This is a genomic window from Pseudomonas sp. YNh, from assembly GCF_037993085.1.
Taxonomy (GTDB): Bacteria; Pseudomonadota; Gammaproteobacteria; order Pseudomonadales; family Pseudomonadaceae; genus Aquipseudomonas; species Aquipseudomonas putida.
In genome coordinates, this window is the sequence record NZ_JBBMRJ010000012.1 from 1 (window position 1) to 57,671 (window position 57,671).

General features: G+C 62.5%; 48 protein-coding genes and 2 pseudogenes (1 of these 50 running past the window's edge). 41 read left to right on the top strand and 9 right to left on the bottom strand.

The genetic code is table 11. The annotated features are described in order from the left end of the window. From WF331_RS14280 to tssI, 4 genes are all read right to left on the bottom strand, one after another. A partial coding sequence (locus WF331_RS14280; RefSeq protein WP_340623015.1) for a DUF6531 domain-containing protein occupies positions 1 to 1,299 on the bottom strand: 1,299 nt, incomplete at its 3' end. A gap of 6 nt (positions 1,300 to 1,305) precedes the next feature. Beyond that, complete coding sequence (locus WF331_RS14285; RefSeq protein WP_340623016.1) at positions 1,306 to 1,770, bottom strand: DUF1795 domain-containing protein; 465 nt, start codon at positions 1,768 to 1,770, stop codon at positions 1,306 to 1,308. Between the two features lie 33 nt (positions 1,771 to 1,803). Next, positions 1,804 to 2,388, bottom strand: coding sequence for a DcrB-related protein (locus tag WF331_RS14290; RefSeq protein WP_340623017.1), 585 nt, complete (start codon positions 2,386 to 2,388; stop codon positions 1,804 to 1,806). Positions 2,389 to 2,398: 10 nt separating this feature from the next. After that, complete coding sequence (gene tssI / locus WF331_RS14295; RefSeq protein ID WP_016499540.1) at positions 2,399 to 4,255, bottom strand: type VI secretion system tip protein TssI/VgrG; 1,857 nt, start codon at positions 4,253 to 4,255, stop codon at positions 2,399 to 2,401. 712 nt (positions 4,256 to 4,967) lie between these two features. On the opposite strand from tssI, the gene WF331_RS14300 reads away from it, so the two are divergent. The 6 genes and pseudogenes from WF331_RS14300 (at position 4,968) to WF331_RS14320 (ending at position 8,074) form a co-directional block, all read left to right on the top strand. Continuing rightward, entirely contained in the window at positions 4,968 to 6,428 is a 1,461-nt protein-coding gene (locus tag WF331_RS14300) for a DUF6861 domain-containing protein (RefSeq protein WP_340623050.1), read from the top strand. A gap of 8 nt (positions 6,429 to 6,436) precedes the next feature. Further along, positions 6,437 to 6,748 carry a hypothetical protein gene (locus tag WF331_RS14305; protein ID WP_003248386.1) on the top strand — a complete coding sequence of 104 codons (312 nt, stop codon included), beginning with the start codon at positions 6,437 to 6,439 and terminating at the stop codon, positions 6,746 to 6,748. A 26-nt stretch (positions 6,749 to 6,774) separates the two neighbouring features. Beyond that, positions 6,775 to 6,840 (top strand): annotated as a pseudogene (locus WF331_RS29325) (hypothetical protein); the annotation flags it as partial. A 90-nt stretch (positions 6,841 to 6,930) separates the two neighbouring features. Then, positions 6,931 to 7,374, top strand: a complete 444-nt coding sequence (locus WF331_RS14310) for a polymorphic toxin type 46 domain-containing protein (protein WP_370453611.1) — start codon at positions 6,931 to 6,933, stop codon at positions 7,372 to 7,374. Then, on the top strand, positions 7,371 to 7,667 hold the full coding sequence (locus WF331_RS14315) for an immunity protein Tsi6 family protein (RefSeq protein WP_016499535.1): 297 nt from the start codon (positions 7,371 to 7,373) through the stop codon (positions 7,665 to 7,667). The genes WF331_RS14310 and WF331_RS14315 overlap by 4 nt, the downstream gene beginning before the upstream one ends. 89 nt (positions 7,668 to 7,756) lie before the next feature. Continuing rightward, positions 7,757 to 8,074, top strand: a complete 318-nt coding sequence (locus tag WF331_RS14320; protein WP_016499534.1) for a hypothetical protein — start codon at positions 7,757 to 7,759, stop codon at positions 8,072 to 8,074. A 379-nt stretch (positions 8,075 to 8,453) separates the two neighbouring features. On the opposite strand, the gene WF331_RS14325 is transcribed toward WF331_RS14320, so the two are convergent. From WF331_RS14325 to WF331_RS14335, 3 genes and pseudogenes are all read right to left on the bottom strand, one after another. Beyond that, positions 8,454 to 8,975 (bottom strand): hypothetical protein, encoded by a 522-nt coding sequence (locus WF331_RS14325; RefSeq protein ID WP_340623019.1) that lies wholly within the window; start codon positions 8,973 to 8,975, stop codon positions 8,454 to 8,456. A gap of 58 nt (positions 8,976 to 9,033) precedes the next feature. Beyond that, complete coding sequence (gene tri1, locus WF331_RS14330) at positions 9,034 to 10,149, bottom strand: ADP-ribosylarginine hydrolase Tri1 (protein WP_267827270.1); 1,116 nt, start codon at positions 10,147 to 10,149, stop codon at positions 9,034 to 9,036. A 46-nt stretch (positions 10,150 to 10,195) separates the two neighbouring features. Then, positions 10,196 to 10,625, bottom strand: a pseudogene (locus tag WF331_RS14335) (ADP-ribosylglycohydrolase family protein); the annotation flags it as partial. Here WF331_RS14335 and WF331_RS14340 point away from each other — a divergent pair. The 22 genes from WF331_RS14340 (at position 10,614) to WF331_RS14445 (ending at position 42,082) form a co-directional block, all read left to right on the top strand. Further along, complete coding sequence (locus WF331_RS14340) at positions 10,614 to 11,165, top strand: hypothetical protein (protein ID WP_016499531.1); 552 nt, start codon at positions 10,614 to 10,616, stop codon at positions 11,163 to 11,165. The pseudogene WF331_RS14335 and the gene WF331_RS14340 overlap by 12 nt on opposite strands. Positions 11,166 to 11,688: 523 nt before the next feature. After that, complete coding sequence (locus WF331_RS14345) at positions 11,689 to 12,438, top strand: hypothetical protein (RefSeq protein WP_340623020.1); 750 nt, start codon at positions 11,689 to 11,691, stop codon at positions 12,436 to 12,438. 64 nt (positions 12,439 to 12,502) lie between these two features. Next, entirely contained in the window at positions 12,503 to 13,042 is a 540-nt protein-coding gene (tssB, locus tag WF331_RS14350) for a type VI secretion system contractile sheath small subunit (protein ID WP_012272397.1), read from the top strand. A 14-nt stretch (positions 13,043 to 13,056) separates the two neighbouring features. After that, positions 13,057 to 14,559, top strand: a complete 1,503-nt coding sequence (gene tssC / locus WF331_RS14355) for a type VI secretion system contractile sheath large subunit (protein ID WP_016499529.1) — start codon at positions 13,057 to 13,059, stop codon at positions 14,557 to 14,559. A 26-nt stretch (positions 14,560 to 14,585) separates the two neighbouring features. After that, positions 14,586 to 15,068: a type VI secretion system baseplate subunit TssE gene (tssE, locus tag WF331_RS14360; protein WP_028613918.1), complete on the top strand. Its 483-nt coding sequence runs from the start codon at positions 14,586 to 14,588 to the stop codon at positions 15,066 to 15,068. Beyond that, positions 15,068 to 16,888 (top strand): type VI secretion system baseplate subunit TssF, encoded by a 1,821-nt coding sequence (gene tssF / locus WF331_RS14365; RefSeq protein WP_197862843.1) that lies wholly within the window; start codon positions 15,068 to 15,070, stop codon positions 16,886 to 16,888. Before tssE ends, tssF begins: the two co-directional genes overlap by 1 nt. After that, on the top strand, positions 16,852 to 17,922 hold the full coding sequence (gene tssG, locus WF331_RS14370) for a type VI secretion system baseplate subunit TssG (protein ID WP_041167706.1): 1,071 nt from the start codon (positions 16,852 to 16,854) through the stop codon (positions 17,920 to 17,922). The genes tssF and tssG overlap by 37 nt, the downstream gene beginning before the upstream one ends. Further along, entirely contained in the window at positions 17,919 to 20,516 is a 2,598-nt protein-coding gene (gene tssH / locus WF331_RS14375; RefSeq protein WP_016499525.1) for a type VI secretion system ATPase TssH, read from the top strand. Before tssG ends, tssH begins: the two co-directional genes overlap by 4 nt. Before the next feature lie 24 nt (positions 20,517 to 20,540). Then, positions 20,541 to 21,263, top strand: coding sequence for a type VI secretion system lipoprotein TssJ (gene tssJ, locus WF331_RS14380; RefSeq protein WP_340623021.1), 723 nt, complete (start codon positions 20,541 to 20,543; stop codon positions 21,261 to 21,263). After that, positions 21,260 to 22,603, top strand: coding sequence for a type VI secretion system baseplate subunit TssK (gene tssK, locus WF331_RS14385; protein ID WP_016499523.1), 1,344 nt, complete (start codon positions 21,260 to 21,262; stop codon positions 22,601 to 22,603). The genes tssJ and tssK overlap by 4 nt, the downstream gene beginning before the upstream one ends. Further along, a complete protein-coding gene (icmH, locus tag WF331_RS14390; protein WP_016499522.1) occupies positions 22,600 to 23,316 on the top strand; it encodes a type IVB secretion system protein IcmH/DotU in 717 nt (238 codons plus the stop codon). The genes tssK and icmH overlap by 4 nt, the downstream gene beginning before the upstream one ends. A 30-nt stretch (positions 23,317 to 23,346) precedes the next feature. Then, positions 23,347 to 27,144, top strand: a complete 3,798-nt coding sequence (locus tag WF331_RS14395) for a type VI secretion protein IcmF/TssM N-terminal domain-containing protein (protein WP_340623022.1) — start codon at positions 23,347 to 23,349, stop codon at positions 27,142 to 27,144. Further along, on the top strand, positions 27,141 to 28,049 hold the full coding sequence (gene tagF / locus WF331_RS14400) for a type VI secretion system-associated protein TagF (RefSeq protein WP_016499520.1): 909 nt from the start codon (positions 27,141 to 27,143) through the stop codon (positions 28,047 to 28,049). The genes WF331_RS14395 and tagF overlap by 4 nt, the downstream gene beginning before the upstream one ends. Next, entirely contained in the window at positions 28,046 to 30,541 is a 2,496-nt protein-coding gene (tssM, locus tag WF331_RS14405) for a type VI secretion system membrane subunit TssM (protein ID WP_016499519.1), read from the top strand. The genes tagF and tssM overlap by 4 nt, the downstream gene beginning before the upstream one ends. A gap of 143 nt (positions 30,542 to 30,684) precedes the next feature. Next, complete coding sequence (locus WF331_RS14410) at positions 30,685 to 31,203, top strand: Hcp family type VI secretion system effector (RefSeq protein ID WP_016499518.1); 519 nt, start codon at positions 30,685 to 30,687, stop codon at positions 31,201 to 31,203. Between the two features lie 96 nt (positions 31,204 to 31,299). Continuing rightward, entirely contained in the window at positions 31,300 to 32,385 is a 1,086-nt protein-coding gene (gene tssA, locus WF331_RS14415) for a type VI secretion system protein TssA (RefSeq protein WP_016499517.1), read from the top strand. Between the two features lie 48 nt (positions 32,386 to 32,433). Next, a complete protein-coding gene (locus WF331_RS14420; RefSeq protein WP_174370453.1) occupies positions 32,434 to 34,950 on the top strand; it encodes an excinuclease ABC subunit UvrA in 2,517 nt (838 codons plus the stop codon). A gap of 87 nt (positions 34,951 to 35,037) precedes the next feature. Beyond that, positions 35,038 to 35,547 (top strand): sigma-70 family RNA polymerase sigma factor, encoded by a 510-nt coding sequence (locus WF331_RS14425; protein WP_049276534.1) that lies wholly within the window; start codon positions 35,038 to 35,040, stop codon positions 35,545 to 35,547. Beyond that, on the top strand, positions 35,544 to 36,509 hold the full coding sequence (locus WF331_RS14430; RefSeq protein WP_284398378.1) for a FecR domain-containing protein: 966 nt from the start codon (positions 35,544 to 35,546) through the stop codon (positions 36,507 to 36,509). Before WF331_RS14425 ends, WF331_RS14430 begins: the two co-directional genes overlap by 4 nt. A 212-nt stretch (positions 36,510 to 36,721) precedes the next feature. After that, positions 36,722 to 39,139, top strand: a complete 2,418-nt coding sequence (locus WF331_RS14435) for a TonB-dependent receptor (RefSeq protein WP_340623023.1) — start codon at positions 36,722 to 36,724, stop codon at positions 39,137 to 39,139. A gap of 163 nt (positions 39,140 to 39,302) precedes the next feature. Next, positions 39,303 to 40,952 (top strand): MFS transporter, encoded by a 1,650-nt coding sequence (locus WF331_RS14440; protein WP_340623024.1) that lies wholly within the window; start codon positions 39,303 to 39,305, stop codon positions 40,950 to 40,952. Then, a complete protein-coding gene (locus WF331_RS14445) occupies positions 40,949 to 42,082 on the top strand; it encodes an HlyD family secretion protein (protein WP_284398386.1) in 1,134 nt (377 codons plus the stop codon). The genes WF331_RS14440 and WF331_RS14445 overlap by 4 nt, the downstream gene beginning before the upstream one ends. A gap of 16 nt (positions 42,083 to 42,098) precedes the next feature. On the opposite strand, the gene WF331_RS14450 is transcribed toward WF331_RS14445, so the two are convergent. Beyond that, positions 42,099 to 42,974: an AEC family transporter gene (locus WF331_RS14450; RefSeq protein ID WP_016499510.1), complete on the bottom strand. Its 876-nt coding sequence runs from the start codon at positions 42,972 to 42,974 to the stop codon at positions 42,099 to 42,101. 515 nt (positions 42,975 to 43,489) lie between these two features. On the opposite strand from WF331_RS14450, the gene WF331_RS14455 reads away from it, so the two are divergent. The 12 genes from WF331_RS14455 (at position 43,490) to WF331_RS14510 (ending at position 56,183) form a co-directional block, all read left to right on the top strand. Further along, positions 43,490 to 44,788, top strand: coding sequence for an MFS transporter (locus tag WF331_RS14455; RefSeq protein ID WP_340623025.1), 1,299 nt, complete (start codon positions 43,490 to 43,492; stop codon positions 44,786 to 44,788). Positions 44,789 to 44,953: 165 nt separating this feature from the next. Continuing rightward, complete coding sequence (locus tag WF331_RS14460; RefSeq protein WP_016499508.1) at positions 44,954 to 45,262, top strand: hypothetical protein; 309 nt, start codon at positions 44,954 to 44,956, stop codon at positions 45,260 to 45,262. Between the two features lie 48 nt (positions 45,263 to 45,310). After that, positions 45,311 to 45,862: a YbhB/YbcL family Raf kinase inhibitor-like protein gene (locus tag WF331_RS14465; protein WP_340623026.1), complete on the top strand. Its 552-nt coding sequence runs from the start codon at positions 45,311 to 45,313 to the stop codon at positions 45,860 to 45,862. Between the two features lie 554 nt (positions 45,863 to 46,416). Then, on the top strand, positions 46,417 to 47,478 hold the full coding sequence (locus WF331_RS14470) for a 3-deoxy-7-phosphoheptulonate synthase (RefSeq protein WP_340623027.1): 1,062 nt from the start codon (positions 46,417 to 46,419) through the stop codon (positions 47,476 to 47,478). Between the two features lie 79 nt (positions 47,479 to 47,557). Next, positions 47,558 to 47,839: a peptidylprolyl isomerase gene (locus tag WF331_RS14475; RefSeq protein ID WP_016499505.1), complete on the top strand. Its 282-nt coding sequence runs from the start codon at positions 47,558 to 47,560 to the stop codon at positions 47,837 to 47,839. Positions 47,840 to 47,852: 13 nt separating this feature from the next. Then, complete coding sequence (locus WF331_RS14480; RefSeq protein WP_340623028.1) at positions 47,853 to 49,778, top strand: extracellular solute-binding protein; 1,926 nt, start codon at positions 47,853 to 47,855, stop codon at positions 49,776 to 49,778. Beyond that, entirely contained in the window at positions 49,775 to 50,833 is a 1,059-nt protein-coding gene (locus WF331_RS14485; RefSeq protein WP_340623029.1) for a microcin C ABC transporter permease YejB, read from the top strand. The genes WF331_RS14480 and WF331_RS14485 overlap by 4 nt, the downstream gene beginning before the upstream one ends. Then, positions 50,833 to 51,849: an ABC transporter permease gene (locus WF331_RS14490; protein WP_016499502.1), complete on the top strand. Its 1,017-nt coding sequence runs from the start codon at positions 50,833 to 50,835 to the stop codon at positions 51,847 to 51,849. Before WF331_RS14485 ends, WF331_RS14490 begins: the two co-directional genes overlap by 1 nt. A 98-nt stretch (positions 51,850 to 51,947) precedes the next feature. Next, positions 51,948 to 52,718 (top strand): 3-hydroxybutyrate dehydrogenase, encoded by a 771-nt coding sequence (hbdH, locus tag WF331_RS14495; RefSeq protein WP_284398392.1) that lies wholly within the window; start codon positions 51,948 to 51,950, stop codon positions 52,716 to 52,718. A 55-nt stretch (positions 52,719 to 52,773) separates the two neighbouring features. Further along, positions 52,774 to 53,253, top strand: coding sequence for a serine protease inhibitor ecotin (eco, locus tag WF331_RS14500; RefSeq protein WP_016499500.1), 480 nt, complete (start codon positions 52,774 to 52,776; stop codon positions 53,251 to 53,253). 100 nt (positions 53,254 to 53,353) lie between these two features. Next, the gene (locus WF331_RS14505) at positions 53,354 to 53,629 is read left to right on the top strand and encodes a peptidylprolyl isomerase (RefSeq protein WP_340623030.1); all 276 of its coding nucleotides are present in this window, start codon (positions 53,354 to 53,356) and stop codon (positions 53,627 to 53,629) included. A 133-nt stretch (positions 53,630 to 53,762) separates the two neighbouring features. After that, positions 53,763 to 56,183, top strand: coding sequence for an autotransporter family protein (locus WF331_RS14510; RefSeq protein WP_340623031.1), 2,421 nt, complete (start codon positions 53,763 to 53,765; stop codon positions 56,181 to 56,183). Here WF331_RS14510 and WF331_RS14515 read toward each other — a convergent pair. Continuing rightward, positions 56,180 to 56,803 (bottom strand): LysE family translocator, encoded by a 624-nt coding sequence (locus WF331_RS14515; protein WP_197863107.1) that lies wholly within the window; start codon positions 56,801 to 56,803, stop codon positions 56,180 to 56,182. The genes WF331_RS14510 and WF331_RS14515 overlap by 4 nt on opposite strands. Before the next feature lie 131 nt (positions 56,804 to 56,934). On the opposite strand from WF331_RS14515, the gene WF331_RS14520 reads away from it, so the two are divergent. Next, positions 56,935 to 57,671, top strand: partial view of a helix-turn-helix transcriptional regulator gene (locus WF331_RS14520; RefSeq protein WP_016499496.1) — the 5' portion only. 82 nt of this gene lie beyond the right edge of the window; the window shows 737 of its 819 coding nt (coding positions 1-737); it begins with the start codon at positions 56,935 to 56,937; its stop codon lies off the right edge, out of view.

The window sequence follows — 57,671 nt, forward strand, 5'->3', positions numbered from 1 at the left end:
GTCGCCGTTGCGGTTGATCACCGCGCTCAGCTGGCCGTGTTCGTCGTAGCGGTACTGGGTGAGCGTTTCGACCGCCTCATTGTTGACCACGCGCTTGATGTCGGTCAGGCGCCCCAGCGGGTTGTCGTAGTGCAGGTGCACGCGGGTGCCGCCGGTGGCGCTGATGTCAGTCAGCATGCCGTCGGGTGTGCGGGTGAAGTGCAGGAAGTGGCCGAGGGCGTTCTCGATGCGTTGCAGCGGCACTTCGGTGTTGGTGTCGGGCACTTCGCCGAAGTAGAAGAACAGGTTGTCGAGGGTCTGCAGGATGTAATGGCCACCCTCGGTGCACACCAGGTACACCTGCTCATGCGGGTTGTAGATTCGTTCGCCCGGTTGCAGGGTCACGAACGGGACTTCGCGGCCTTGGTTGTCGGTGAGGTAGATGAATGCACCCTGGCGGCGCAGGCTCTGCTCCCAGGGCAGCACCCAGCCGCGACCGAGCACGCTGTCGACCGTCAGGTCGCTGGCGTAGAAGCGCGACCACTCGATCGGCATCAGGCCCGGCAGGCTGAAGTCGATTTCATCGGGGATCAGCTTGCGGCCCGTGGTGAGATCGACCGGGTTGCCGACCAGGCCGCCGATCGCCTTGCGGGCCACGGGTTCGACCACGTAGCGGCTGGCCACTTCACCGGCGACGAAGCCGGCAGTGAACTTTAGCGCGCAAGGCATGATGGCTTTCATGCCGGCTTGGCTACCGGCCTTGATCAGCTGGGCAATACCGCCTGCGGCACCGGCGATGGCCATCAGCACATCCACGGTGGTGCGCAGCCACTCCGGGACTTCATCGTCCACGGGCAGGTAGCGGTGGGTGCCGCCGCCGATGATGACGTTGTCAGAACCACCGGAAATGGTCGCGCCGCAGGTCAGCTTGTCGCCCTTGCGCGCAGCGGCCACGCTGTTGATGAATACATTGGTCGAGCCTTCGGCAATTTGCACCGGCCCCGGGTGTTTGTCGCAGGCGCCAATGCTTTTTTCAACACGCGCAGCCTTGCGGCTGTTGATGAATACATTGGGTGAGGCAGTGGTTATCGTCCCTGAAGGGGACGAGAACATACTGCCTATCGCCTCTCCGGCAGCGGTCAGCAAGCTGCCTCCAATACCAGCTGCAAGACCGGCCAGCAACGCCACGCCAAACCCGCAGGTGAACGTGGCGATCGCCACCGTGGCAACCAGCGCTATACCCAGGGCGGCGCCAATCAGGAAGCCCCCCAACGCGCTGGTGTGCGATATCTCGTCGCCGAACCTGGCCGCTTCGAACATGAGGGGTTACTCCTGTTCGCCGGGCTCGGAACGGCTTACGGGCGTGCGCGGAGTGAAGCTCGCCAGCAGGTTGTCCCAGTCCTGGTTCTGTTGGGCACTGAAATCGGCCTGTGCCGTGGTGGAGAAGATCAGCGCACGGCCAGGGCTGATGATGAAGGCGGCCTGGCGCTGGTAAAGCGGGCGGCCTTGGTTCATGTAATAGGCGTCGATCTGAATACCAGCAATGGGTGCGGTAGCAGAAAGCGCGACGGCCTTGTTGCCCAAACGGGTGTAGCCACGCAGCTTGGAGGTCAGCATCTTGACCTGGCGATCGACATAGGCCTGCAGGACTTCGTCTGGCAGCAAGGTGTCACGCGAGATGGTGATGCTCAACGGCGCGGGAACACTGGCACCCAAGACGAACATGTTGACCGTGCGGTCCTCGAACCCTGCTGGCAGCGCTATGCCGCCTTCCTGCAACTCGTAATCCATGCGATGAAAATTCCTGATAACAAAAAATGGGGGTCAGCTCAGCGCGAAGCCATCGAGCATGCGGTCAAACTCGGCCAGCCACTGGCTCAGGCCCGGCTTGCTGGGGTCGATTACGCATGAGACATCCAGCCATTGCAGTGACTCGCTGCCGGCGATGGGCACCAGCGCGCCGACCAGGCGACCGTGGCGGGGCTCGTGGCCGGCATTGAAGTGAAAATCCACCACTTTGGCGGGGTTGCCGGCCAGGTGGCAGTCACGTTTGCGAATCACGCGCAGTTGCGGGCTCATTTCGCGCAAGGCCTCGATTGCACGCTCGAACAATTGCTCCAGCGGCTGCCTGGCGCGTACATCACGGCGGCGGATGCTGAGGCTGACTGGCTCGCCTTCATGCTCGAGGGTGGTCTGGATATCGCGGAAACGAAAGCCGACTGGAAATTGCAGGTTGAAACCCGCAAAGGTGAAACTGCTGGCCACATCCTGCAGCACTGCCGGCAAGGGTTCCGGTGTGGGCACAGGTTCGGGCACATGAGCAGCTTCTGCCAGCTTGGCCAAGCGCGCTGCCTCCTCTTGCGCTTCGCGCCTGGCGGAGATGCGGTCGTAGATCGAGGGCTTGTACATGTACCTTGCCTCAGTCGTTGATCCGCACTGCGGCGCCAGTGATTTGGGTAGTATCGGTACTGGTGGTCACGATGACCTTGCCTTTGATCTCGATGCCTTCCGGGGTCAGCGTGATGCTGCTGTCGCCCACCTGCAGGATGATGTGCTGCTTGGCGGCCACCTGGATGAACTGGTTGTCGACCTGCAGGGTGTAAGAACCTTCGGTCACTTGCACCACGGTGTCTTTCTTGACCGTTTCGGTGTGCGTACCGCCAACCGTGATCGAGCGGTTGTTCCCTACATCATGGGTCTCATCCAGCTCGATTTCGGTATCCATGTTGCGCTCGGCATGCATGATGATCTGCTCGGCGCCGGCCTTGTCTTCGAAGCGGAAGAAGTTGGCGGTACCGCCGTCGCCCTTCATCGAACGTGTCAGGAACCCACTCTGGGTCTTGTTCGCCGGCAGCGACCATGGCGGGGTGTTGGTGCTGTTGTACAGGCTGCCCATGATCAGCGGCCGGTCCGGGTTGCCGTCGAGGAACACCACAACCACTTCGTCGCCTATGCGTGGGATCTGAATGCTGCCGAAGCCGCCGCTGGCACCGGATTGGGCGACACGTACCCAGCACGAGCTGTGGTCGTTGTATTTGCCATTGCGGTCCCAGTGGAACTGGATCTTCACCCGGCCTAGTTCGTCGGTGAAGATCTCCTCACCCGGTGGGCCGACGATGATCGCGGTCTGCGGGCCGGCAATGGTCGGTTTGGGCGTACTCAGCTGCGGGCGGAACGGGATCTTCTTGCGCACGCAACTGAAGGTGTTGAAGTAGCTGGCCTGCTGGCCGGTAAGGTAGTTGTTGTGGCCTTCGCTTTCCACGCTCATCAGCAGGAACTGGCGGTCTTCTAACGGGCCTTGGTCGTGGATGTAGTGCTGCAGCAGCTCGAAGGTATAGCCTGGCTTCATGGCCCGGCAGTTACTGGCACCTTCGAACTTCTTGCCGCGCAGCTCCAGCGCCTCAATGCGCAGGCGCAGCAGGGTTTCGCCTTCGTCATAGGTACCGTGGGTGTACTGGCCGGGGAAGTCGTAGATCTCGAAGTTCTCGACATCGCCCTGCTTGTTCACGCTGTTCAGCGCCACCGGCAGGCGGTTGTTCGGTTGGCGGTAGTCAAAGGTTTGCGTGGCCATCTTGCCGGATTGCAGTTGACGGTTGCCGCTCCACTGGGTGATGGAGTCGGCGGTCTCGGTGACCGAGGCGCTGTGGAAGCGGATTTGCGGTTGCTCGGGGATGGCCACCAGCGTGCTGGAGTCATCGCAGATGATCATGGTGTGGCCTTCGGCGGTGTGCTCGAAGTAGTAGAACATCCCCTCTTCCTCCAGCAGGCGCTGGACGAAGTTGAAGTCGGTTTCGCGGTACTGGGTGATGTAGGTGTAGCGCTTCTGTGGCCGGGTCAGGCGAAACTCGTGGCGGGAAAACGCCGGACACAGAGCGAACACTTCGGTGACCACTTCCTCGACCGTGTTGCCCTGGAAGATCCGCGTGTCGAAGCGGTTCTTCAGCATCGAGAACCACGGGTTGAGGGTAGCGGTATAGCGCGCCATGCCGCCGTCGCTGCCGATGCTGGCAAAGCGTGTGAGGTAGCCGGTTATGTACCGCGGGCCGCCTTCGGCCAGTTCGATCTCGATGCTGACGTGCTGGCCCATCATGGATTTGAGCGGCACGCCGGAGTCTTCGCAGACCAGCAGCAGTTCGTAGTTGAACGCCCGCGACAGGGCTTCGGTGCCCTTGAAGGTTTCCAGCAGCAGCTCCTGCTCGGGGTTGGCCAGGTTGTGAAACTTGAACAGGCGGCGGTTCTGTGGCGACAGCAGCGCGGAGGCCAAGTCCATGATCATGCGAAATCTCCTTGAAAACACGGCCAGCACGCGCTTGCGATGCTCAGCTGCAACCCTGATCTTGCGGGCGTATTCTGCATGCGCGCATAACGCGCGTGCTTGCGGAATCATGCGACTGCCTGCAGAAAGGAAAGTGCCATCGTGCATTGAAATAAATGCGACAGGGTTCACATTCCCGAATGCCAGGCAGGCAGAAAGGCCCAAAGGAAACACCGGCAAAAGCTGCCCTGTCAACTCACTACAGGCCTAGGAAAACCGGGCAATACCGCCCTGCAAGGCAATGTCATATCGCCATCCTTCATCCTCCTCTCTGGCGCCCGGAAGCGCCCCCGGCAATCGCCGAACGGCCCGTCGCAGAAGGTTCTTGAGGTATCGATCAGCGCCCATGCCTGACAGCTCCCACTCGAGCTGTCTCGCTACCTGACGCATCAACTCCACTGGCGGAGAAAAATGTTTCATAACGTGGATTGGTTCAAATTTTTTGCCACTAGCCAATTCCGCCAAATGGCCATCGCGAACGCGGCCGTAATGGCACTTGCGGGATGCGGTCAGCCACAAAGCCGTGCAGCGATGCTCAATTGCCATCATTGCCGCGTACGCCTGTCATGAGAACAATGGGCTCTCCGCCGGACTTCGCCCCCATCCTGAGGTCTGAAGCGACATGCTGCGCTCGCCGCCGAGCGCCGCCACTTCCATGGACAGTGAAGCGAAAATGGATCTTTTAGCCAACATCCCCAGTTGGGGAGACATCGAACGCAATCTCGAGCAGAAATTCAGCGAGCTCAACCAGAGCGTCGACAGCGGCCTGAACAGCGCCCATGAGGCCTGGGACGGTTTCAGCCGACGAGTGAGCAATGGCGCCAACCAGGCCTATGGCTACCTCGGTGGCCAGCGTATCGACAACGTGCGCCAGGCCATGGCCCTGTCCTACCCGATCATTCAGGACAACCTCAAGCGCAAGTGGTCCTCGATAGGTATCGAGCAAATCCTGCCGGTGCTGCTGCAACTGGTCAAAGAGGTATCGATGATCCTCGGTGGCAGTGTGGCGGTTGGCTCGCTCGCCGGTGGCGTGGCCGGGGCGTTCGCCTTCGGCGTCGGCGCGGCGCCGGGCGCGGTGGCCGGCGCCGGCATTGGCCTGCAGGTCGGCAACCTGATCCTCATGGGCCTGGGGCTGTCCGCCATCGCCGAGTATTTTTATCAGGGCCTGCCGGCCTGCCTGTCGACCCTTCAGCAAGGCATGGCCACGGCCTGGTTCGCCGAGGATGGCCTCAAGCCCGCTGGCCTGGACCCGAGCGGCGGTTCCACGGCGCAGGCCCAGGAGCGTGTCGAGCGTGCTGCACGCCAGCTTGCTCGCGGGCAGGAGCAGTTGGTGCTGCTGTTACTGACAGCGATCGTCACCTACCTTACTCGGGGGCAGATGAAGGCCGGCGTCATGAGCAGCATGGAAAGCATTGCCGCCAGGAGCGCTCGGCTGCAGGCCGAGATCTCCAACAAGCAGCTGGCGGCCTGGTTGGCGAAGAATGAGCAGAAGCTATTGGCGCAGCCGGAGTTGCAAGTTAAAGAACCATCTCCCATCAGCCAGGTCGAGCCAAAGAGCTTGCGAGAATTTTATGCGAAACAGGACCCTGACTTTGTAGCGCACGATCAACAACTACAATATGCAGAGACTTTTGCACCCCGAGGCCTTAGCAACAAACAGATTAATGAGTATCTCGACAGCCCTGATGGTGAGCTATATCTGCAAAAGCTACGTGCCGCAGACCCCAAAGCATCAGACATGGACATTTTCAGCCGAGCCATCTCCCAGATAGGCTCGGGCAGTAACACTCCAAAACTGTCCATCATAGATTCGCCCCTCGTGAAAATCGTGCCAGTGGGACAAGAGGCAAGCCGTTACTCTCCATTTTTCACCACTATGGAGGAGCTGCAGTCTGCTGCGCAGGGAAGCCGAACCCTGGCTGATAGCCTAGGGTTACCGCTGGGCAGCGAGGCTACAAAATATTCAATTTTTGAAATGACGCCACTTAAACCAACAGAGGTTTTTGTCAGCAAGATTGCGCCTACCACCGAATTTGGAGGTAACATTGACAGGGTGGGTGGCGCACTTCAATATCTTACCCCTAACCGTAATGAGTGGTCGGCCACCAAGCTCATAGGCACTATTGATAACTAGGATAGACAATGAACACGCACACACTGAAGGCTACCGCTACAGCGCTTCGTGAAAAACTTGAGGCTCTCGAAGATCAAAATTCCGATGCGAAGCTGATGCTCAACACCCTACGCGGCCTCTTATTAAAAGCTGAAAATGGAAAAATTCATGCCCCCATGGAGGCTAGAGACATACCTGGTTACCGCTACTTACCGGAAACCAACTTACAGGACGATCGTAATCTCAGTCAGTTATTTGCAGAATTTTACATGGCATTGATTGATGGAGAGGAGTGGAGTTCCTTTAAGAAATTCCAAGCCAAAAATAAAAATCACGATTAGAAAAAGATGGAGCACATACAAGAAGCTTGCTCGAACGGGCAACTTGGCAGGACACCAATATACGAGGTAACCAGGATACTGCTGCCAACTTCTTCAAGCCACAGGACTATAAGTCTGCCGATTACATCCCCCTGCTCATTGAGACTCTGCATGATCACCGGAAAGAAATTGCGCGACTGACTATAGTCAAAGGTACGAACGGCGATCTTTCCGGAAACTTCTTCAAGTCACAGGGCTATAAGCCTGCCGACTACGAAGGCTACATGAACGGCTTGGACTTCACTCAACCAGTCTTCACGGAAACAATCAACCGGGGCAAGACACTTTGGCAATTCCAGGTGCCCGGCGGCCGGCAAGGGATGCGGTACTCTCCTACCCCTGACGTGGTGCCAGGGCAACTGGGGATCAACCCGCTTGGCCAGATCTACAAAACGGAAACCATCGTGCCCAAGATCGTGAACGTCTATCAGAGCACTGAGAAGGTCACGCTGCTGAGGAGCACCTCGGCACCGGTACTGGATACCTGGTCCGTTTCTTCCCAACCCTATAACGCCATTGGTGGTGCTCGGCGGATGACCTCTGGCCAACGCGAGCTCTTCAAACTGATAACACCAGGTGCATTATGAAACCCACAACCCCCCTCGGCTATGTACAGAAGGCTATCGACATCACCGCGCAGCGGAACAAGGCCTGTCCCGCTTACCCCATTTATGGGATGCTACTAAACCAACTTGACTATGTGAAAGCCGTGTTCGAAGGGCGTGAGCAAGATAAATCGAAACTCCACCAACTCAGTATCGGTGCCATTGCCACGAAAGAATTCGAAGAAAATGACCCCGAGTTGGCCAGAGCACTGAAAGACGCCTATTACGTAGCCATCCAGTCGGCTCGTGGCCTCAAAATTCAACTGCCCGATTGATTGCCGACGTTCGATCAGGCCAGCCACTGAACATCGAGCGCAGTCACTGACGAAAGCTATAAACCCTACACCCCGCAGGCTGAGCCACGATGGACATTTACGCACTCCGGCAAAAATCGATAGCGCTGCGTGTCATCATTGAACGGCTGAAGTCACACGACCCGGCCGCCATGAAGTTGAGTGTAGAGCTGACGCTCTTGTTGAACGCGGCAAAGCAGCAGCGGATCCGCACCCCGATGGAATGGCGTGACATCCCCGGAAGCTATCTGTTCACCGAAGAAGGGCTGCAGCAGTATGCCGATCTCGAGCACGCCTTCGCCGAGTTTCGTATCGAGCTGTCCGGGGGCGAGTCCCCTACCCTGCACAAGCTCAAGGCGCGCATGGGGGAGAAACCCTCCCAGGGATGATGGGCGGGCAGCCTTGCCATCTTTTCATGAGTCCATTACGCCTTTCGATTTGTTCAGGCTGAAGTCGTACTTTGCCAAGCTGCCGAAGCCTGCAAACACCTCGCCAACTAGGTCCTGCACCATCTTACCCTGGAAGATTCGCGAGTCGAGACGGCAAGTCAACATCACGCTTTCTTGATAACTGGCGTTTAACATCGCTTATTTTCGGCTCTTGAGTGAAAAAAACCGAGCCAACCATGAAGCATCACGTAACGCACGCACATATTCGATCTCAAGAAATGTGTATTGACGCGCCTCACGACGCTCGCGTTCTTTTAACGCCCTTAACGAAGCGATATTGGTGCGATTGTAGAGACCATATACAGCGAAATGAAAACCATCACACACAGCACCACGGCCATTCCATTGAACTATTATAGTTCTTAATCGTCGGATACAGCAGACTACTCAATCCTGCACCAAGCCCGCCCACAACCCACGAATTGGCCTGCTCGGGTTCGAATACTTCTACCCGCTCACCGCGTAACAGGAATGAACTCGCTTTGCTTCTATGCCCATAGGCCAATGCGAAAGCCAGCGCAGTAAGAATGAGCGGCACGGCGCTGATCGCAGGCGCCGCTACGCCTCCCATTTTTGCTTGTTTGTACGTTATCGCCATTGACAGGACAAATGCAAAAAGCGGCACGGAAGTCAAGCTGAAACAGAGACGCAAGGACGCAAAATCAGCAAATCTTTCAGAACGATAGGCGCATTTCACGCACCAGCAAAATGTAACAAAAGACGCTACAGCCATGAGCACAAAAACAATCTTCGGCGCCACCCCAAGTGTCAACACTGAAATCATAAGCGTCAAAAACCAGAAGGCCCAAACTCGCACAAAAAACCGTTCGGTCGTAAACATTTAATTCAATCTTTCCCAGTCAGGTAATCTCCCAAGTCAGTCCCCAAACCGGTTGCCGTCAAGGCTGGCCATAAAGCAATGCGTCCAGTTCATCATGCTGCGGCGAGAGATCGAAGAGCTTGGCTGCCAGTTCCTGGATATGTTGCGACCACGCAACCTTCTCCACCCACTCCGGCGGCATGCCGGACACGCCGTACAGCGCACCCGCCAACTGGCCGGCGGTGGCCGCGACACTGTCGGCATCATCGGCAAGGTTGGCGGCCAGGAGGATCGCGTCCTTGAAGTTGTCGGTGTTCCATACGGCCCACAGTGCCGCTTCCAGGGTATCGATGACGTAGCCGGAGGAGCGGATCTGTTCGCGGCTCTTTTGCTTGTACTCGCCCGCATTGATGATCATCGGGCGAGGCCGCAACGAACGCACCGCTGGGGCCAGGGCCTCTTCCTTGTCTGCACCGTTGAGCGCCAGATGCAGCTGTGCCGCAAACAGCTGACAGCAGTTCACTGCCTCGTCGGCGTTGTGGGTCACGCTGCTTTGCGTGACGCTTTCCCACCAGCTTGCCGACAGCGAGTGCCGGCGGAAGATTGCCGTAGGCGCAAGGCGGATGATGGAGCCATTGCCAGCCGTCGAGGGGTCATAGTTGCCTTGCCAGGTAATACCCTCGCGCAGCCAGCCTTCAAGGGCATTGCGCGTGGCATTGCCGATATCGAAACAACGACCGTTGGCACTGTTTTCCCCGCGCCGGTACCAGCGGACCAAGGCATCTGCGTAGGTGGCGTAATCGAACTTGCCCTTGCTCACATACGTGTCTGCCAGGCACAGCGCCATGCTGGTGTCATCAGTCCACTCACCCGCAACGAGGTTGAACGGGCCACCCCCGACCATGTCGCTCACCTGCCCCCTGTCGCGGGCCTGGAACTCGAGCGTGGTGCCGACCGCATCGCCGATGGCCAGGCCAAGCAGCGCGCCCTTGGCGCGGTCCAGTGCCTGCTCCGCGGTCAATGTGCAGGCCCTGGAGTGCAGCCAGCTTGGCTTGACCGCCGGCGCCGCCAGTGCATCAGGCTGCAAGGTGGAGTCCATCCGCTGCTGCAACTGCCGGGAGGGCTCCGGCGACAGATGCGCATAACGTTGCACGTAGTCGGCCAGCAATGCGTTTGAGCTTCTTAGATCGATCATGGGATTTCTTTGAGAATGAATTGGGTAACGGAGCCATTGGCGTATCAACGGTACCATTGCCTGCGGTCGAGGCCTTGATATTGCCGATGTCGAAGCAACGGCCGTTGACGCTGTTTTCAGTCTGCCGGTACCAGCGCGCCATGGCATCGGCAAAGGAAGCGAAATCGAATTGGTCGTTGGCCCTTGGCCCTTTGTAGCGTAGGTGCCCCCAGGCACAGGGCCATGCTGGTATCGTCGGTCCACTCACCAGACGCCAGGCGCAAGGGACCACCGCCGACCCTATCGTAAACATGCCCTTGACCACGCCGCTGAAACTCCAGCGTCGTGCCTACTGCATCACCAATCGCCAGACCAGGCAATGCACCCTGAGCGCGATCCAGTGCCTGGTCCTGTGATAACGTGCTGAACCTGTTGTTCAGCCATGCCGGTTTGATCCGCGGCAGCCAGGGAATGCTCAGGCACACATGAAAGACCATCCCGAACTCTACGTAAGGTCCCCTGTTCTTTTCCGGCTTACGGCCATCGGTCTGATGCTGTCCATGCTCGCCATGGGAGCACTGGCGGTGTACGCCTTATGGACGGATATCGTACCCCTCTACGGCCGGATCTACCGTAATGCGCCGGTCGTGGAAACCCCGCTCAAAGCTTTCTTCATGATTGCATTCATTCCGCTGGGGCCTTGCCTGATCGTTGGTAGCCTGATCGCCGCATGGACCGGTCGAAAGTTTGACCCACTGAAAACGTCTTGGCTGCATGGGTTCCAGCTACGCTCGCTGCAACTCACGGTTGTGCTGATGGTTATCGTCGCACCGGCAATGATTACGCTGACCACAGCAACGCTTTCGGCAAAGGGCTACTGGTCGTGCCCGAAGCTCAGGATCTCGGGCTCCGGTTGGCAGATGTTCTGGGTTAACGATGAACGCGTGTGCTTCAAGCCGGATCATTACATCAACGACAATTGGCCATGTAAGGCAATCAATGGCAGAGACGTTTGCGTACAGGTCGATGGTCGCTGAGTTGGATGCAACCGGCTGCGCCGGTGTTCGCGGGCAATCCCGCACCTACCCGCACCTACTAGCATCGCGCTAGTTATCGATTTTGAACAATAAAGTTACCCTGCTGGATGCGACAAAACTCGTCGCATTGCCATCATCCTGACGCGCTTCCCTAACCCCGCAACGCGCAGGCGGCCAGCCCACAAAATGAGAACTGATTCACTTTTTGAAAAAAACTTTTGCCAATGATTTTCATGTCTTCCCAGCCCCTTTCGCACCCAGTCTTTAGGGCTTAACCCCCCCATTTCCTGCGACCAGTACCGCTGTCAATATCACAGCGCCATTATTGCGCAGCGTCGTAAAACAGGGAAAAAATCGCCACCCTCGCCGGAACTTCTTCCTCAGCGAGGTGCCCTAGTCGGCATTGCTGGCAACACAATATTCATGTGCCAGCACTCAGATTTGCCGCAGCCGATGGCTCAATTTCAGGTCGACGCCACTGGCGTTCAGGACGATCAAGCAGGCACATGGACGCGATGTACCGATGACACAATCATTCGATGTCGAAGCACTGATCAAGCTGCGTAGCCAGACGCGGGCGATCTCCGATGCGCTGAAGGCGCAGGCGGCGGATTACCTCGCCACCGTGGCACCGCTGATCCGTCCGCAAACCCTGTTTGGCGAATACCTGCAAGGCGCCCAGCGCAGCAGCGGGCGCGAAACCCAGGGCCACTTCCAGGCTCTGGTCGAACTCTACGAGCGTATCGGCTCGGCCGCGCCGTTCCAGCTGGTCACCGAGCTGGAAGTACCGCTGAACCTGATCAGCACCACCCCCGAACTGTTCCCGCTGGAATACGACAAGGTCCTCGAACAGAGCCGCCAGACCATCCGTATCACCAGCCCTACCCGCTGGGTAGTGGGCTTCCACGCCTTCGACCTGGCGCGGTTTCGCAATGTCATCAAAGACCCCAACCGCAGCAGCGCCGAGCTGTACCGCTTCGTAGTGCACTACCTCGTGCTGTTCTACTGCCTGAGCAAGTCGCCTGGCCTGGGCCGGCTGTTCGAAGGCCTGCGCTACGGGCTGAGCTTCGAACGCCTCAAAGGCTTTGGCGACCTGCCGTTCTGCGTCATCAGCTCGCCGGTGCGCTCGGAACTTCCCGACGATTCGGTCATCCGTAGCAGCACGCAAATTGCCGGCAACACCAGCTTCGAAGAACTGGTGGGCCGCGACAACATTCTGGAAATGAACGACGACATCCGTCAGCGCCTGCTGCTGACGATCGAAGGACTGTAACCCGCAGTGCCCCACACCGGGCCGCGCAATGATTCGCAGCGAACTGCTAGCACTGGAGAACACGATGGCGAAGAAGGAAAGCACCCAGCACAAACTCGACCGCGTCCGCGCGCCGCGGGTCCATATCACCTACGACGTGGACATCGGCGATGCCATCGAGAAAAAGGAGCTGCCCTTCGTCGTCGGCGTACTGGGCGACTTTTCCGGCAACCCGCTGGAGCCGCTGCCCAAGCTCAAGGACCGCAAGTTCGTCTTCATCGACCGGGACAACTTCAACGGTGTGCTCAAGGGCATCAAGCCACGCCTGACCTACCGGGTCGACAACACCCTGGCCAAGAACGGCACCCAGCTAGGCGTGGAGCTGAACTTCAACAGCCTTGAAGACTTCGAGCCACAGAACGTGGTCAAGCAGGTCGAGCCGCTGCGCAAGCTGCTTGAAGTGCGCAACAAACTGGCCGACCTGCGCAACAAGATGGGCGGCAACGACAAGCTCGAAGAGCTGCTGATGGACGTGCTGCAGAACACCGAAAAACTCAAGACCCTGGGCAAGGAATTCGGCCGTGAAGCCGAAGTGAAAGACCCATCCAGCAGCGATCGCGCCTGAGCAGGAGCCCGAACATGACCGACAAGCAAACCGCACCGCAACAGGCCGGCGAACTGGTCGAAGTAGAAAACTTCGCGCCACAGCCCTCACTGCTGGACAGCATCATTTCGCAAAGCCGCGTGGCCCGTTCCGACACCGAGCGCAACCGCACCCGCGACCTGATTGGCGAATTGGTGAACCAGGTGCTCGAAGGTGAGATGACGCCGAGCAAAGACCTGATCGCCGTGCTCGACTCGCGTATCGCCGAGATCGATTCGATGCTCTCCGAGCAGATGAACGAGATCATGCACGCCCGCGAGTTCCAGCAGTTGGAAGCCTCCTGGCGCGGCCTGAAATACCAGGTAGACCAGACCGAAACCAGCACCACGCTGAAGATCCACCTGCTCAACGCCTCGAAGAAAGACCTGGTACGCGACCTGAAGGCCGCCAGCGAATTCGACCAGAGCGCGCTGTTCAAGAAAGTCTACGAAGAAGAGTACGGCACTTTCGGTGGCGCGCCGTTCGGTATGCTGATCGGTGACTACGAGTTCAACCGCAACCCCGAAGACATGTACCTGCTGGAAGAGATCTCGCACGTGGCAGCGTCGGCGCATGCACCGTTCATCTCCGCCGCCTCCCCCGAGCTGTTTGGCTGGGACTCGTTCACCGAGATGTCCGGCCCGCGTGACTTGGCAAATCTCTTCGACACCGTCGAATACGCCAAGTGGAAGTCGTTCCGCGCCTCGGAAGACTCACGCTACGTCGGCCTCACCCTGCCCCACGTGCTCGGCCGCCTGCCATATGGCCCTGATACCACGCCGGTGGAAGAATTCAACTTCGTCGAAAGCGTCGACGGCCGCGACCACAACAAGTACCTGTGGATGAACGCCGCCTATGCCCTCGGCACCCGCGTCACCGATGCTTTCGCCCGCTACGGCTGGTGCGTGGCCATCCGCGGCGTAGAAGGTGGCGGCCTGGTCGAAGGCTTGCCAACCCATACCTTCAAGACCGACGACGGCGAAATCGCCCTCAAGTGCCCGACCGAGATCGCCATCACCGACCGCCGCGAAAAAGAGCTGTCGGACCTGGGCTTCATTCCCCTGGTGCACTGCAAGGGCACCGACTATGCCGCGTTCTTCGGCACCCAGTCGGCGCAGAAGCAAAAGCAATACAATACCGACATCGCCAACGCCAACGCACGCCTGTCGGCCCAGCTGCAGTACATCTTCGCCACGTCGCGCATCGCCCATTACATGAAGGCAATCATGCGCGACAAGATCGGCAGCTTCGCCTCGCGCATGGACGTGGAGCGCTTCCTCAACCAGTGGCTGGCCAGCTACGTGCTGCTGGACGACACCGCCAGCCAGGAGGCCAAGGCCAAGTTCCCGCTGCGCGAAGCCCGCGCCGAGGTGTTCGAGGTACCAGGCAAGCCAGGCGTCTACAAGGCTGTAACCTACCTGCGCCCGCACTACCAGCTCGACGAACTGACCGCCTCGCTGCGCCTGGTCGCCGAACTGCCTCAAGGGGCGCGCGGCTGACAAGCCGGTGTGTACAGGGATGACACATGAGTAACCAGGCCCGCCTGCTGCCCTCGCTGCTCGACCGACTGCTGGACGACCGTCCGTTCCAGTCGGCCGAGCCGGCCGCGCAGCGCACCTGCTCGCTGGCCGAGTACAAGGCCAGCATCGTCCGTGACCTTGAGGTGCTGGTGAATACCCGCCAGTCCCTGGTCGCCGAAGAGCTCGACGGCTTCAGCCAGCTCGGTGGTTCCATCCTTGAATACGGCATGCCCGACTTCATCAGCCGCAGCGTGCTCGACCCACATGACCGCCGCCTGATCCAGCAACAGCTGGAGCGGGCGATCAGTACCGGAGACCGGCGTTTCCGCCGGGTCCGTGTGCAGCTGTTGGCCCAGCAGAACGGCCACCGCATGTTGACCTTCCGCGTGGACGCCGTATTGCGTCTGCAGGACATCAGCCGCCAGGTCTCGTTCGACGCCGTGCTGCAGGTCAACACCCAGGAATACAAAGTGCAGAACCTCAACTGATGCTCGACGAACTGCTGCCCTACTATGAAAAGGAACTGTCGCACCTGCGCTTCCTCGGCCAGGAGTTTGCCGCGCAGTACCCGAAAATCGCTTCGCGCTTGCTGATCGAGGGCGACAACTGCGAAGACCCGCACACCGAGCGTCTGATCGAGGCGTTCTCGTTCCTTTCTGCGCGGGTGCACAAGAAGCTCGATGACGAGTTTCCGGAAATCGTCGAATCCTTCCTTGAGGTGCTGTACCCGCATTACCTGCGCCCTACCCCCTCGATGTCGATTGCCGAGCTGAGCCTGGGCAGGCACGAGAAAGTCACCGAAGCGTACCGAGTGGCGCGCCATACCGAGATGCATGCCAACGCCATAGAGGGCGTGGTGTGCAAGTTCCGCACGTGCTACCCGGTAGAGCTGTGGCCGATTGCCGTGCAACAGGCCTCGTTCGTCGAAATGGAACGTTCTGCCTTCAACGGCCACAGTGCCGACCTGGTCGCACACCTGCGTATCCGCCTTGCAGCCACCGGCGATGCTCTGTTCGGGCAGATGCAAATGGACCGCCTGCGGTTTTTCCTCGACGGCGAAGCAACGCTCATGCTGCACCTGTACGAGCTGCTGTTCAATAACCTGGCCAAGGCGACCTTGAGCTTCAACGACGGGGGCCGCAGCCGTGAGGTCGCACTGCCCGTCGATGCCCTCAAGGCCGTAGGCTATGCCCGCGACGAAGGCCTGGTTGACTACTCGGAGCGCTCGTTCCTCGGTTACCGGCTGCTGCACGAATATTTCACGTTCCCCGACAAGTTCATGTTCTTCGACCTCAGTGGCTTTGCCCGCATTCTGCAGGGCAAGGCCATCGAGCAGGTCGACATTAATTTCTATTTTTCCGACTACGACCTTGGCGAGCGACTGGCGCGGTTGACCCAGAATATCGGGCGCAACAACTTCAAGCTCAACTGCACGCCCATCATCAACCTGTTCCGCCAGCAAGCCGAGCCGATCAAACTGACCCACACCCAGCACGAGTATCCGGTCACCCCGGACACCCGGCTGCACAACGCAGCAGAAGTGGTATCCATAGACCGTGTGCGTCGGGTTCGTAAACTGGGGGGCACCGACCAGGTTGCCACTTGCCAGCCGTTTTTCGAGCCGCGAGGCGAGCAAGACCCGCACAGCAGCTTCTGGGTTGCCCGGCGGCGCGCCCAGGGTGACGCCACTGCCATGAGCATTCGCGTGGTCGACCGCGACCTGGAGCTGATCAGCGCCAGCAGCGACACCCTCAGCATCGCCCTCACCTGCAGCAACCGCGATGTCCCGCTCATGCTCCCGTTCGGCGGCGAGCGTGGCGATTTCAACATTCCCGCCAACTCGGTAATCAAGGATATCCGCTGCCTGCGCAAGCCCACCGCCACGGTGCGCGTGCCATTGGGCAAAGGCTTGATATGGCGCCTGATCGCGCACCTGTCGCTGAACCATATGTCACTGGTCAGCCAAGGCCGTGAAGTGCTGCTGGAGCTGCTGTCGCTTTACAACTACCGCAACGTCTCGGCCATCCGCAAACAGATCAACGGCATCAAGGCCATCAACAGCGAGCCGGTAGTTGCGCGTATCGGCCATCCGCGGCCGAACTTCGTGCGGGGCGTGGGCATTACCCTCACCCTCGACGAGCACCAGTTCACCGGCAGCGGCGTGTTCCTGTTCGGCATGGTGCTGGACCACTTCTTCGGCCAGTACTGCTCGATGAACAGCTTCACGCAACTGACCCTGCGCACCCAACAACGAGAAAAGAGAGTCGTCCAATGGCCAGCACGTACTGGCGATCAGCCCCTGGTCTGATCGATCAGGCCCGAGCCGAGCCGCACCGATTCGAATTCTTTCAATTGGTGCGCCTGCTCCGCCTGCACTACAGCCGCACCGGGCGCATGGACCTGGCAACCCGGCCCCACGAAGACCCGCTGCGTTTCCGCACCCAGCTGTCGCTGGCGTTTCCGGCCAGCGAAGTCAGCGACCTGCACTTCGAGCACGCAGGCAAGGTCTCGCCTGCCGGCCTGCCACTGTCGCAAGTGCAGGTTACCTTCATGGGCCTGGTCGGGCCTTCAGGCGTGCTGCCGCGTCCGTACACCGAGTTGCTGCTTGAGCGCCATGTGCAGTTTCGAGACGATGCCGCCCATGCCTTTCTCGACATTTTCTCGCACCGCATGACCACGCTGTTCTACGAGGCCTGGCAAAAATACAAATTCCATATAGAGCACGAGCGCACTGGCAGCTCGGGCTTCGATGGCTACCTGCTCAACCTGGTGGGCCTCGGCCCGCGGGCGCAGAAGCTCAAGTTTGAAGAACAACCGTCAGCATTGCGTCGCGAGCTGTTCAGCTATTTTGCCGGCCTGCTCAGCCAGAAGCCGCGCAATGCGCTGAACCTCGAGCGCATGCTCGGCTTCTATTTCTCGCTGCCGATCCACGTCAAGCAGTTTGCCGGGCGCTGGTTGCACCTGCCGCCTGAGCAGCGCACCCAGCTTGGCCGGCGCAACGCCCAGCTTGGCCACAGCGCCGTTGCTGGCAAGCGGGTGTGGGACTACCAATCGTGCATTCGCATTGAGCTGGGCCCACTGAGCCTGGCCGATTACCAGCGCTTCCAGCCTGGTACCGAGTGCTATCGCAAACTCGTCGAGCTGGTGCGCTTCTATATAGGTGCCGGCCTGGACTTTGAAATCGCCCCGCGCCTCAAGCGCGAGGCGGTACCGTGCGCCCGGCTCGGCCGCAACGGCAATGTCGCGTTGGGCTGGCTCGGCTGGCTCAAACGCCCTGGCCGTGACGCGGAGCCTTCGCGTTGCGCCGTTTTCCATATTCCTTACGATGGGGTCGCCTTGTGAACCTGAAGTCGCTGTTCGCCAAGCTCAACGAAACCAGCCGCACGGCCACCGAAAGCGCAGCGGCCCTCTGCCTGTCAGAGCACCACTACGATGTCGAGGTGGAACACCTGCTGCTGCAGTTGCTCGACACCGGTGACAATGACCTGGCCCCGATCCTGCGCCACTATGAGGTGGTCGCCGAGCGCCTGCAGGCGCAGCTGGTCACCGCCCTGGGCACGTTCAAGAAAGGCAATACCCGCACCCCGGCGCTGTCGCCGCACATTACCCGCATGATCGAGCAGGCCTGGCTGCTGGCGTCCATCGAGTATGGCGTCGGCCAGGTGCGCAGCGGCCACTTGCTGCAAGCCCTGCTCGACGACGCCGAACTGCGCCGGGTGGTCGTTGCCTCGGCGCCGGAGCTGGAAAAAATCAATGCCAACGACCTGCGCCTGAACCTCGCCGCGCTCGTCGAAGGCAGCGCCGAGTCCCGCCAGGCAAGCGCCCTGGCCAGCCCGGCGGCACCGGTGGCCAACAGCAGCAAGGCAGGCGGCAAGACCCCTGCGCTGGACCAGTACACCGTCAACCTCACCCAAAGTGCACGCGAAGGCCGCATCGACCCAGTGCTGGGCCGTGAGTTCGAAGTGCGGCAGATGGTCGACATCCTCACCCGCCGCCGGCAGAACAACCCGATCCTCACCGGTGAAGCCGGCGTTGGCAAAACCGCCGTGGTCGAAGGCCTGGCCCTGCGCATCGCCCAGGGCGACGTGCCAGCTGTGCTCAAGAACGTTGCCGTGCATACCCTCGACCTTGGCCTGCTGCAAGCCGGCGCCGGGGTAAAGGGTGAGTTCGAAAACCGCCTGAAGGCGGTCATCGAAGAGGTCAAACGCAGCCTGCACCCGATCATCCTGTTCATCGACGAAGCCCACACCCTGATCGGCTCTGGCGGCCAGGCCGGGCAGAACGACGCTGCCAACCTGCTCAAGCCGGCGTTGGCGCGTGGCGAACTGCGTACCATCGCCGCCACCACCTGGGCCGAGTACAAGAAGTATTTCGAGAAGGACGCCGCCCTCGCCCGCCGCTTCCAGGTGGTAAAGGTCGAAGAGCCTGACGAGGACAAGGCCATTCACATGTTGCGCGGGCTGCTGGGCAAGATGCGCGAGCACCACAAGGTGGCGGTGATGGACGAAGCGCTGGTGCAGGCGGTGCGCCTGTCCAGCCGCTACATCACCGGGCGCCAGCTGCCTGACAAGGCGGTCAGCGTGCTCGACACCGCCTGTGCGCGCATTGCCCTGGCACAATCGTCGCAGCCTGGCTTGCTGGAAGACTGCCGTCGACAGATCGACAACCTGCAGGCAGAAATTGACGTGCTCGGCCACGAAGCTGGCAAAGGCCACGACCATGCCCGCCGCTTGAGTGAGCTGCAGGCCAGCCTGCAGGCCAAACAGCAGCAGGAACAGCAATTGAACGAGCAGTGGCAGCAAGAGCTGGCGCTGGTCGAACAGCTCAAGGCGCTGGATGCCGCCAACGACGCCGATGCCGGGCAGCTCAATAGCCTGCGCGCCGAACTGGCTCGCGTGCAAGGCGACCAGCCACTGGTGCACGCGCTGGTCGACAGCGGCGCCATCGCCCAGGTCATCAGCGGCTGGACCGGCATCCCGCTGGGCAAGATGCTGCGTGACGAAATCGACACCGTACAGCGCCTGCCCGCCCTGCTCGGCGAGCGCGTGCTGGGCCAGGACCATGCCCTGCACGAAATCGGCAAGCGCATCAAGATTTCCCGGGCGCGCATGGAAGACCCGAACAAGCCGATCGGTGTGTTCCTGCTGCTCGGCCCCAGCGGCGTCGGCAAGACCGAAACCGCCCTGGCCCTGGCCGATACCCTGTACGGCGGCGAGCGCAACCTGATCACCATCAACATGTCCGAATACCAGGAGGCTCACACCGTGTCGAGCCTCAAGGGCTCGCCACCCGGCTACGTCGGCTATGGCGAAGGCGGCGTGCTGACCGAGGCGGTGCGCCGCAAACCGTACAGCGTGGTGCTGCTCGACGAGGTTGAAAAAGCCCACCCGGACGTGCTCGAACTGTTCTTCCAGGTATTCGACAAGGGCGTACTGGACGACGGTGAAGGCCGCGAAATCAATTTCCGCAACACGGTGATCATCCTCACTTCCAACACTGGCACCGAGCGCATCATGCAGACCTGCCTGAATGCCACCGAGCTGCCCACGCCGCAGGCCATCGTCGAAGGCCTGCGCGACGAACTCAATCATGTGTTCAAGCCGGCCTTCCTTGGCCGCCTGAGCATCGTGCCGTTCTACCCGGTGCAGGACCAGATCCTGGAGCGCATCGTCGCCCTCAAGCTCGCGCGCATCGCCAAGCGCTTCGCCCGCAACCACCAGGCCGAACTGAGCTACGACGAGGCGCTGGTCAAAGCTATCGCTGCGCGCTGCACCGAGGTCGACAGCGGTGCGCGCAATATCGACAACATTCTGTCCCAGACCTTGATGCCCGAACTCGCCCAGCGCGTGCTCGAACGCATGGCCCAGGACACGCCCATCGAACGCCTGGTGATCGAATTGGGCAGCGATGGCGACTTTGCCTATCGCCTGGCCTGATCAATGACCGGAGGTTTAGCCGTCATGCAACTCAAGCACACCGCCCTCAAACGCCTGACCACCGCGGCCCTGCTGCTGGCGCTGGCCGGTTGTGGGGTTACCGACCGAATCGGCAAACGCATGGAGGACAGCTGGGCTGCCGACATGCTGGCCGACAACGAGAAGGTCATCCTGACCTCTGACGGCGGCAACCAGCTCAACCCTGATGCCGAGGGCAAGCCACTGTCGGTGGTGATGCGCGTGTACCAGCTGACGGACCTCGAGCGCTTCGCAGCGTCCGATGCAGAGACCCTGTGGGATACCCCGCAAAAGGCACTCGGCAACACCCTGGTGGAAGCACGCGAGATCACCCTGCTGCCGGGCATCGGCCAGATCGACCAATGGCCGCTGGCCAAGAATGCTCGCTACGTTGGTGTGGCGGCGTTCTTCCGCGATGAACAAGGCGCGCGCTGGAAAGTCGCTTTCGACGCCAACTCGCTGCGCAAGGACGGCATCTGGTTCTCCTCCGACGGCCTGCGGGTACTGGTGGACAAGACTGAAATCAGCGCCATGCGTGGCGTGGATGTGCTGGACAAACCACCCACCGCCGACCAGCTCGCGGCTGCGCAAAAGGCCAAAGACGCTGACCCGACCCTGACGGACAAGGTGCAGGGCGCAGTTATCGAAAAAGCCTCCGACGCCGCAGGCCAGTCGGCCAGCAACGCCATGGATTCAACCTTCAACTCTTTAGTGGATAGCGTCAAATGAGCAAGCAGAGCCGGGTGATGTGGTCGGAAGGCATGTTCCTGCTGCCCCAGCACTTCCAGTACCAGGACGAGTTCCACCAGCACCAGTTGGCTGAGTCGACACTGCGCAGTACCCCTTTCCATTGGGGGGTACAAGCGCTGCAGGTCGACGAAGACGCCCTGGCCAACGGTACGCTGCAGCTCAAACGCCTGAAGCTTGTGTTCCCAGATGGCAGCCTGTACGACGCGCCGCAGCACGACCCGCTGCCTGCCGCACGCGACCTCAAAGACCTGCTCAAGGCCAATGACCTCAAGGTCTATGCGGCACTCAAGCTGCCTGAGCCCTTTGGCCTCAATTACGTCGAAGATGGCCACGAACACAAGGCTGCGCGGCGTTTTCGCAAACAGTTCGACACCCTGCCAGACCTTAACGAAGGCGAACTGGAGAACGAAATCACCAGCCTGCGCCTGAACGTGGTAATGCTGGTCGACGGTGACAGCCTCGACGGTTACACCCATTGTCCATTGGCCAAGCTGACCCGCAACAGCATGGGCGGCTTCAATATTGACCCGCATTTCGTCCACCCTACCCTGCACCTGGGTAGCCACGAAACCATCGCCGGGCTCGGCAAGCGCCTGCTCGGGGCCCTGCAGGCCAAGAGCAAGGCACTTTCCGGCCGGCGACGTGAGCGCGCCGACCAGATCGCCGAGTTCGGGTCCAGCGACGTCACGCTGTTCTGGTTGTTGAACACGGTCAACCGTGCCCACCCGCAGTTGGCTCATCTGCTGGCTCATCCGCGCCTGCACCCGGAGCGCTTGTACCTGTTCCTCGCCGACCTGGCTGGCGGGCTGCTGACCTTCACCCTGGACACCCAGTTAAGCGACATCCCTGAGTACGACCATCAAGACCCCGCAGCATCATTGGTGAAACTGGACGAGATGATCCGGGTAATGCTCGACAACGTCGTGCCCAACCAATGCATCGTCATCAACCTTACCCAGACCAAACCGTCGCATTGGCAAGGCCAGTTGCACGATCCACGCCTGGCCGAGGCGGACTTCTATATTGCCGTGCACGCCGACATGCCCGGCGCCAGCCTGCTGGAGCTGGTGCCCCGGGCGTTCAAGGTCGGCTCACCGGAAGACATCGAAGTGGTGGTCAACAGCGCCATGCCTGGTGTCACCCTCAATCATGCCGCCCGGCTGCCGAACGCGATTCCGGTACGCCTGGACAACCAGTACTTCGCCATCGAGCCGCACGGCAATGTGTATGAGCGAATGATCAATGCCCAGGCCATCTGCTTCTATGCGCCCAGCGCCTTTACCAACCTCAAGCTTGAACTGATGGCGGTGCTCAAATGACCGAAGCCGTATTGCAACAGGGCGCCGTCGCGGCCGCCAATGACAAACCGACACTCAAGGACCTGGTCCAGGACTTCATCAGCATGGCGCTGATCGTGCGTCGCGGGCGCCAGGTCACCTCGGTGCAGGCTTTCGAAGGCAGCGTCGAGCGCTTTTTCACCAACCTGGAGCGTGATGCCCGCGCCGCCAACTACAGCGTCGAGCAGGTCAAGGACACCCAATACGCGCTGTGCGCTTTCCTCGACGAAAGCGTACTGCGCTCAGGCGACAACGAACTGCGCCGGCACTTTGAACTGCAGCCGTTGCAGTTCCGCTATTTCGGCGTGCACCTGGCAGGTGAAGGCTTCTTCGAGAAAGTGGATGCGCTACGTGCCGACGTCAAGCAGAACATCGACGTGCTCGAGGTCTACCACCTGTGCCTGGCCCTGGGCTTCGAGGGCAAGTTCAGCCTCGGGCAGAAAGACCAGCTGCGCTACCTGGCCAATACCTTGGGCCAGGATATCGCCCGCTACCGCAAGGCGCCTAAAGCCCTGTCACCGGACTGGGCCCTGCCCGACCAGGTGTCGCAGATGCTGCGCCATGAAGTGCCGCTGTGGGTGTATCTGACGCTGATCGCGCTGGTCTGCATCGCCGTGTACCTCACGCTCGACTGGTTGCTGGACAAGGACGTCGCCGCCCTGTCCGAACAAATCCGCCAGCTGTTCAGTGCCTGAGCACACGTCAGGTAGCCGAGTCAGGAAGACATGAAAACATTACTGCGTCTGTTGAAAAGCTTCTGGGTGCTGCTGCCATTGCTGTGGCTGGCCAGCCTGTTGATTTGCTGGCTGGCCGCGCCGCTGGTGCCGTGGCTGCGTCATCACGTGCCGGAAGCGCTGGCAATAATCAGTGCCTGCTTCCTGCTGGTGATTGTGCTGCGCCAATATCAGCGCATCCGTGCCGAGCACAACCTCGAGAACCTGCTGCAAATCGAGGTCGACCGCTCGTGGAATGCCACCGGCGAGTTCCGTGACCAGCAGGTACTGCGCGAGCGCCTGAAGCACGCCATCGCCATGCTGCGCACCGACCGCTCTGCCGGAGGCGGCGGCAAGGCCGCGCTGTCCGATCTGCCCTGGTACCTGGTGGTTGGCATGTCGGCTGCGGGCAAGACTTCGCTGCTGACCCATTCCGGCTTGTCGGCCAGCATTGCCACGGCCAACGACAGTGAAAGCGGTACCCAGCACTGCGACTGGTACTTCAGCCCCGATGCCGTGATGATCGATACCGCCGGGCGCTACCTGCGCGACGACCAGTCGGCCAGCGAGTTCTCGGCCTTTCTGCGGATGCTGCGCAAGCAGCGCGGCAAGGCGGCGATCAATGGCCTGGTCCTGGTGGTAAGCCTGCCCGAGTTACTGGCGGCCAACAGCGATGAGCGCAATGCCCTGGCCAACCAGTTGGTGGCACGGGTCGAAGAGTACGCCGAATGCCTGGGCGCCAACCCGCCGATCTACCTGATGCTGAGCAAGACCGACCAGTTGCCGGGGTTCAGCCAGGCATTTGAGGGCCTCGACCTGCACGAACGCCAGCAGCCGCTGGGCATGACCTTTGGCCTGTCGGAAATCCGCAACAATGGCCTGCACGCCGTGATGCAAACGCGGCTGAAAAACCTGCAAGGCGGTATTCGCCAGCACGTCGACGCACAGATGATCGCCCTCGGTGCCGAAGCCGATAGCACCCTGTTGAACTTCCCGCAGTATTTCGCCGCCCTCAGTGAAGTGCTCGAACCCTTCCTTGACCACTTCACCCAGGGCCATCGCGGTGGTAATCCGCTATTGCTGCGGGGCCTGTACTTCACCAGTGCGCTGCAGACCGGGCAGCAGCTGGGGCAGGTTTACGAAGACGTCATCGCCGATGAGTTCGCCCTCCAGGCGGCCTACGACGAGCGCGTCGAAAGCACCACCAAGGCCGTCGGTAACCGCAGCTACTTCATCACCGACACCTTCCGCCGGGTGATCTTCCCGGACCGCGACCTGACTTTGTACCAGTCGCGCCAGGGCAGCCAGGCCGCGTTCAGCCCTCTGTTACTAGGCCTGGCCGTCGCCACGGGGGTTGTGTTCATCGGCTGGCAGGCTCTTTCGTTCATCAACAACCGGCAATGGCTCGAAGGCCTGCGCGGGCAACTGGCGCAGATCGAACAAGCGCAGGAGCGCGAGCAACTGCTGGCTGCCGGCAAGGGGTTGGAGGTGCTGCGCGAACAGATGTCGATCGTCGAAGCCCATCGCCTGCAAGGTGTCCCGCTGCAATTGGCTGCCGGCCTTTACCATGGCGAAGCGATCCACCAGGTGAGCAGCACCGCTTACCTGGCGCAATTGCGCAGCCAGGCGCTGGAGCCGATCGCCCGCAGCCTGCAAGTGCAGATGCGCGCGTTCAACACCTTTGCCAACGGCATCAACCAGGCCCTGGAGTTCACCCCGGCGCCGCAGCCTAAAAAACGCAGCGGCAAGGCGATCGCCGCTGCCGTGGCCGCCAAGGCCGCCGCAGTCGACACCCGCCTGGGCGCCTACGCCGCCAAGGTCAACCTGGCCACGGCCAGCGATGCTGCCGAGCTGTCTGCCACTACCGGCGGCCTGTCGTTGTCCGAAGAAATGCTTGGCCGGCTGAACGAACAACAGGTGGCCTCGATCATCGAGGCCTACAACACACTCAAACTGTACCTGCTGCTGACCGAACCCCAGGCTCACCCGGACCCGGCCTTCGTCTCTGCAAGCCTGCCCCAGGCCTGGGCCGGCGCAGCAGTTGAAGGGTCCCCGGCCGACACCCGGGTAATCGAGGAAAACGTGCCGCTGTACGTGCAGCTGCTGGAGCAAGGCCAAGCGCCCGCGCTGCCGCGCAACGAGCAGTTGATCAATGAAACCCGGCAGAACCTCAAGGCATTCATGATCTCCAGCTCCCTGGTCGATCGCGAATACCTGCGCCTGCAACTTGAGTCGAGCCGCCAGTTCCCGGCGCTCAGCCTCAACGACCTGGTCCCGCAACCGGGCCGCGCGCTGCTGTACAGCTCCGCTGGGGTACCGGCAATCTACACGCGCCAGGGCTGGGACACCTTCGTCAAGCCCGAGCTGATCAAGCTGGTGTCGGGCAACCTGCGCAACGAGTCGGACTGGGTGCTGGACGGCGAAGGCGGCGATGCCGTCGTGCAAAAAGCCAACTTCGTGCGTGAGTTCATGGCCCGCTACAAGCGCGACTACACCCAAGCCTGGTACAAGATGGTCAGCAGCGTCGGCATGCGCCACTTCGCCGACCTGGCCTCGGCCACCGATCAACTGGGCCTGCTCAGCGACGTGCAGAACTCGCCGGTGAAGAACCTGCTGGCTGCGGTCAATGACAATACCCGCTGGGACCTGCCGATCAACCATGCTATCCCGAGCCCAGGTGCCGCCCGCGATGACGGCTTCTGGAGCAAGGTCACCGGCCTGTTCGATGCCGATCACGCCCTGCCCGCCAACGTCGCCCCGGCCCTGCCGGCAGTGGATGACGGCAGCCTGGCCAAGCGTTTCGAACCGGTGGCGCGGGTGTTCGCCGAGAACAACGCAGAAGGCGCCGACAGCACCATCATGGACCGCTACCTGGCTGCGCTGCGCAAGCTCAAGGTGCGCATGAACAACATCCAGCGCTCGCAGGATGTGGGAAAGGGCAGCAAGCAGTTGATCAGCGAGACCCTGGAAGGCCAGCCGAGCGAAGTCACCACCGTACGCAATTATGTGGAAGGCAGCGTCGATACCAGCCAGGACGGCCTGTCCCGCTCCTTGCAGGGGCTGTTCAGCCTGCCCATCCAGTACGCCTGGGCCACCCTGCGCGACCCGGCCGGCCAGCAAATCGCCAAAGCCTGGGCACAGCAGATCGCCAAACCGTGGGAACAGGTCATGGCGCACCGTTACCCCATTGCCGGTAGCAGCAACAACGAAGCGTCGGTGAAAGACCTGCAGCGCTTCGTCGACCCGCAAAGCGGCCTGCTCCCGGCGTTCAAGCGTAACGAAATCGGCAACCTGGCCGGCGGTGAAGGCCTGGGCGTGGGTGACAGCAAGGGGCCAGCGCTGGTCAACCCCGGCATGCTCAACAGCATCGACAAGGCCAGCTCGGTGGGCCAGGTGATCGCCAGCCTCTCGGACCGTGACAACGGCTTTGAGATCATGCTGGAGCCTTCGGCCAACTTCACCGACATCGTGTTCACGCTCGATGGCCAGGAACAGCACTACCGTAACGGCCGCAGCAGCTGGAACCGCTTTGCCTGGCCGGCCACCAGCAACGCCCCCGGCGCACGCCTGGACGTGGTTACCCTGAGCGGCGCACGGCTTACCGTGTTCGACTTCCCGGGCCGATGGGGCCTTCTGCGCATGAACGAAAGCGCCCGCGTCGACGACCTGGACGGCATTCAGCAACGCTTTAGCTGGAACACCGCCAGTGGCCGCGTGAGCCTTGTTGTACGCAACTTCGGTGGGGTCAAGCTGACCGATCTGGGTAACGTCAAGGCCCTGAGCGCCCTCAACGACAGGGGCGCGCAATGATCGGTTGCTTCGGCAAGCTACCGACGAGCGCGGACTTCGTCAGCCTGCACGGCGCGACGGAGGAAGCCTGCGAGTTCGACGCCTGGTTGCAATCATCGCTGGTGGCCATGCGCCACCGCGATGACTGGCAAGCGTTGTTCGACACGCTGCCGATGTGTTTTTTCAACTACCGCGCACGCAACGGCAACTGGCTGCTGGGCGGCCTGCTCAGCTCGCGCGATGCCAGCCAACGGCGCTACCCGTTCTTCATCTTCCAGCTGATCAAGGGCGAGGAAGGCATTGCAGGGGTCAATCCGTTCACCCTTGGCGAACTGTTCAGCGCGCAGATCAAGCCTTTGCTGCATCAGGCCGTACAAGGCGCCGATTGCGCCAGTCTGTTCGAACGGATCAAGGCCTTGCGCCCGCTGCAGGGCCAGGACCTGGACCTGTTCCGCCGGGTTCATGCCAAGTTCCTGCACGACTTCAGCTTTGCTGATGTCGCCCGCGCCCTGCACGGTTCGTGGCCGGGCTTCGACAGCGCCACCGCGCTCGCTCACCTGAAAAACAGCAGGGGCTCGCTGCACGGCGACTTTGCGGGCGGCATTGAATTGCCACTGCCGGCAGAACGCGGCCTTAAAAATCCTGTTGCCGATCTGTGGCTGACCTGGCTGACACGCATGAGCGGTAGCCATGGCGTGCCGGCGGTAAGCCTGCTGGCCGATGACTTCATGCACCCGCGCCTCTACTGCTTCCCGTCGCGCCATGCCAACTGCGCCTACCGACTGCTCAGTGGCTGCGCTGACAAGGGTGAGCATCTGAAATTGCTGAGCCCGCTGACAGGTGCGCCACAGCTGCACGATTACGACCGACCTCTTGAACACGTCATCGACCAGTTCGTCGATGCACTGGATGCGACGCCTGTATGAACAAGATCAAGTACTACTGCCTGCGCTACCAACCCTACCTGCTGGGAGTGGCGTTCTTCCTGGCGATTTTCCTGGTCTGGGCCATTGGCCGTGCCTTCGGCTTCGCCTCGCTGCACAGCTTGCTCGCAGGTATCGGCGTGTTTCTGTTGCTGTCAGCGGGCTATGTACTGCTGCTGTACCGCGGTGTCGGCCAACACCACAACCTCGAAGGCTTGCTGCGTGACGACGCTGACCAGGCCGTACTCAGCGCCACCCCGGCCGACCGCGAAGAAGTCAGCCTGTTGCGCGAGCGCCTGCTGCAGAGCATCGAGCGCCTGCACAGCAACAAGCCCCGCGGCGCCTCGGCCAAAGACGCGCTGTATGCCCTGCCCTGGTACCTGGTGATAGGCCAGCCGGCCGCGGGCAAGAGCACCATGATCCTGCAGTCGGGCCTGAACTTCCCCTATGCCGAGCGCGAAGGCGCAAGGGTGGCGGGCCTGGGCGGCACGCGCAACTGCGACTGGTTTTTCAGTTCCGAAGCGGTGCTGCTGGACACCGCCGGGCGCTACATGAACAGCCCGGAAGAAGCCGGCAAATGGCGCGGCTTCCTGCAGCTGCTGCGCCAGCATCGCCAGCGCCGTCCCCTCAACGGGTTGATCGTGAGCGTCAGCATCGACGACATCCTGCATGGCTCGGCCGAGGACCAGGAGCGCGTGGCCAAGCGCCTGCGCGAACGCATCCAGGAAAGCTGCGCCCTGCTCGAAGTGCGCCTGCCCATCTACCTGGTGTTCACCAAGTGCGACCTGATACCCGGGTTTACAGCGTTCTATCGCCAGCTGGACGACGCCTCACGTGGCGAAGTGATGGGCAAAACCTTCTCGCACAAGGGTTACGAACAGGCCGACTGGGGCCAGCGCTTCGGCAAGGCCATGGACGAGCTGACCGGTTACTGGCGGCAGGTGGCAGGCCAGCAGTTGGTGCAACAGGACATTCAGGTAACTCGGCAGAACAACGCTGCTTATCGGTTCCCGCTGGAGCTCGCCGCCCTCAAGCCGCGCTTGCAGCAGTTCGTCGACAGCCTGTTGCGTGCCAACCCGTACCAGAGTGCCGAAATGCTGCGCGGTTTCTATTTCACCGCCGCGCTGCAAGCCGACGAAGCCCAGTGGGGCAGCCACGGCCAGCATGTGGCCGAGCGCTTCGCACTCGAACACGCCGCAGGTGCTGCCGAAGCTGGCAGCCAGCCGGCGCCGCTATTCATCAATAGCCTGTTCCGCAAGGTCATCATCCCCGACCAACACCTGGTGGCGCTGTACACCAGCAACCATCGCGAACGCCGGCGCAAGGCTGGCTGGGTCGGCGCCGCCGGCCTGGTAGCCATTGTGCTGTGCAGCCTGTGGGGCTGGTCGTACCTGAACAACCGCGCCACCCTGGCCAGCATTGCCGGCGAACTGGCCCAGGCCAAGGCCGACGACCAGGCTGCCAGCGGCCAGTACACCGCCTGGCGTAGCCTGGATCGCTTGCGCTTCTGGGCCGCGCACTACTATCAGCAACACCATGAGCAGGGCGTGCCGCTAGGCATGCGCCTGGGCCTGTACCAGGGCCATGAAGTCGAGCCGCTGCTGCGCAGCCGCTACTTCGCCACGTTGCAGAACGTGATGCTCAAACCCACGGCCGACAACCTCACGCGAACCCTTTACCTGTTGACCACGCTCAAGGTCTACCAGCGCAACACCCGCGAGTTGCAGCCGGTGAGCGGTGTTGACAGCGTCGAGGCCGAGGCGCTGCCGCATGACAACCGCGCCCAGTCGATCGCCGATTTCGGCAAGGCCACCCTGGACACTTATGTGATGCTGTCCCCGGCCCAGCGCGAAAAGGCCGACCCGGCGTTCCTCAAGGCGCACCTGCCGGACTACTGGTACCCGGCTATCGCCCGCCACACCGGCCAGCGCATGACCGCAGCCGGTAGCGAAGCAGGCAGCAACCAGGACTACCTGTACGCAAGCAGGCAGATCACTTTCTATAGCGACCAGATCCGTGAGCCGGATGCGCCACGCATCCTCGACAACGCCTTCCTGATGTCCAGTTCGCGTAACTACATCGACAGCCTGCGGGCTCAGTCGCTGCGCTCGATCGAGACCATCACGCTGGAATCCGACACCCTGTTCGCTTTCGGCCGCGCCGACTTCCAGAGCCTTAGAAACGAAGGCCAGGGCCAGCTTAGCGCGATTGCCAGCAAGCTGCTGAACACCCCGAACATCGGCAAGATCGTCATCTCGGGCCACGCCGACCAGTTGGGCGACAGCCAGGGCAACCTGCAGGTTTCGAAACAACGGGCGCAAACCATACGCACCTATCTGGTCGGCAAGGGCGTGCCTGCCGAACTGGTGGTTGCACAAGGCGAAGGGAGCCGCAAGCCATTGGTCAATTGCGATATGCAGCAACCGCGGGCGCAATTGATCAAGTGTCTTGAGCCCAACCGCCGGGTAGAAATCGAAGTGCGTGGTCTCAACTGAGCCATGCCGCAAGAACCGGTCGCCCGGGCCTCACAGGAGGAGGCCCGGGGGGCGGCAAGCTACCTCTGCCGGCGTGCCCGGCGAGGTCAAAACCAAGGGGCGCATGAGCAACCCTTTACATGTTGTTAATGGAGAGTTTCACAATGGCATTTGACGCGTATATCCAAATCGACGGCATCCCGGGCGAAGTACTGGATGACAAACACAAGGACTGGATCGAAGTGCTGGGCTACGAGTACGGCGCCACCCAGGCTACCTCGGCAACTGCCAGCTCCTCGGGTGGTGCGTCGTCCGAGCGTGTTGCCCTGAGCGACTTCAAGATCCGTAAAGCCGTCGACAAGGCTTCGGCCAAGCTGTTCGAGCACTGCTGCACCGGCAAGCACATCGCCAAGCTGAAACTGAACGTGAACCGTGCAGGTGGCGATAAAGTCACCTACCTGACCATCGACATGGAAGAAGTCGTGGTCTCGTCGGTGAAGTTCGTTGCCGGTGGCAACCAAGGGGGTGAAGACAAGGCTGTCAGCGACCTGCCAATTGAAGAAATCAGCTTCAACTTTGCCCGTATCAAGACCACCTACACCCAGCAGAACCGCACCGACGGTCAGGCCGGCGGCAACATCGTCGGTGGCTGGGACCGCACCGCGAACAAAGTGTTTGCCTAAGCAGGTGACAAACCATGGGCCGCTGCGGCGGCCCATACCCGGCAGCGCCGCCAGTTTTTCTGGCGCGCTGTTCATTAGCCATGTCCAGAGTGTTATATGCCTGAAATTCTCAATGACCTTTCGCTGGCCACGCTGGCCGCCCCCATCGAGGGTGGCAGTGGCGAAGACTTGAGCTTCTCTGCCTTGTTCGACCAGATCAAGGAGGCACGCCGGGCCGACCCTGACTACCTGACCCAGGGCGACTGGCAAACCGACCTGAAGACTGCCAACTGGGAGCAGGTGATCGACCTGTCGGCGCAAGGGCTGGCGGAGCAGAGCAAAGACTTGATGCTGGCGGCCTGGCTCAGTGAAGGGCTGGCTCAGCGCGAGCACTTCAAAGGTATCACCTTTGGCCTGGAGCTGACCGAACGGGTGCTGGACGCGTTTTGGGAGACGCTGTACCCAACCCTGGAAGACGGCCTGGATGAGCGCGCAGCGCGGCTGTCCTGGCTCAAGACCACGCTCAGCGACATTGCCGGTGGTTTGCCCATTACCCAAGGGCAGAATTTTGGCGTGTTGCGCTATGACGAATCACGCCACGTAGAAAACCTCGCCTTGCAAAACCCCAAGGCAATGCAGACAGCGCTTAACGAAGGCAAGATCAACGCCGAGATTTTCCAGCGCTCGGTAGCACTTAGCGACACCGATCACCTGCGCGCCAAGGCCTTGGAGATTGCCACCAGTCTCAATGCATGCAAGCGCCTGCAGGCTACGGTAGACCGCCTGTTCGAGCGCGAGGCACCCAGCTTTGCCAGCCTTGCCGACATGCTCTCGCGTGCAAGCCAGCTGGCGGAGAAACTGCTCAAGGACCGCGGTGTCGAGCTGCACCCCACCCTCCTCGAGGAGCAGGAGCCAGAGGCCGTCACGGCCAACCCCCAATCAGCAGGTGAACAAATGGATACACGCCCACCGGCGACTGTGCCAGCCGCCATGCGCACCACGCCGCTGACCCGCGATGAGGCGTTCACCATGCTTGCGGGCATTGCCCAGTACTTCAAGCAGAGCGAACCGCAAAGCCCGGTACCCTACCTGATAGAACGTGCAATAAAGTGGGGCAACATGCCGCTGGAAGGCTGGCTCAGTGATGTGATCAAAGACAACAATGTCGTGGACAACATCCGTGATGTGCTGGGCACCCGCTAGAATGCTGTTACTTTGACGGCCACTCCCCCAACGTTCAAGGATCGCCGCATGCGTCAGCGCCCTACCTCGCCAACGGGTTTTGTCCGAGTCCGTGGCGCCCGCGAGCACAACCTGAAGAACATCGATGTGGATGTGCCCCGCGATGCCTTGGTGGTATTCACCGGCGTGTCCGGCTCGGGCAAGTCTTCACTGGCTTTTTCCACGCTGTATGCCGAAGCCCAGCGTCGCTATTTCGAATCGGTGGCCCCCTACGCCCGGCGCCTGATCGACCAGGTTGGCGTGCCAGACGTGGATGCCATCGACGGCTTGCCGCCGGCGGTGGCGCTGCAGCAGCAACGCGGCACGCCCAGCGCACGTTCCTCGGTGGGTAGCGTGACCACCCTGTCCAGCTCGATCCGCATGCTCTACTCGCGCGCGGGCCACTACCCGGCCGGGCAGGCGATGCTGTATGCCGAAGACTTTTCACCGAACACGCCCCAGGGCGCCTGCCCGGAGTGCCACGGCCTGGGCCGGGTCTACGAGGTGACCGAAGCGACCATGGTCCCCGACCCGTCGCTGACCATCCGCGAGCGCGCGGTGGCGGCGTGGCCAATGGCCTGGCAGGGGCAGAACCAGCGCGACATCCTGGTAACGCTGGGCTATGACGTCGACATTCCCTGGCGCGACCTGCCCCAGGCGCAGCGCGACTGGATCCTGTTCACCGAGGACACGCCCACCGCACCTGTGTATGCCGGCCTGACCCCGGCACAGACCCGCGAAGCGCTAAAGCGCAAACAGGAGCCCAGCTACCAGGGTACGTTCATGGGCGCCCGGCGATACGTGCTGCATACCTTCATGCACTCGCAAAGCGCGCAGATGCGCAAGCGCGTGGCCCAGTACATGCGCCCCAGCCCCTGCCCGCTGTGCCAGGGCAAGCGCCTGAAGCGCGAGGCACTGGGCGTGACGTTCGCCGGCCTGGACATCGCCGAGCTGTCGCACCTGTCGTTGCAGGCGCTGGCCGAGGTATTGCGCAAGGTGGCGGCAGCGGACTACCTGACCCAAAAACAGGACCCGCTGACGGTAGAAAAGCGCCTGGCTGCCCAACGCATCGCCAACGAGTTGCTCGAACGCATCGATACCCTGCTTGCCCTTGGCCTCGGTTACCTGGCACTTGAGCGCAGCACCCCGACCTTGTCCTTCGGTGAGCTGCAACGCCTGCGCCTGGCCACCCAGCTGAATTCGCAGCTGTTCGGCGTGATCTACGTGCTCGACGAGCCGTCGGCCGGCCTGCACCCTGCCGACAGCGAAGCGCTGTTCGAAGCCCTGCAACGCCTGAAGCAGGCTGGCAACTCGGTGTATGTGGTGGAGCACGACCTGGACACCATGCGCCGCGCCGACTGGCTGGTGGATGTAGGGCCAGATGCCGGCGAGCATGGCGGCACCATCCTCTACAGCGGCCCGCCCGCAGGCCTGGCCGAGGTCGAGCCGTCGCGCACTCGCGCCTACCTGTTCAGTGCCCCGGCCCGGTCCACGCGTGAGCCCCGGCAGGCCCGCGACTGGCTGAAGCTTGAAGGCATCACCCGCAACAACCTGCACAACGTCAGCGCCGCCTTCCCGCTTGGCTGCTTTACCGCCGTTACCGGCATTTCCGGCTCGGGCAAGTCCAGCCTGGTCAGCCAGGCCCTGCTTGACCTGGTGGGCGCGCACCTGGGCCATGCCGAGCAACGTAGCGAGCCGGAAGAACAAAACCTGGAAGACGAACCTGAACAGGCCAGCAGCGGCCACGTGAGTGCGGGCCTTGGCAGCATCAAGCGCCTGGTGCAGGTCGACCAGAAGCCGATCGGCCGCACACCTCGCTCCAACCTGGCCACCTACACTGGCCTGTTCGACCATGTGCGCAAGCTGTTCGCCGCCACCGATCAGGCCAAGGCCCAGGGCTTTGACGCCGGGCGCTTTTCCTTCAACGTCGCCAAGGGCCGTTGCGCCAACTGTGAAGGTGAAGGGTTTGTCAGCGTCGAGTTGCTGTTCATGCCCAGCGTCTACGCGCCCTGCCCGACCTGCCATGGCGCCCGCTACAACCCCGAAACCCTGGCTGTCAGCTGGCAAGGCATGAACATCGCCCAAGTGCTGCAACTGACGGTCGACCAGGCCCTGCAGGTATTTGCCGAACAGCCACCGGCGCGCCGTTGCCTGCAAGTGCTGCAGGATATCGGCCTGGGCTACCTGCGCCTGGGCCAACCGGCCACCGAACTGTCCGGTGGCGAAGCGCAGCGCATCAAGCTGGCTACCGAACTGCAACGCCAGGCCCGCGGTGCAACCCTGTATGTGCTGGATGAGCCCACCAACGGCTTGCACCCGCAAGACATCGACCGGCTGCTGGTGCAGTTGAACCGCCTGGTCGACAGCGGGCACAGCGTGGTGGTGGTCGAGCATGACATGCGCGTGGTGGCGCAAAGCGACTGGGTGATCGATATCGGGCCTGGGGCCGGAGATGCCGGGGGCAAGGTAGTGGCCAGTGGCACGCCGCAGGAGGTGGCCGGGTGCGCCGACAGCCGCACAGCGGCGTTTTTGGCCAAGGCCTTGTAGCGCCTGCGCATTGCCAGGTTCCACAAACGGCGCTTAGAATGCGATCAATTCTTAATTGCACCCCTTTGCCGGAACCTTGCGCACGCCATGCCGCCCGCCGACCCTACCCTCAACCTGCAGGTCCAGACGCTGTACACCGAGCACCATGGCTGGCTGCAGGGCTGGCTGGGGCGCAAGCTGGGCAATGCCTGCGATGCAGCCGACCTGGCTCACGACACGTTCGTGCGCCTGCTCAGCCGCCAGGGCAATAGCTATTTCGGCAGTGAACCCCGGGCCTTGCTTACCCATATCGCCAAGGGCCTGGTGGTCGACCGCTGGCGCCGCCAGGATGTCGAGCGCGCCTATCTGGAAGCCATCGCCCACCTGCCGCAACCCGAGGTGCCCTCGCCGGAAACACGCTGGCTGATCCTGGAAACCCTGTGCCGCGTCGATGCCATGCTGCGCGACATGCCGGCTCGGGTCCGCCAAGTGTTCCTGCTGTCGCAGCTGGACGGGCTGACCTATGCGCAAATCGCCGAGCAGTTGCAGCTGTCTCTGATTACCATCAAGCGTGACATGCGCACGGCGTTCCTTGCCTGCCTGAGCATTGACGGATGACCGCGCGTATCGACCCGCTGATCCTTGGCGAAGCCGCTGACTGGCTGGTGCACCTGCAATCGGGCACCGCCACCGATGACGATCATCACGCCGTGCAGGCCTGGTGCCAACGCAGCGCCCAGCACGCCCAGGCCTGGCAACGTGCAGAGGCGATTCTCGGTGATTTGCGTCGCCTGCACACCCCCGTTACCGGTGAAACCCTGCGCCGCCTGAGCCGCAACGGCGCAGTGAGCCGCCGCCAGGCCCTGCATCGCCTGGGGCTGTGGCTGCTGGCAGCACCGGCGGCGTGGTTGGCCTGGCGTGAAGCACCCTGGCAGCAATGGGCCGCCGATGCCCGCACTGCAGTCGGCGAGCAACGCGCGTTGACGCTTGCCGATGGCAGCCAGGTGCTGCTGAACACCGACACAGCCATCGATATCACCTTCGATGCCCGACAGCGCCGCATCGACCTGCTGGCGGGCGAAATCCTGCTTACCAGCGCCAAGGACCCTGCCACTCCGGCGCGGCCACTGATGGTGCGTACCCTGCATGGCCGGGCCATTGCACTGGGCACCCGTTTCAGCGTGCACCTCGATGGCCCGTTGACCCGGGTAGCCGTGCTCGAAGGCGCGGTCGAGGCCCGCCCGGAGCACGCCACCAGCGGCCTGCTGCTCCGGGCTGGCGAGCGCAGCGCTTTCGATGCCGACCGGGTACTGCCCGCCGCTGCGCTGGAAACCGGTGACCTGGCCTGGGAGCACGGCATGCTGCTTGCCCGTGACATGCGCCTGGCCGATCTGCTGCAAGCGTTGGCCCGCTATCGCCCCGGCGTGCTGCGCTGCCACCCTGCAGTACGCGAGTTGAAGGTGTCCGGCGCCTTCCCGCTGGCCGATACCGATGCCAGCCTGCGGCTGCTGAGCGACACCCTGCCAGTGACAATCCAGGGCCTGACCCGTTACTGGGTAACCGTAGAACCTCTCGCCTGACGCGGGCCCTGTAGGAGCGGCCTTGCGCCGCGATGGAGCGCGTAGCGGTCCCAAGTTCTGTGCCTTCTTGCAAGATTGCCGGGGCCGCCTTGCGGCCCATCGCGACGCAAGGCCGCTCCTACAGGGGCCGTGAATATTTCGTTGATACCTTTTCCTGCGTCGTCCGGTGATGAGTGCAGAACCTTCATTTTCTGCACCTACAGGACCCTCGCATGACGCCCCGCCAGACGTACCGCTTGCCTTTGAAGGCCCTGAGCCTCGCCATCGCCATGGCCGCCCTGGCCCCCACAGCGATGGCCGCCGATGCCACCTCGCGCAGTTACCACCTGGCTGCCGGGCCACTGGCCGACGTGCTGGCGCGCTTTGCCGCCAGCGCCGGGGTACCGCTGTCGTTCGACCCGGCGCTGCTCAAGGGCGCACAAAGCCAGGGGCTGGAGGGCAACTACAGCGTGCCGGAAGGCTTCGCCCGCCTGCTGGCCGGCAGCGGCTACAGCCTGATAACCACCGACAGTGGCGGCTACACCCTGGCGCCGACGGTGGACCTGGGCAATGCTTTGGAGCTGGGCGCAACCACCATCAACAGCGACCTGGCCGCCAGCAGCGACACCTGGCAAGGTGGCCAGGTAGCCCGTAGCGCCCGCCTGGGCGTGCTCGGCGACCAGGCAATCAGCGACGTGCCGTTCAGCGTTACCAGCTATACCGCCAAGACCATCGCCGACCAGCAGGCCCGCACTTTGGGTGACGTGTTGCTCAATGACGCGTCGGTGCGCCAATCGGCGGGCTTCGGCAACTTTTCGCAGGTGTTCACCATCCGCGGCCTGCCGCTGAATACCGACGACATCAGCTACAACGGCCTGTACGGGGTGCTGCCGCGCCAGATAGTGACCACCGAGGCGCTGGAACGGGTGGAGGTATTCAAGGGGTCGAGCGCCTTCCTCAATGGGGTCGCGCCACAGGGCAGTGGCATTGGTGGTGCCATCAACCTGGTGCCCAAGCGCGCCGAAGATACCCCCACTCGGCATATCACCCTCGACTACGCCACTGGCGACAACGTTGGCGGCCACCTGGACCTGGGCAAGCGTTTTGGTGAAGACAACCGTTTCGGCGCTCGCATCAACCTGGCCCAGCATGACGGCGGCAACGGCGTCGACGACGAAGCCCAGCATTCCACCCTGGTTGCCGTGGCCCTTGACTACCGTGGCGAACGGCTACGCCTGTCAACCGACCTGGGTTACCAGAAAGAGCGCATCAACCAGGGCCGGGCGGTGATCTACCCCAACGGCAGCAAAGTGCCCCACGCCCCGTCTGCACGTGACAATTACTCGCAGGACTGGACCTGGTCACAGCTCGAAGACACCTACGGCATGGTCAACGCCGAGTATGACCTGAACGACAACTGGATGCTGTACGCCGGCGCCGGCGCCAAGCACACCCGCGAAAATGGCGAGTATTCCTCGCTGTACGTCAGCGACGCCAACGGCACCGCGCGTGGTGGTTTCCTGTACTCGCCCCACGACGAAGACAACAAGAGCGCCGTTGCCGGGCTGAATGGCCGCTTCGCCACCGGCCCGGTCAGCCACCGCTTCAATTTCGGCCTGTCAGGCATGTGGGGTGAGCAGCGCTCAGCCTATGAAGCACTGGCTGCGGCCAAGCGCTACGACAGCAACCTGTACAACCCGGTGAAGGTGCCGCGCCCGACCGATACCTATTTCGGCAGCGACCTGCACGACCCGCGCATCGTCGGCAAGAACCGCAACAAAAGCGTGGCGCTGTCCGACACCCTGGGCTTTTTCGATGACCGCGTGCTGCTGACCGTGGGCGTGCGCCGCCAGTCGATCAGCGTGGACAACTGGGCGACCGCCACCGGTGCGCGCAACACGCCGTACGACGAGTCCATCACCACCCCGGTGTATGGCCTGGTGATCAAGCCCTGGGAGCATGTGTCGTTCTATGCCAACCGCATCGAGGGCCTGGCCCAGGGCCCGACGGCACCGTCGAGTGTCAGCAATGCCAACGAAGTATTCCCGCCCAAGCGCAGCAAGCAGGTAGAGGCCGGGGTGAAGCTGGACTGGAACAGTTTCGGCGCCACCCTGGGTGTGTACCGCATCGAACAACCAAACAGCGTCACCTACCGCGCACCCGGCGCAACGCTGGACACCTTCAGCATGGACGGCGAGCAGGTCAACAAAGGTGTGGAGCTGAACCTGTTCGGTGAACCGGTGGACGGCCTGCGCCTGTTGACCGGTGCCGTGTTCATGCACACCGAGCAGAAGAACACCGCCTATGGCAGCAACGACGGCAACCGTGCTGCCGGTGTACCGCGCTTCCAGTACAACCTGGGGGCCGACTGGGACGTGCCAGGCATTCAGGGCGCCGCACTCAGCGCCCGGGTATTGCGTACCGGCGGCCAGTATGTGAATGCGGCCAACAGCCTGAGCATCCCGGCCTGGACCCGGGTGGACCTGGGCGGGCGCTACCGTTTCAAGGTCGATGACAAGCAGGTGACGTTGCGGGCCAATGTGGAGAACGTGGCGAACAAGGCGTACTGGGCATCGGCGTCGACCTCGAACAACTATCTGACCCAAGGTACACCGCGGGTTTTGCGCTTATCGGCCAGCGTGGATTTCTGAGCCTGGAGGCTGGGGCCTGTTTTAGCCTGCTCCGGCTTCTTCGCGGGTGAACCCGCTCCCACAGGTACAGCGCCAGCCTCAAGGCCAGTGTCATACCCGCGAAGAGGCCGGAGCAGGCGGTAACTGTTTTCCTTGCAGTTGCCGCTCAAGTACAGTCTGCCCCATGGACAAATACGCCCCCCGCCAGTGGCTCCCCCACGAAAAACCCAGCCTGCCGGGCTCGCCCTCCACGCCCCTGCATTCGCCAGCCAAACGCCTGGCCTACGGGGTGGTCGGCCTGCTGGTAGCCATCACCGGTGGCCTGGGCAACGCGCTGGTCACCGCCAACCTGGTGTTCCTGCAGGGTGCCTTGGGCGCGACGTCCGCAGAAATGGCCTGGCTACCGGCCGCCTACGTCATGACCAACGTGTCCATCAACCTGCTGCTGGTGAAGTTTCGCCAGCAGTTCGGCCTGCGCGCGTTCACCGAAGTGTTCCTGGTGCTGTATGCCTTGGTCACCTTCGCCCACCTGCTGGTCAACGACCTCAATTCGGCCATCGCCGTGCGTGCGGCCCACGGCATGGTCGGGGCAGCGCTCAGCTCGCTGGGGCTGTACTACATGATCCAGGCGTTTCCCGCGCAATGGCGGCTGAAGGCGATGGTGCTGGGCCTGGGCGCCTCGCAACTGGCGCTGCCGCTGGCGCGGATCTTTTCCGAAGACCTGCTGCAGATCGCCGAATGGCGTGGCCTGTACCTGTTCGAACTGGGGCTGGCACTGGCAGCGCTGGGGTGCGTACTGATGCTCAAGCTTCCGCCAGGTGACCGCTTCAAGACGTTCGAGCCCTTGGATTTCCTGACCTTCACCTTGATGGCCAGCGGCACCGCCCTGCTCTGCGCCGCGCTGTCGCTGGGGCGCATCGAATGGTGGCTGGAGGCGCCGTGGATCGGCGTGGCACTGGCGGCATCGATCGCCCTGATCTTCGCTGGCCTGGCCATCGAGCACAACCGGCGCAACCCGTTGCTGATGACCCACTGGCTGGGCAGCGGTGCGATCATTCGCCTGGCACTGTGCGTGGTGCTGATCCGCATGGTCACCTCCGAACAGTCCACCGGTGCGGTCGGTTTCCTGCAAGTGCTGAACATGGGCAGCGAGCAGATGCGCACGCTGTACTGGATCATGCTGCTGGGTGCCGTGGCGGGCCTGGCCAGCAGTGCCCTGACCATCAACCCCAACCACCTGGTGATCCCGCTGCTGGTCTCGCTACTGGCCATGGCCACAGGTGCGTTCATGGACAGCAGCTCAAGCAACCTCACACGCCCGGCACAGATGTACTTCAGCCAGTTCCTGCTGGCGTTCGGGAGTACCTTTTTTCTCGGCCCGTCGATGGCCCTGGGCATCAGCCATGTACGCGCCAACCCGCGCAACCTGGTGAGTTTTTCGGTGTTGTTCGGTATCTGCAACAACCTTGGCGGCCTGATTGGCGCGGCGCTGCTGGGCACCTTCCAGACCTGGCGCGAGAAATTCCACTCCAGCCACCTGATGGACCGCCTCAGCTTCCTGGAACCGTTGGTTACCTCCCGCGTACAAAGCGGCGGCGCCGGCTACGGTGGCATCTTTGCCGACCCGGCCCTGCGCAACGAGGCCGGCATGCGTGTGCTGGCCAATGCCGCCAGCCGTGAAGCGAATGTCATGGCCTACAACGATGTATTCGTGCTGATTGGCAGCATCGCTATCCTGACCATGATCTGGATATGCATCCGTAGCACCTGGCTCTGGTACGCAAGACGCCAGACCACCTCCACCGACTCCACCCCCGGCGCGCCCACCCGATGACCGACGACACCCGCACCACGACCACCACCGCCATCGCCGAAACCCCGGAGGGCACCACACCCCCCAGCGAGCCGACCAGCCCGGGGCGCTCTCGGCGGGTGCGCATCCTGTCAACGATCAGCATCGCCTGCGTGGCCCTGGCCGGCATCCTGCTGGTGCTCTATGCCTGGCGCCTGCCTCCATTCGGCAGCGCTATCGAAAGTACCGAAAATGCCTTGATACGCGGCCAGGTGACCATCATCGGCCCGCAACTCAGTGGCTACATCGTCGACGTGCCGGTGCACGACTTCCAGTTCGTCAGGGCAGGCGACCTGCTGGTGCAACTGGACGATCGCATCTACAAGCAGCGCCTGGCCCAGTCCATCGCCCAGTTGCAGCAACAGCAGGCGGCCCTGGCCAACAACCTGCAGCAGCGTAAAAGCGCCGAAGCCACCATTGCCCAGCGTCAGGCAGCCATTGGCGATGCCATGGCCCAGGCAGCCAAGGCCAAAGCCGACCTTGGCCGCAACCAGGCGCTGGTCAATGACGGCTCTGTGTCACGCCGTGACCTGGACCTGGCCCGGGCCAGTGAAGCCGCTGCCGTCGCCAGCCTGGCCCAAGCCAGAGCGGCGCTGGAAATCGCCCGCCAGGACCGGGAAACGGTGGTGGTCAACCGGGCCGCGCTGCAGGCCTCGGTGGAGAATGCCAAGGCGGCCGTGGAGCTGGCGCGCATCGACCTCGACAACACCCGGGTCACCGCCCCGCGCGACGGCCAGCTCGGCCAGATCGGTACACGCCTGGGGGCTTATGTGAATTCCGGCGCGCAATTGATGGCGCTGGTGCCCGACACCTTGTGGGTGATCGCCAACATGAAGGAAACCCAGATGGCCAATGTCCGCATCGGCCAACCGGTGAGCTTCACCGTGGATGCGCTCAACCACCTGAAGCTTCAGGGGCATGTACAGCAGATCTCGCCAGCAACCGGCTCGGAGTTCGCCCTGTTGCAAGCGGACAATGCCACCGGCAACTTCGTCAAGATTGCCCAGCGGATTCCGGTGCGCATTACCGTGGATGCCGACCAGCCAGATGCCAGACACCTGCGGCCGGGGATGTCTGTGGTGGTCAGTATCGATACCCGTACTCAGGATTGATGTGCTTGCTGCCGGCCTACATCCACCAGGCCAGCACCACCGGCAACCAGGCAAACGACAGTACCGTGGAACACATCACCAGGTTCGCCACCTGCTCTGGTTCACGGTTGGCCCGTACCGCCATCAGGTAGTTGAACACCGCCACCGGCATCGCCGACTGCACCACCAGGACCGCGCGCTCAAGGGTGTCCATGCCTAGCGCCGCCCCCACTGCCCAGCCCATCGCAGCCCCCAGGCCAATGCGCAAGCCGCCCAGCAACAGGCCACTGCCCACGTGGCGCAGGCGAATGCTGGCCAGCGATACCCCCAAGGTCAGCAGCATCAGAGGGATGGTCATGCCGCCCAGCAGGTCTGCGGTGTTGGCCAGCCAGCGCGGCAGTTCGAAATCGAGAAAGATGATGGGCATGGCGCCCGCCAGGCTGATGACGATCGGGTTGCGCAACAGCGCCTTGAGCGAAGCCGCCGTGCCGGAAATGGCCATGCCGATGGTGAACTGCACGATCGACAGGGTCAGGAAAAACGCCACGGCCAGGGCCAGGCCGTGCTCACCGAAGGCGTACAGGCTGATCGGCAGGCCCATGTTGCCGGTGTTGGGGAACATGAACGCCGGCAGCAGTACTCGCCAATGCATGCCAGAAGCGCGACACACCAGCAACGCGGCCAGGGCCATGCCCAAGGTGCACAGCAGGCAAGCCACCGCCATGCTGGTGAAGGCATCCGGGTTCAGCTCGGTGCGGCTGAGTGTGGACAGCACCAACGACGGGGTTCCGACAGTCATCACAACCCGGGCGATGAAGTCGGTTGGGTAGTCCAGGCCTTTGCGGGCCCAGGCATAGCCGATGCCGGCGACGATGAAAACCGGGGCCAGGACTGCGAACAGCGACGCGAACATGATGGGCCTTCCTTGGTGTGGGTTCAGCATTATGCAGCAGTCCGTGAGAGGGCCGGGGCTGCTTTGCAGCCCAATCGCCGGCAAGCCAGCTCCCAAAGGAAGCGTGTTATTTCCAAGGCATGTGCAATACCTGTGGGAGCTGGCTTGCCGGCGATTGGGCCGCACAGGGGCCCCAAGATGTCTGCCCAAGACACTTTCATGTCGCCCTTGGACTGCGGCGTCTCGTCGCATACCCGTGCCCCTTGGGCAAAAGCTTCCAAGCCCGTAGAATCCCGCTTCCTTTTCGCCCGTCGCCTTGAACGGTGGCAACCCGCAGCAATGACAGAGTCCGTGCCTGAACACATGAACGCACATGTGAAATAGGCTCAACCCTCCCCGCCCGGCCCATTCCCAAAGGTGCCAGCGGTTGAGTCTTGCCCAGGTCGCATCCGTGTCGCCACTCGCCCCCTTGTCGGGTCGAGCCGGTGTGCGCGTCCGAGAAGGCGCTCATTCCGCTCATCCAACTAGAGGTTCGTATGTCTCCGCGTTTGCTGGCCATGGCGCTGGCGCCCCTGCTCGGGCTGTTCATCATTGCCCTGGGCAACGGCTTCATGTCTTCGCTGACCACCCTGCGCCTGGGCGCTGCCGGTGAATCGGCCACCACCATCGGTGTCGTCTCGTCGACCTACTTCATCGGCCTGACCCTGGGCGCCATCTTCAACGACCGGCTGATCTTGCGCATCGGCCATATCCGCGCCTATACAAGCTTTGCTTCACTGATCGCCGCGACCATTCTGCTGCAGGGGCTGTTCTACGATGTCACCTGGTGGTCGGTGCTGCGCCTGATCAACGGCTGGGCAGCAGTGGGCGTATTCCTGGTGATCGAAAGCTGGCTGCTGCTGGCCGGCGACGCGAAAATCCGCGGCCGCCTGCTGGCGCTGTACATGATTGCCTTCTACGGCGCCGGGGTGATTGCCCAGGCAGGCCTGGGCGAAATCACCCAGCTTGGCGACACCGCACCCTTCATGCTGGCTGGCGTGCTGGCTGCCCTGTCTGTGCTGCCTATCGTGATCCTGCCGCGGGTATCGCCCCTGCTGGACCAGGTCGAACCCCTCAAACCCCGCCAATTGCTGGGTGTGGCGCCGTCTGGCCTGGTTGGCTGCTTTGGTTCGGGCGTGGCGATTGCCGGTATCTATGCCCTGCTGCCGTTATACCTGCAGCGCATCGGCCTGGCGGTGGGCGAGGTCGGCAACATGATGGCCTGGGTGATCCTCGGCGCCATGCTGCTGCAATACCCGGTGGGCCGCTGGTCCGACCGCAAGGACCGTCAGGACGTCTTGATCGCCCTGGCCGCGCTGTGCGTGGTGCTTTCGCTGATCACGGTATTCCTGCCGTCGGACTCTTTCCTGCTACCGGCCATGCTGTTCCTGCTGGGTGGTGGCGTGTTCACGCTGTACCCGGTGGCAGTCAGCCACGCGGCCGACCGGGCGCCTTCCGATGCGCTGGTACCGATGATTCAAGGCTTGCTGCTGATCAACTCGCTGGGTTCGGCCATGGCGCCGGTGGCGATTTCGCCGATGATGACCGAGTTTGGCGAGGCCGGGTTGTTCTGGGCCTTTGCCGTGGTCAATCTGGCCATGGTTTGCTTCTTCATGTGGCGCCGTGGCAAGCGCCCGGCCGCAGAGTACCCGGCGCCGTTCACCGCCTCGACCACCTTCTCGCCAACCGGTGCCGAGCTGCGGGTGACCGAAGACCTGATGCATGCGGCGCAGGAGCATCCACCGCTGGAACCGGTCGAAAGCCCGGCGCCAGCGCAGCGCTCGGAATCTCATTGATTCCAGGGCCGCTCTCACAGGAAATCGCATTTCCTTGTGGGAGCGGCCTCGCGTCGCGATTGGGCTGCAAAGCAGCCCCGCAAATGACCACCCGTCGCCTAGAAGGCACCCCGCCACCCGTCGCCAGCCAAACGAATGACAGATCATCCGCAAAGGAGCATTCCCATGATCCGCATTCGCCCGCTTTCCCTGTGCCTGGCGCTGGCCTTGACCAGCCTCACCGGCACCAGCTTCGCCGCCACTGACACCAACACCGACAGCCGTCCGCAAACCGACCAGTCTGGCGGCAAGACCGCCGGTGACGACAGCAGCGTCAACAGCCCCGGCAGTGGCCAGGACAACGACAGCAGCGACACCGGCAGCAACAGCGATGCCGCCGACGGGGCCAGTGGGGGTTCCAACAGCACGGGCGAGGCGACCGGCTCTGGGGCCGGGCACACCGGCGGCACCGCCGAGGACCAGGACAGCCACTAAGGCTCGCCTGGGCTACACTGCGCCCCAAAGCCCTGCCAAGGATTCGTCATGAACGTCAAACCGTGGCTGCTCGCCGCCCTGCTGCCTTGCACGACGTTGGCCAACAGCAGTAACCAAGGTGCGCTGTCGATCAGTTCTTCGTCGTTTACCGATGGTGGCGTGATTGCCCTGCAGCAGGTCGGCCCAGACCCGGCCTGCGGCGCCGGTGAAGAGCGCACCCCGCAACTGAGCTGGGAAAACCTGCCAGCAGGTACCCGGTCGCTCGCGTTGATCATGTTCGATCCGGACGGCGGCAAGGGTATCGGCGTGGTGCACTGGATTGCCTACAACATCGACCCGGAACACGATGGGCTCAAGGAAGGCATGGCGGGGCTCAGTGGGCAATACGTGACTGTGGGGCGCAACTCGCGGGGCACCCTCAGCTACCGGGGCCCCTGCCCACCCGCTGGCGACAACCCGCACCACTACGCACTGACCCTGATCGCCACCGACCTGCCGTTGGGCACCTTGCCCGAAGGCCTGGACCGCAATGGCCTGCTGCAGTTGCTACAAGGCCACGCATTGGGGGCGCAGAGCCTGGTCGGTCGTTATGGCCATTGAACCAGTCAGTACAAAAACAAATGATCGGCCCCATAGCATTTATCCATTGAATGGCCCGGTAAAACTGAAGTAAGCTCGGGCTCATTCACTGGAGAGCAACATGCCAAAACACACCCGCAACCACGCCAACCACACCGGTCGCAACCTGCGCCCTGTGCTGGCCGTTGCCGGCTGCGTGGCACCTGCCAGCTATTACTTTGGGTATTGGTTTAGCCACTAGGCGCCGATACCCACACGGCGCCCACCTTCGAGGGGCCGCCGAACATGAGAATACTCAAACCCCCGGTCGGCTCCCCGACCGGGGGTTTTGCTTTTCAGGCCTTTGAACAACACCGATTCATATTGAGGACAGATTCATGAACTACGCCACTTACTACTACGCAAACACCTATGCCTGGCGATTTAGCCAATCCCGCTCGGGCCAGCCTGCCGCCTCCGATCGGTCTTCTACAGGTGGCAATGCAGCAGCCAATTCGAATTCAACGATCTGTCGAACACCTCGATAGGGCCGACCACGCGGGCCAGAACCCGCCGTCCGCCCAGGGAAAAACGCCATGCAAGCTACCAACCTCGCCCTGCCCCTGACCCAGCCGCAAGCAGCCAACACCACCGTCAGCAAGCGCCTGCCCAGCCCGCACCTGCTCAAGCAGCAGATGCCGCTGTCCAGTGCACTGGCCCAGCAAGTCCAGGCCCACCGCCAAGCCATCCGCAACATCCTCGAAGGCCGCGACGAGCGCCTGCTGGTCATCGTCGGCCCATGCTCGATCCACGACCCACGCTCGGCCCTGGAATACGCCGACCGCCTGGCCGCCCTCAGCAGCGAAGTGGATGACAAGCTGCTGCTGGTGATGCGCGCCTACGTCGAAAAACCGCGTACTACCGTGGGCTGGAAAGGCCTGGCCTACGACCCTCACCTTGATGGCAGCGACGACATGCACTCGGGTATCGCCTTGTCCCGCGGGCTGATGCTGAGCATGATCGAGCGTGGCCTGCCGGTTGCCACCGAGCTGCTGCAACCGATGGCCGCCGGCTACTTTGACGACCTGCTGGCCTGGGCCGCGATTGGCGCACGCACCACCGAATCGCAGATTCACCGCGAAATGGTCAGTGGCCTGGAGCTGCCGGTCGGTTTCAAGAACGGCACCGACGGCGGCATCGCCATCGCCAGCGACGCCATGCGCAGCGCTGCCCACCCGCACCGCCACTTCGGCATGGATGCGCAGGGCCACCCGGCAATCATCGAAACCCTGGGCAACCCCGATACACACCTGGTACTGCGTGGTGGCCACAAGGGCCCCAACTACGATGCCAACAGCATCGCCATGGCCCGCCAGGCCCTGGCCCAGGTGGGGTTGCAGGCGCGGATCATGGTCGATTGCAGCCACGCCAACAGCGGCAAGGACCCGGCACGCCAGCCAGCGGTGTTCAACGAAGTGCTGGAACAACGCCTGGCCGGTGACCGCTCGATCGTTGGCGTGATGATAGAGGGGCACCTGTTCGATGGCTGCCAAGCGCTGGGCAAGGGGGCACTGAAATACGGCGTGTCGATCACCGACGGCTGCCTGGGCTGGGCCTCGACTGACACCCTGTTGCGTGAGGCGGCACAAAAACTGTAAGCCCAAGGTTGCGAGCCTGGCGAGACATACCCCAAGCAAGTGCGCTAGGCTTGCCTTTTTACCCCAAGGAGCAGTACCCATGGCCCGTGCAACCGCCCGCCACATCCTGGTCAGCAGCGAAGACAAGTGCAACGAACTGAAAGCCCAGATCGAAGCAGGCGCCGACTTCGCCGACATCGCCAAAGCCAACTCCACCTGCCCGTCCAGCCGTCAGGGCGGTGACCTGGGCTCGTTCGGCCCAGGCCAGATGGTCAAGGAATTCGACACCGTGGTGTTCAGCGCCCCGGTCAACACTGTGCAAGGCCCGGTGAAGACCCAGTTCGGCTACCACCTGCTGGAAGTGACCAGCCGTCAGGACTAAGTCCTCGCAGCCGATGAAACTCCCTGTGGGAGCGGGCGTGCCCGCGAATGCGGCGGATCAGTCAACAAGGTTGTCTGGCCTGGCCTATTCGCGGGCATGCCCGCTCCCACAGGGGTTGTGCTGCCTGCTCCTGCTTTGCCTTGCCTTCGATACACAGGCCGCTCCCAGCCACGCCCTCACCGTCTACGACGAAGCCCCCCGCTACACCCCCGACTTCCAGCATTTCGACTACGTAAACCCCGACGCCCCCAAGGGCGGCATCCTGCGCCGCTCGGCCATCGAGATCGGCCAGTTCGACCATATCCTGCCGTATATCGACAAGGGCATCGGTGTCAGCGAGGTCGACGGCCTGCTATACGCGCCACTGGCGGTCCGCTCGTTCGATGAACCCTACACCGTCTATGGCCTGATCGCCCGAAACATGGAGCGTGGCCCGGACGATGCCTGGCTGCGTTTCGAGATAGATCCGCGTGCCACCTTCGCCGATGGCAAACCCGTTCGCGCCGAGGACGTACGGTTTACCTTCGAGCTGTTGATGAGCAAGGGCAGCCTTAAATACCGCACCCAGTTCGCCGACGTGACCGGCGTCACCGTGGAAGGCCCGCAGCACGTGCGCTTCGACTTCAAGCCCGACCACGGCCGCACCCTGGCGCTGGACCTCGCCAGCCTGCCGGTGCTGCCCGAACATGACTGGCAGCAGCGCGACTTCGCCAATGGTGCCGGCTTCGACAAGCCGGTCGGCAGCGGGCCGTACCGCATCGGGCGCATCGACAACGGCCGCAGCATCACCTTCGAGCGCAACCCGACCTGGTGGGCGCGCAACCTGCCGGCCAGCCGTGGCCGCTACAATTTCGACCAGCTGCGCATCGAGTACTTCGGCGACACCGAAGTGGCGCGGCAGGTGCTCAAAGGCGGTGGCTACGACTATAACCGCGAGTTCTCCGCCACCGCCTACACCCTGGGCTACAACGGCGCGCAACTGGACGACGGCCGCCTGCAACGCGCCCACCTGGGCCCGGCCAAACCGCAGGTTGCCCAGGGTTTCGTGTTCAACCTCGACCAGCCGCAGTTCAAGGACCGCCGCGTGCGCCAGGCGCTGGGCATGCTGTGGGACTACGAGTGGAGCAACCGGCAGATGATGCGCAACCTGTACATCCGCCAGCAGAGCGTGTTCTCCAACACCCCGCTGGCAGCCCGCAAGCTGCCGGATGCCGGCGAACTCAAGCTGCTCGATCCGCTGCGTGGCAAAGTACCGGACGAAGTCTTCACCACCGTATTTACCGCACCGGTCACCGATGGTTCGGGGATTATCCGCAAGCAGCAGTTGCAGGCCTTGGCGCTGCTCGAACAAGCCGGCTGGCACCCCGAAGGTGACCGCCTGGTGAACAGCCAGGGCACGCCGCTGGCATTCACCTTCCTCAATGGCCAGTCCGGCCTGGAGCGCCTGCTGCTGCCGTGGAAACGCAACCTGGCACAGATCGGCGTCACCTTGAACATTCGCAATGTCGATTCAGCCCAGTACGTCAACCGCCTGATGGCACGCGACTACGACATGATCGTCACCGGCTACCCGGTCACCCTGTCGCCCGGTGCCGAGCTGTACAACTATTTTGGCTCGGCAGCCGCCCACGACCCCGGCTCGAACAACCTGATGGTGTTGCAGGACCCGGCCGTGGACCACCTGATCGACGGCCTGGTGCGCGCCGACACCCAGGCCGACATGCTGCAGCACGCCCATGCCCTGGACCGGGTGCTGCAATGGAACTATTACTGGATCCCCAACTATTACCCGCCGGGCAGCTCCACCGCATGGTGGAACCGCTTTGGCCTGCCCAAGGTCCAGGCCGCCTATGACGAAGGCCTGGACACCTGGTGGGAAGTAAGCCCCACCCCGCTGACCAACGCGCAAATGGCCGAACGCCGGAAGGCCACGCCATGACCACCTACATTTTGCGACGCCTGTTGTTGATCATCCCGACGCTGCTGGCGATCCTGCTGGTGAATTTCGCCATCGTCCAGGCCGCCCCGGGTGGCCCGGTGGAACAGGCCGTTGCGCGGCTGCAAGGCCTGGGTGGCGGCGCACCCGGCGCCCGGGCGGAAGTGGTGCACAGCGAGTCGCGGGCCACCCGCGGCCTGGACCCGAAACTGATCGAAGAGATCAAGCGCCAGTACGGCTTTGACAAGTCCGCCCCCGAACGCCTGTGGTTGATGCTCGGCCAGTATGCCCGCCTGGACTTTGGCAGCAGCTTCTTCCGTGGTGCCAAAGTCACCGACCTGATCCTCGACAAGTTACCGGTCACCCTGTCGCTGGGCTTCTGGGCCACGCTGATCACCTACCTGGTATCGATCCCGATGGGTATCCGCAAGGCGGTGCGCCACGGCAGCCGTTTCGATGCCTGGAGCAGCGCACTGATCGTGATCGGCTACGCGCTGCCCTCGTTCCTGTTCGCCTTGCTGTTGATCGTGCTGTTCGCCGGCGGCACCTCGCTCAACTGGTTCCCGGTACGCGGCCTGGTCTCGGAAAACTTCGACGAACTCAGCCTGGTGGGCAAGGTGGCCGACTACTTCTGGCACCTGGTGCTGCCGGTCGGGGCCTTGGTGATCGGCGGTTTCGCAACCCTTACGTTGCTGACCAAGAACGCCTTCCTGGACGAGATTTCCCGCCAGTACGTGGTCACCGCCCGCGCCAAGGGCCTGAGTGAGCGCCGGGTGCTGTACGGCCACGTCCTGCGCAATGCCATGCTGCTGGTGGTGGCCGGGTTACCGCAGGCACTGATCACGGTGTTCTTCGCCGGGTCGTTGCTGATCGAGGTGATCTTCTCGCTCGATGGCCTCGGCCGCCTGAGTTACGAGGCCGCCGTGTCGCGGGATTACCCGGTGGTGTTCGGCACCCTGTTCATCTTCACCCTGGCGGGCCTGTTGATCCGCCTGATCGGTGACCTGTCGTACACCCTGCTCGACCCGCGTATCGACTTCGACACGAGGGCGCACTGATGCTTTCGCCCGTCTCGCGCCGCCGCCTGCAACGCTTTCGCCGCAACCGCCTGGGCTGGGTCTCGCTGTGGCTGTTCGCCGGCCTGCTGCTGTTGTGCCTGTGCGCAGAGCTGGTGGCCAACGACAAGCCGCTGCTGTTGGGCTACAAAGGCGACCTGTATGTGCCGGCGCTCAAGCGCTATAGCGAGCAGGAATTCGGCGGCCAACTGCCATTCCAGCCCGACTATCGCAGTGCCTATGTACGGCAATTGATCGCAGGCCAGGGCGGCTGGATGCTGTTCGCGCCCATCCCGTTCAGCGCCGATACGCCCAACTACGACCTGCTGGTACCCACCCCCAGCCCGCCCAGTGCGAGCAACTGGCTAGGCACCGACGACCAGGGCCGCGACGTGCTGGCTCGGGTGTTGTATGGCACGCGGGTATCACTGCTGTTTGCCTTTGCACTGACCGTGGTCAGCGTGTTTATCGGCGTGGTGGCCGGCGCGTTGCAGGGCTACCACGGCGGCTGGGTCGACCTGCTCGGCCAACGCCTGCTGGAGGTGTGGTCGGGGTTGCCGGTGCTGTACCTGCTGATCATCCTCAGCGGTTTTGTGGAGCCGGATTTCTGGTGGCTGCTGGGCATCATGGCGCTGTTCTCCTGGCTTGCCCTGGTCGATGTGGTGCGCGCCGAGTTTCTGCGTGGGCGCAACCTGGAGTACGTGAAAGCCGCTCGCGCGCTGGGGTTACCGGACAGCCAGGTGATGCTGCGGCATATCTTGCCCAATGCCATGAACGCCACGCTGACCTATGTACCGTTCATGCTGACCGGGGCAATCACCACCCTGACTGCACTGGATTTTCTCGGTTTCGGCATGCCGGCCGGGAGTGCCTCGCTGGGTGAGCTGGTGACCCAGGGCAAGCAACATCTGGAAGCGCCGTGGCTGGGCTTTACGGCGTTTTTTGCGCTGGCGGTGATCTTGTCGTTGCTGGTGTTTATCGGCGATGCCTTGCGCGAAGCCTTCGACCCCAGAGGATGAGTTATCAGGCCCGTCCTCTTCGCGGGTTAACCCGCTCCCACAGGACCTCCACAGACGCTGAATCTTCGGACCTGCCTTTACTTGACAAGGAGCTTTGCATGACCCTCACAGGCAAGACTGCACTCGTCACCGGTTCCACCAGCGGCATTGGCCTGGGTATCGCCCAGGTACTGGCCCGCGCTGGCGCCAATATCGTGCTCAACGGCTTTGGCGACCCGGCACCGGCCATAGCCGACATCGCCCGCCATGGCGTGAAGGTGGTTCACCACCCGGCCGACCTGTCGGACGTGGCCCAGATTGAAGCGCTGTTCGCCCTGGCCGAACGCCAATTCGGTGGCGTCGACATCCTGGTCAACAACGCCGGCATCCAGCATGTAGCGCCGGTGGAGCAGTTCCCGGTGGAAAGCTGGGACAAGATCATTGCCCTGAACCTGTCAGCCGTGTTCCATGGCACGCGCCTGGCCCTGCCGGGCATGCGCACGCGCAACTGGGGGCGCATCATCAACATTGCCTCGGTGCATGGCCTGGTCGGCTCGACCGGCAAGGCGGCCTACGTTGCAGCCAAGCATGGTGTGGTCGGCCTGACCAAGGTGGTAGGCCTGGAAACCGCGACCAGCAATGTCACCTGCAACGCCATCTGCCCCGGCTGGGTGCTGACCCCGCTGGTGCAAAAGCAGATCGACGATCGTGCTGCCAACGGTGGCGATCCGCTGCAAGCACAGCATGATCTGCTGGCCGAAAAGCAACCGTCGCTGGCGTTTGTCACCCCCGAGCACCTGGGTGAACTGGTACTATTCCTGTGCAGCGAGGCCGCAAGCCAGGTTCGCGCCGCCGCCTGGAACGTCGATGGTGGCTGGTTGGCCCAGTGACGGGCAGCCTGGGCCTGGCGGCGGGTTCGCATTCGTTTATCTGCAAGGAGGCCCTATGCGCCCTACCCCGATGACCGCAATTCTGGCCCTCACCCTGGCTGCCGCCACGCCTGTGATGGCGGCCAGCCTGAAAGACGTCGCGCCTTACCCCGAAGCGGAAAAAGGCTTTACCCGGCAGGTTATCCACCTGCCGGCACAGGCCGATGAATCGGCCTACAAACTGGAAATCCTCGCCGGCAAGACCTTGCAGGTCGACTGCAATCGCCAGCGCCTGGGCGGCAGCCTGGAAGAACGCACCCTGGAAGGCTGGGGCTACAACTACTACCGCCTGGACAAAGTCAGCGGCCCGGCCAGCACCCTGATGGCCTGCCCGGATGGCAAGAAGACCAAGGCCTTCGTACCAGTGATCGGTGACGGCTTCCTGTTGCGCTACAACAGCAAGCTGCCGGTGGTGGTGTATGTGCCCAAGGATGTCGAGGTGCGCTACCGCATCTGGTCGGCGTCGCAGGACGTGCAAAAGGCTAAAGTCGAATAACTACCGCAGCCCCTGCAGGAGCGGCCTTGTGCCGCTCCTGCAAGGCGAATCTATCAGGCATAATGCGCCCCTTTTTTCGCGCCCGAAGCACAGGTACCTCATGAAAGCCCAAGCCCGCCACATCCTGGTCAAGACCGCTGACGAAGCTGAAAAGCTCAAACAGCGCATCGCCAACGGGGAGGCTTTCGACGTGCTCGCCAAAAAGTTTTCTATCTGCCATTCGGGCAAGCGCGGCGGCGACCTGGGCGAAGTCCGCCCGGGCCAGATGGTCGGCGCTATCGACCAGGTAATTTTCAAAAAACCTTTGCGTGTGGTGCACGGGCCGATCAAGAGCAAGTTCGGCTACCACCTGGTGCAAACGTTCTACCGCGATTGATGGCAGCGGGCCACCTGGCATTTTTGCCAGTTGTCCCGTCACCCAACATTACATACAACTCCGGCAGGGCCGAAGCCGTCCTGCTGGCGTCGCTTCAGGTAGTGGACCCTTGAATGGACCCGGAGACCTGCCTATGCGATGCCCCCGCTTGCTGCTGCCCTTCCCCCTGCTGGCACTGCCATTACTGGCTCACTCCCAATCCCTGACGGTTACCCCCGGTGAGACCCTTGGCGCCCTCGTGCAAACCGATGCCGCTGATGAGTTCACCCTCAGCGGCGCAACGGTCCAGTCATTGCAACAAGGCAATGGCCAAGACACCTTCACCATGTCTGGCGGCACGCTAGGGTCATTGAACCAAGGCGGTGACATGGACACGTTCACCATGACCGGCGGCACCATCACGGGCGCTTTTGAAGATGGAGACACGGCGTGGTTCAAAGGCGGCAGCATTGGCCGAATCGATCTCAAGCTCGCTGACAACTTCCTCGAGATTTCCCAAGGGCTCGGTGTCGAAACCGTTGTTGTTGGCAACGTGGTCAGCGGGCTTGGCAACGACACGATCATCATGACGGGCGGCACCGTCGGCGGTGATATCAGTACCAGTAGCGGCGTTGACAAGATAACCATCAGCGGCGGCACGCTCAAAGGCGAAATACGCACTGGCAACGGCAAGGATGAATTTACCTGGACGGGTGGCCAGATCGGTAAGCGGGTCATCATGGAGAATGACGATGACACCGCCATCGTCCGCGCCATCGACCTGGGGAACTCTGCCGTTATCCTGGACGGCGGTACCGGCACGGACACACTGACATTCGAGCAGAGTCAGGTCGGCCAAGGTGCGTCGTACATGAACTGGGAGTCCATCAACCTCCAGCAAGTCAGCCGGCTCACCCTCAACGACACCCTTGCACTGGGAGACCTGGGCAGCGATCAGCCACGCGTGATCCCGGCCACTGGGACCGGGACCCTGCAAATCGATGCAAGCAGCGCGCTGAACAGCCGTCAGGGCAGCGTCGTCAGCATCCAGAGTGACAGCAAGGTATCGGTAGTCAACGCCGGCACCATCGACCTGAGTCGTGGCAACGACGCTCAAGGCCGCCTGACCGTTCAGGGCGATTACACCGGTAACAACGGCACCCTGCGCCTGAATAGCGTGCTGGCAGGCGATGGCGCTGCCTCCGACCGCCTGGTGGTCAGCCGTGGCGCCATTAGCGGCTCCACGCAATTGCTCGTCAACAACCTCAATGGCGCGGGTGCAGCAACTGCACAGAACGGCATCCAGGTTGTCGAAGCCCGTGACGGCGCCACCAGCACGGCCACTGCATTCGTGCAGACGCAAACGCTATCCGTGGGTGCCTATGACTACCGGTTGTTCAAAGGTGGTGTAACCGCTGGTAGCGAAAACAGCTGGTACCTGCGCTCGTCGCTGGTCGCGGCACCCGCTCCAGCACCTGTACCCGGGCCCGAACAACCAACACAACCTTCACAGCCGGGCGAGCCACCTTTGATAGCACCGGCCCAGACGCCACCTGTTGCCGCACCGGCACCTGGCCAGGTCGACCTGCCCGCCCCCGTGCAAGGCGAAAGCCTGCCGCTGTATCGCCCGGAAGTCCCGGTTTACGCTGCCGTTCCAAGAGGCGCTGCGATCATCGCCCGCCAGGCCTTGGGCACCTTCCATCAACGCCAGGGTGACCAACAGTTGCTCAAAAGCGAAGGCGCCCTGCCTGCCAGTTGGGGGCAGGCCTACGGCGGCACGCTGCGCCAGCAATGGAGCGGTACGGTCAGCCCGAGCCTGGATGGCGACCTATACGGTTTCAAGGTGGGCCAGGACCTGTATGCCAAGGTCCACGACAACGGTTACCGCCAGCATGTCGGCTTCTACGTCAGCCATAGCCGCCTGGACGCCGACGTCAAAGGTTTCGCCCTGGCCGTGAAAGACCGCAGCGTGGGCGACCTGAAACTCGATGGCGACAGCGTCGGCACATACTGGACGCTGGTCGGGCCCCAAGGCGCGTACCTGGATGCAGTGTTGCAGTACACCCGCCTTGATGGGCGAGCCCGCTCGGACCGCGGCGACAAGCTGGACATCGACGGCCACGCCTGGACGGCGTCGCTGGAGTCCGGGTACCCCATTGCCCTGTCCGAGCGCTGGAGGCTGGAGCCGCAAGCCCAGCTGATCGCACAAAAAGTTTCGCTCGACAGCGCAAGCGATAGCATTTCGCACATCAGCCATGACGCCCAGGTCGAGCTGACGGGTCGCTTGGGTGTGCGCCTGGAAGGGGCGTTCACGGGAAGCAGCGGGCGCCTGCTGCAGCCCTATGCGCAGGTTGACCTGTGGCACGGCGACGGTGGCCGCGACACCTTGACCTTCGATGGTGTCGACAAGATCAAGACCGACTACCGCTATACCTCAGTGCAACTGGAAAGCGGCGTGGTGGCGCAGGTCAGCGAAGCGCTGAGCCTGCATGGCGGGGTGCAGTACACCGCCAATCTGGACAGCCGCCAGCAGGAAGCCAGCGGCGTCAACCTGGGGGTGCGCTGGCAGTTCTAGCGGCGCGCCGCCAGCAAGCCGAGGCCAGCGCAGCCCAGCAGGGAGGCGCTGACCCGGTTGAACACGCGGCGCGGGCCAGGCTGGCTGAACCAGCGCTGCATGTAGGCACCCAGGCCTGCATAGAGGGCAATGGCAGCCCATTCCAACAGCAAGAACAGCGCGCCCAACCACAGAAACTGCTCGCTCACCGGGGTGGCGCTGCCGACTGTAACGAACTGCGGCAGGAACGCGGTGAAGATCAGGATGGCCTTGGGGTTGCCGGCCGCCACCCAGAACTCCTGGCGCGTCAGGCGCCAAGTGCCACGCGGGTGGTCCGCTGCCACCACTGCCTCGCCTACCGGTGCCCGCCACAGTTGCCAGGCGATGTAGAACAAGTAGGCCGCCCCCACTACCTTGATGGCCATGAACAGGTATTCACTGGTATGCAGCACCACGGCCAGGCCCATGGCCGCCAGGGCGATCATGCCGCTGAAGGCGACAATGCGACCACCCCCGGCCACGCAGGCCGTGCGCAGGCCGTAGCGGCTGGCGTTGTGCAGCGACAGCAGGTTGTTGGGCCCCGGCGCCATGTTCAGGGCAAAGCAGGCGGGGATGAAAAGCAGCAGGCTTGAAAGGTCCATTGTTGTTTTCCTTTGGCAACAGGCGTCTATTTCGGCCTCTGCCGGGGCTTGCGGTCAAGTTACAGCCAGCGATAAAAACTGTATGGGTACGCGGCACCTGTTACGCTGCCGGCGAAACAGAGGACCTTGTGATGCCCCGCTCCCACGCCGCGCTGTGGCGCGACCCGGCACTCCCGCATGTGGAAAGCCGCCGCGCCTGTCATAGCCGGGCCTGTTACAAGGCCCACAGTCACCCAACGTTTTCCATCGGTGCAGTGGATGCCGGCCACAGCCATTTCAGCGGCGCCGTGAATGGGCAGGAACGCCTGACACCCGGTACGCTGGTGTTGGTGCCAGCCCACCGCGTACATGCCTGCAACCCCGAGCCCGGGCAAGCCTGGAGCTACCAGATGCTGCATGTGGACGCCGACTGGCTGGCACAAGTGCGCCTGGAATCGGGGCTGGGCGGCGCCGGCCCCGGCGAACCGGCGCGTATCTGCCGGGCGCCGGCGGTGTATGGGCAGTTCTGCGAGCTGAACAGATTGCTGTTCTCCAGCGCCAGCAACCGTGAGAAAGATGCGGCGCTGATTGCCTTTGTGGGTGACCTGGACTTTTCCGCACAAGCCCCTCTGACGGCAGCCCCCGCCTTGGGGGCGACTGTGTTGAGCGGGTTGATCGCGCGCCTCGAAGGGCAAGACCCCGCGCAACTGTGCCTGGAGGTGCTGGCCCGCGAAGCCGGCCTTGGGCGCTACCAGCTGATCCGCGCGTTCCGCACCGCCACTGGCTTGACCCCGCATGCCTATGTGCTCAATGCCCGGATCAATCGCGGGCGGCAGTTGTTGGGTGAAGGGCTGGCGTTGGCGGAGGTGGCCTACCGCCTCGGGTTTGC

Excerpts from the sequence above, each read along its gene's own strand:
- WF331_RS14320 (WP_016499534.1), top strand. The coding sequence starts at position 7,757 with ATGGACATTTACGCACTCCGGCAAAAATCGATAGCGCTGCGTGTCATC.
- hbdH (WP_284398392.1), top strand. The coding sequence starts at position 51,948 with ATGACCCTCACAGGCAAGACTGCACTCGTCACCGGTTCCACCAGCGGC.
- icmH (WP_016499522.1), top strand. The coding sequence starts at position 22,600 with ATGACCGAAGCCGTATTGCAACAGGGCGCCGTCGCGGCCGCCAATGAC.
- WF331_RS14305 (WP_003248386.1), top strand. The coding sequence starts at position 6,437 with ATGAACACGCACACACTGAAGGCTACCGCTACAGCGCTTCGTGAAAAA.
- WF331_RS14475 (WP_016499505.1), top strand. The coding sequence starts at position 47,558 with ATGGCCCGTGCAACCGCCCGCCACATCCTGGTCAGCAGCGAAGACAAG.
- tssJ (WP_340623021.1), top strand. The coding sequence starts at position 20,541 with ATGCAACTCAAGCACACCGCCCTCAAACGCCTGACCACCGCGGCCCTG.
- WF331_RS14445 (WP_284398386.1), top strand. The coding sequence starts at position 40,949 with ATGACCGACGACACCCGCACCACGACCACCACCGCCATCGCCGAAACC.
- WF331_RS14290 (WP_340623017.1), bottom strand. The coding sequence starts at position 2,388 with ATGTACAAGCCCTCGATCTACGACCGCATCTCCGCCAGGCGCGAAGCG.
- WF331_RS14470 (WP_340623027.1), top strand. The coding sequence starts at position 46,417 with ATGCAAGCTACCAACCTCGCCCTGCCCCTGACCCAGCCGCAAGCAGCC.
- tssC (WP_016499529.1), top strand. The coding sequence starts at position 13,057 with ATGACCGACAAGCAAACCGCACCGCAACAGGCCGGCGAACTGGTCGAA.
- WF331_RS14455 (WP_340623025.1), top strand. The coding sequence starts at position 43,490 with ATGTCTCCGCGTTTGCTGGCCATGGCGCTGGCGCCCCTGCTCGGGCTG.
- WF331_RS14440 (WP_340623024.1), top strand. The coding sequence starts at position 39,303 with ATGGACAAATACGCCCCCCGCCAGTGGCTCCCCCACGAAAAACCCAGC.
- WF331_RS14345 (WP_340623020.1), top strand. The coding sequence starts at position 11,689 with ATGACACAATCATTCGATGTCGAAGCACTGATCAAGCTGCGTAGCCAG.
- WF331_RS14395 (WP_340623022.1), top strand. The coding sequence starts at position 23,347 with ATGAAAACATTACTGCGTCTGTTGAAAAGCTTCTGGGTGCTGCTGCCA.
- WF331_RS14430 (WP_284398378.1), top strand. The coding sequence starts at position 35,544 with ATGACCGCGCGTATCGACCCGCTGATCCTTGGCGAAGCCGCTGACTGG.
- tri1 (WP_267827270.1), bottom strand. The coding sequence starts at position 10,149 with ATGATCGATCTAAGAAGCTCAAACGCATTGCTGGCCGACTACGTGCAA.
- WF331_RS14450 (WP_016499510.1), bottom strand. The coding sequence starts at position 42,974 with ATGTTCGCGTCGCTGTTCGCAGTCCTGGCCCCGGTTTTCATCGTCGCC.
- WF331_RS14425 (WP_049276534.1), top strand. The coding sequence starts at position 35,038 with ATGCCGCCCGCCGACCCTACCCTCAACCTGCAGGTCCAGACGCTGTAC.
- tssI (WP_016499540.1), bottom strand. The coding sequence starts at position 4,255 with ATGATCATGGACTTGGCCTCCGCGCTGCTGTCGCCACAGAACCGCCGC.
- WF331_RS14315 (WP_016499535.1), top strand. The coding sequence starts at position 7,371 with ATGAAACCCACAACCCCCCTCGGCTATGTACAGAAGGCTATCGACATC.
- WF331_RS14325 (WP_340623019.1), bottom strand. The coding sequence starts at position 8,975 with ATGTTTACGACCGAACGGTTTTTTGTGCGAGTTTGGGCCTTCTGGTTT.
- WF331_RS14510 (WP_340623031.1), top strand. The coding sequence starts at position 53,763 with ATGCGATGCCCCCGCTTGCTGCTGCCCTTCCCCCTGCTGGCACTGCCA.
- WF331_RS14460 (WP_016499508.1), top strand. The coding sequence starts at position 44,954 with ATGATCCGCATTCGCCCGCTTTCCCTGTGCCTGGCGCTGGCCTTGACC.
- WF331_RS14300 (WP_340623050.1), top strand. The coding sequence starts at position 4,968 with ATGGATCTTTTAGCCAACATCCCCAGTTGGGGAGACATCGAACGCAAT.
- eco (WP_016499500.1), top strand. The coding sequence starts at position 52,774 with ATGCGCCCTACCCCGATGACCGCAATTCTGGCCCTCACCCTGGCTGCC.
- WF331_RS14285 (WP_340623016.1), bottom strand. The coding sequence starts at position 1,770 with ATGGATTACGAGTTGCAGGAAGGCGGCATAGCGCTGCCAGCAGGGTTC.
- tssB (WP_012272397.1), top strand. The coding sequence starts at position 12,503 with ATGGCGAAGAAGGAAAGCACCCAGCACAAACTCGACCGCGTCCGCGCG.
- WF331_RS14485 (WP_340623029.1), top strand. The coding sequence starts at position 49,775 with ATGACCACCTACATTTTGCGACGCCTGTTGTTGATCATCCCGACGCTG.
- WF331_RS14340 (WP_016499531.1), top strand. The coding sequence starts at position 10,614 with ATGAAAGACCATCCCGAACTCTACGTAAGGTCCCCTGTTCTTTTCCGG.
- tssA (WP_016499517.1), top strand. The coding sequence starts at position 31,300 with ATGCCTGAAATTCTCAATGACCTTTCGCTGGCCACGCTGGCCGCCCCC.
- WF331_RS14480 (WP_340623028.1), top strand. The coding sequence starts at position 47,853 with ATGAAACTCCCTGTGGGAGCGGGCGTGCCCGCGAATGCGGCGGATCAG.
- WF331_RS14420 (WP_174370453.1), top strand. The coding sequence starts at position 32,434 with ATGCGTCAGCGCCCTACCTCGCCAACGGGTTTTGTCCGAGTCCGTGGC.
- WF331_RS14465 (WP_340623026.1), top strand. The coding sequence starts at position 45,311 with ATGAACGTCAAACCGTGGCTGCTCGCCGCCCTGCTGCCTTGCACGACG.
- WF331_RS14505 (WP_340623030.1), top strand. The coding sequence starts at position 53,354 with ATGAAAGCCCAAGCCCGCCACATCCTGGTCAAGACCGCTGACGAAGCT.
- tssM (WP_016499519.1), top strand. The coding sequence starts at position 28,046 with ATGAACAAGATCAAGTACTACTGCCTGCGCTACCAACCCTACCTGCTG.
- WF331_RS14435 (WP_340623023.1), top strand. The coding sequence starts at position 36,722 with ATGACGCCCCGCCAGACGTACCGCTTGCCTTTGAAGGCCCTGAGCCTC.
- tagF (WP_016499520.1), top strand. The coding sequence starts at position 27,141 with ATGATCGGTTGCTTCGGCAAGCTACCGACGAGCGCGGACTTCGTCAGC.
- WF331_RS14490 (WP_016499502.1), top strand. The coding sequence starts at position 50,833 with ATGCTTTCGCCCGTCTCGCGCCGCCGCCTGCAACGCTTTCGCCGCAAC.
- tssK (WP_016499523.1), top strand. The coding sequence starts at position 21,260 with ATGAGCAAGCAGAGCCGGGTGATGTGGTCGGAAGGCATGTTCCTGCTG.
- tssF (WP_197862843.1), top strand. The coding sequence starts at position 15,068 with ATGCTCGACGAACTGCTGCCCTACTATGAAAAGGAACTGTCGCACCTG.
- WF331_RS14515 (WP_197863107.1), bottom strand. The coding sequence starts at position 56,803 with ATGGACCTTTCAAGCCTGCTGCTTTTCATCCCCGCCTGCTTTGCCCTG.
- WF331_RS14410 (WP_016499518.1), top strand. The coding sequence starts at position 30,685 with ATGGCATTTGACGCGTATATCCAAATCGACGGCATCCCGGGCGAAGTA.
- tssG (WP_041167706.1), top strand. The coding sequence starts at position 16,852 with ATGGCCAGCACGTACTGGCGATCAGCCCCTGGTCTGATCGATCAGGCC.
- tssE (WP_028613918.1), top strand. The coding sequence starts at position 14,586 with ATGAGTAACCAGGCCCGCCTGCTGCCCTCGCTGCTCGACCGACTGCTG.